33 protein-coding genes (2 of these 33 running past the window's edge) are annotated in these 57,671 nt (G+C 59.0%); 17 read left to right on the top strand and 16 right to left on the bottom strand.

Translation table 11 applies throughout. The annotated features are described in order from the left end of the window. On the top strand, positions 1-431 hold the 3' end of the coding sequence (locus tag E3O56_RS08440; protein WP_032877560.1) for an ATP-binding protein. The gene continues 949 nt to the left of window position 1, outside the view; only the last 431 of its 1,380 coding nucleotides appear in the window; the start codon falls outside the window, past its left edge; its stop codon occupies positions 429-431. A 20-nt stretch (positions 432-451) separates the two neighbouring features. Here the strand turns inward: E3O56_RS08440 and E3O56_RS08435 are convergent, their stop codons facing one another. Both E3O56_RS08435 and E3O56_RS08430 read right to left on the bottom strand, forming a co-directional pair. Then, entirely contained in the window at positions 452-721 is a 270-nt protein-coding gene (locus E3O56_RS08435) for a type B 50S ribosomal protein L31 (RefSeq protein WP_078820386.1), read from the bottom strand. Between the two features lie 178 nt (positions 722-899). Further along, the gene (locus tag E3O56_RS08430; RefSeq protein ID WP_228309388.1) at positions 900-1,778 is read right to left on the bottom strand and encodes a hypothetical protein; all 879 of its coding nucleotides are present in this window, start codon (positions 1,776-1,778) and stop codon (positions 900-902) included. A 238-nt stretch (positions 1,779-2,016) separates the two neighbouring features. Between E3O56_RS08430 and E3O56_RS08425 the strand changes: the two genes are divergently transcribed. The 3 genes from E3O56_RS08425 to E3O56_RS08415 all read left to right on the top strand — a co-directional run bounded on the left by E3O56_RS08425 (position 2,017) and on the right by E3O56_RS08415 (position 6,276). Further along, entirely contained in the window at positions 2,017-3,636 is a 1,620-nt protein-coding gene (locus E3O56_RS08425; protein WP_078820385.1) for an FMN-binding glutamate synthase family protein, read from the top strand. Positions 3,637-3,648: 12 nt separating this feature from the next. Continuing rightward, positions 3,649-3,933, top strand: coding sequence for a putative quinol monooxygenase (locus E3O56_RS08420; protein WP_032877566.1), 285 nt, complete (start codon positions 3,649-3,651; stop codon positions 3,931-3,933). 78 nt (positions 3,934-4,011) lie between these two features. Beyond that, on the top strand, positions 4,012-6,276 hold the full coding sequence (locus tag E3O56_RS08415) for a glycoside hydrolase family 3 N-terminal domain-containing protein (RefSeq protein ID WP_323134843.1): 2,265 nt from the start codon (positions 4,012-4,014) through the stop codon (positions 6,274-6,276). A gap of 36 nt (positions 6,277-6,312) precedes the next feature. Here the strand turns inward: E3O56_RS08415 and E3O56_RS08410 are convergent, their stop codons facing one another. Genes E3O56_RS08410 through E3O56_RS08400 form a run of 3 tightly spaced genes read right to left on the bottom strand, consistent with a single transcriptional unit; the run spans position 6,313 to position 9,216 of the window. Then, the gene (locus E3O56_RS08410; protein ID WP_248128092.1) at positions 6,313-7,884 is read right to left on the bottom strand and encodes a glycosyltransferase family 39 protein; all 1,572 of its coding nucleotides are present in this window, start codon (positions 7,882-7,884) and stop codon (positions 6,313-6,315) included. Further along, positions 7,871-8,845 carry a glycosyltransferase family 2 protein gene (locus tag E3O56_RS08405; RefSeq protein ID WP_248128091.1) on the bottom strand — a complete coding sequence of 325 codons (975 nt, stop codon included), beginning with the start codon at positions 8,843-8,845 and terminating at the stop codon, positions 7,871-7,873. The genes E3O56_RS08410 and E3O56_RS08405 overlap by 14 nt, the downstream gene beginning before the upstream one ends. After that, positions 8,842-9,216 (bottom strand): GtrA family protein, encoded by a 375-nt coding sequence (locus tag E3O56_RS08400; RefSeq protein WP_103733397.1) that lies wholly within the window; start codon positions 9,214-9,216, stop codon positions 8,842-8,844. Before E3O56_RS08400 ends, E3O56_RS08405 begins: the two co-directional genes overlap by 4 nt. A 222-nt stretch (positions 9,217-9,438) precedes the next feature. Here E3O56_RS08400 and E3O56_RS08395 point away from each other — a divergent pair, with 222 nt between their 5' ends. After that, positions 9,439-10,578 carry an OpgC domain-containing protein gene (locus E3O56_RS08395; protein ID WP_148853368.1) on the top strand — a complete coding sequence of 380 codons (1,140 nt, stop codon included), beginning with the start codon at positions 9,439-9,441 and terminating at the stop codon, positions 10,576-10,578. 54 nt (positions 10,579-10,632) lie between these two features. Here E3O56_RS08395 and E3O56_RS08390 read toward each other — a convergent pair whose 3' ends face one another. The 3 genes from E3O56_RS08390 to E3O56_RS08380 all read right to left on the bottom strand — a co-directional run bounded on the left by E3O56_RS08390 (position 10,633) and on the right by E3O56_RS08380 (position 19,597). Next, positions 10,633-15,807, bottom strand: coding sequence for a DUF6543 domain-containing protein (locus E3O56_RS08390; protein ID WP_248128090.1), 5,175 nt, complete (start codon positions 15,805-15,807; stop codon positions 10,633-10,635). An 85-nt stretch (positions 15,808-15,892) separates the two neighbouring features. Further along, positions 15,893-17,917: a M3 family metallopeptidase gene (locus E3O56_RS08385; RefSeq protein ID WP_248128089.1), complete on the bottom strand. Its 2,025-nt coding sequence runs from the start codon at positions 17,915-17,917 to the stop codon at positions 15,893-15,895. A 258-nt stretch (positions 17,918-18,175) separates the two neighbouring features. Beyond that, the gene (locus E3O56_RS08380) at positions 18,176-19,597 is read right to left on the bottom strand and encodes an amino acid permease (RefSeq protein ID WP_248128088.1); all 1,422 of its coding nucleotides are present in this window, start codon (positions 19,595-19,597) and stop codon (positions 18,176-18,178) included. A 451-nt stretch (positions 19,598-20,048) separates the two neighbouring features. On the opposite strand from E3O56_RS08380, the gene E3O56_RS08375 reads away from it, so the two are divergent. From E3O56_RS08375 to E3O56_RS08355, 5 genes are all read left to right on the top strand, one after another. Beyond that, a complete protein-coding gene (locus tag E3O56_RS08375; RefSeq protein WP_248128087.1) occupies positions 20,049-25,085 on the top strand; it encodes a hypothetical protein in 5,037 nt (1,678 codons plus the stop codon). Positions 25,086-25,165: 80 nt separating this feature from the next. Beyond that, positions 25,166-28,258: a transglycosylase domain-containing protein gene (locus E3O56_RS08370; RefSeq protein WP_248128086.1), complete on the top strand. Its 3,093-nt coding sequence runs from the start codon at positions 25,166-25,168 to the stop codon at positions 28,256-28,258. Positions 28,259-28,341: 83 nt separating this feature from the next. Then, positions 28,342-33,420 carry a DUF6543 domain-containing protein gene (locus E3O56_RS08365; protein WP_248128085.1) on the top strand — a complete coding sequence of 1,693 codons (5,079 nt, stop codon included), beginning with the start codon at positions 28,342-28,344 and terminating at the stop codon, positions 33,418-33,420. A gap of 207 nt (positions 33,421-33,627) precedes the next feature. Then, the gene (locus E3O56_RS08360) at positions 33,628-36,489 is read left to right on the top strand and encodes a DUF6543 domain-containing protein (RefSeq protein ID WP_248128084.1); all 2,862 of its coding nucleotides are present in this window, start codon (positions 33,628-33,630) and stop codon (positions 36,487-36,489) included. Beyond that, entirely contained in the window at positions 36,392-37,516 is a 1,125-nt protein-coding gene (locus E3O56_RS08355; protein ID WP_248128083.1) for an NEL domain-containing protein, read from the top strand. The genes E3O56_RS08360 and E3O56_RS08355 overlap by 98 nt, the downstream gene beginning before the upstream one ends. Here the strand turns inward: E3O56_RS08355 and E3O56_RS08350 are convergent, their stop codons facing one another. The 5 genes from E3O56_RS08350 to E3O56_RS08330 form a co-directional block, all read right to left on the bottom strand. Continuing rightward, the gene (locus E3O56_RS08350) at positions 37,517-37,999 is read right to left on the bottom strand and encodes a CS1 type fimbrial major subunit (RefSeq protein WP_032881089.1); all 483 of its coding nucleotides are present in this window, start codon (positions 37,997-37,999) and stop codon (positions 37,517-37,519) included. A gap of 5 nt (positions 38,000-38,004) precedes the next feature. After that, positions 38,005-38,763, bottom strand: coding sequence for a pilus assembly protein (locus E3O56_RS08345; protein WP_032877587.1), 759 nt, complete (start codon positions 38,761-38,763; stop codon positions 38,005-38,007). A gap of 59 nt (positions 38,764-38,822) precedes the next feature. Continuing rightward, complete coding sequence (locus E3O56_RS08340; RefSeq protein WP_032877589.1) at positions 38,823-40,067, bottom strand: hypothetical protein; 1,245 nt, start codon at positions 40,065-40,067, stop codon at positions 38,823-38,825. Between the two features lie 19 nt (positions 40,068-40,086). After that, a complete protein-coding gene (locus E3O56_RS08335; RefSeq protein WP_248128082.1) occupies positions 40,087-42,609 on the bottom strand; it encodes a CS1-pili formation C-terminal domain-containing protein in 2,523 nt (840 codons plus the stop codon). A gap of 108 nt (positions 42,610-42,717) precedes the next feature. Next, the gene (locus E3O56_RS08330; RefSeq protein ID WP_032877593.1) at positions 42,718-43,215 is read right to left on the bottom strand and encodes a CS1 type fimbrial major subunit; all 498 of its coding nucleotides are present in this window, start codon (positions 43,213-43,215) and stop codon (positions 42,718-42,720) included. A gap of 493 nt (positions 43,216-43,708) precedes the next feature. Between E3O56_RS08330 and E3O56_RS08325 the strand changes: the two genes are divergently transcribed. Together E3O56_RS08325 and E3O56_RS08320 are read left to right on the top strand one after the other, a co-directional pair. Beyond that, positions 43,709-44,218 (top strand): PadR family transcriptional regulator, encoded by a 510-nt coding sequence (locus E3O56_RS08325; RefSeq protein WP_005785185.1) that lies wholly within the window; start codon positions 43,709-43,711, stop codon positions 44,216-44,218. Continuing rightward, positions 44,215-44,982, top strand: coding sequence for a siderophore-interacting protein (locus E3O56_RS08320; RefSeq protein ID WP_248091122.1), 768 nt, complete (start codon positions 44,215-44,217; stop codon positions 44,980-44,982). Before E3O56_RS08325 ends, E3O56_RS08320 begins: the two co-directional genes overlap by 4 nt. Before the next feature lies 1 nt (position 44,983). On the opposite strand, the gene E3O56_RS08315 is transcribed toward E3O56_RS08320, so the two are convergent. Further along, the gene (locus E3O56_RS08315; protein WP_032877598.1) at positions 44,984-45,607 is read right to left on the bottom strand and encodes a Pr6Pr family membrane protein; all 624 of its coding nucleotides are present in this window, start codon (positions 45,605-45,607) and stop codon (positions 44,984-44,986) included. A 4-nt stretch (positions 45,608-45,611) separates the two neighbouring features. After that, positions 45,612-45,845, bottom strand: coding sequence for a VF530 family protein (locus E3O56_RS08310; RefSeq protein WP_003188882.1), 234 nt, complete (start codon positions 45,843-45,845; stop codon positions 45,612-45,614). Positions 45,846-46,016: 171 nt separating this feature from the next. Here E3O56_RS08310 and E3O56_RS08305 point away from each other — a divergent pair, with 171 nt between their 5' ends. From E3O56_RS08305 to E3O56_RS08290, 4 genes are all read left to right on the top strand, one after another. Then, the gene (locus E3O56_RS08305) at positions 46,017-48,035 is read left to right on the top strand and encodes a TonB-dependent receptor (protein WP_248128081.1); all 2,019 of its coding nucleotides are present in this window, start codon (positions 46,017-46,019) and stop codon (positions 48,033-48,035) included. Between the two features lie 372 nt (positions 48,036-48,407). Further along, the gene (locus E3O56_RS08300) at positions 48,408-50,825 is read left to right on the top strand and encodes a glucose/quinate/shikimate family membrane-bound PQQ-dependent dehydrogenase (RefSeq protein ID WP_228309379.1); all 2,418 of its coding nucleotides are present in this window, start codon (positions 48,408-48,410) and stop codon (positions 50,823-50,825) included. A gap of 348 nt (positions 50,826-51,173) precedes the next feature. Further along, the gene (locus E3O56_RS08295) at positions 51,174-51,914 is read left to right on the top strand and encodes a 2OG-Fe(II) oxygenase (RefSeq protein WP_248128080.1); all 741 of its coding nucleotides are present in this window, start codon (positions 51,174-51,176) and stop codon (positions 51,912-51,914) included. Between the two features lie 34 nt (positions 51,915-51,948). Next, a complete protein-coding gene (locus tag E3O56_RS08290; protein WP_248128079.1) occupies positions 51,949-53,373 on the top strand; it encodes a pyridoxal-dependent decarboxylase in 1,425 nt (474 codons plus the stop codon). A gap of 35 nt (positions 53,374-53,408) precedes the next feature. On the opposite strand, the gene E3O56_RS08285 is transcribed toward E3O56_RS08290, so the two are convergent. Then, the gene (locus E3O56_RS08285; RefSeq protein ID WP_248128220.1) at positions 53,409-55,745 is read right to left on the bottom strand and encodes a GGDEF domain-containing phosphodiesterase; all 2,337 of its coding nucleotides are present in this window, start codon (positions 55,743-55,745) and stop codon (positions 53,409-53,411) included. Between the two features lie 312 nt (positions 55,746-56,057). On the opposite strand from E3O56_RS08285, the gene lon reads away from it, so the two are divergent. Beyond that, a protein-coding gene (gene lon, locus E3O56_RS08280; protein ID WP_103733386.1) for an endopeptidase La crosses the window boundary here: on the top strand, positions 56,058-57,671 show its 5' portion. Its footprint extends 807 nt past the window's final position; only the first 1,614 of its 2,421 coding nucleotides appear in the window; the start codon lies at positions 56,058-56,060; the stop codon falls past the right edge of the window.

Genomic DNA, 57,671 nt, shown 5'->3' with positions numbered 1-57,671 from the left:
GCATCGATTCGACCCTGAACATCGTCGCCAGCGAACTCAAGTACAAGGCCGACGTGGTCAAGCACTACACGCCCCTGCCGGACATCGAATGCCTGGCCTCGCAGCTCAATCAGGTAGTGATGAACCTGGTGATCAATGCGGCCCAGGCCATGGGGCCCCAGCGTGGCACCATTACCATCAGCAACGGCGTGGAAGGCGAGAATATCTGGCTGGAAGTGGCCGATAACGGCTGCGGAATTGCCCCTGAAAGCTTACAGAAGATTTTCGACCCGTTCTTTACCACCAAGCCTGTGGGCGAAGGGACTGGACTGGGATTGTCACTGTCCTACGGCATCATCAAGAAACACGGCGGGGATATCTCCGTCAGCAGCGAACTGGGCAGGGGCACGACATTTCGCGTGGTGTTGCCGATTCGCCAGAAGGCGGCGTAGGGCACGCCGCCGAATCATCCTCACGCGTCGGCTTTCGGGGTCGACCCAAACGAGGCAAAGCGCTTGTTGAAGCCGGCAATGCGGCCTTCGGCTTGGGTCTTGCGCTGTTGGCCGGTGTAGACCGGGTGCGAAGCACTTGAAACATCCAACGGGATATAGGGATAGGTGTTGCCGTCGCTGTGTGTGTGGGTGCGGTCGCTGTCGGCAGTGGAACCGATGAGGAAGTACACGTCGGCGGCGGTGTCGTGGAACAGTACGGTGCGGTAGTCGGGGTGGATACCAGCTTTCATAAGGCCTCCGGGGCGTTTGGGTGCATTAGACATGTTATACAGTAACACTAAAAACACCTGCAAACGAGAACCGATTGCAATAATACCAGCAGGAAAAGTTCTAGCCGTTTCCTGGAGGTCCCTTTCCAGGAAATCGAGCTAATCCATGATTGAGCTCATCGGTTCAAACCAATCCGACTCAACTGCCGGTCGCCCCGAGTTTTGACTTAACCAAATCAGGCGTGGCTTCGTTGTGCTTCACTGCGTTGACATAGCCTTGAACGACCCCCACCAAATTCCCCCTCGCAGCACTGAAAAGTGCCTGGTCAAAACCATCAGCCCGAGTTTTATCGAACCCCTTCTTGGCCCCCTTCACAGCCTCCGCCAACCCCGCATTTGAGTCGCTGATGCCCAGGAGAATATTGCTCAGCCCCGGGATAAACCAGGTTCTCTTGCCGATCTTACCGGAAACATGCTGCAGGTTATCTTTGTTGGCGCCGCCCTGGGTGACATGGCGGTCGTTGGTACTGTCCAAGCGGTGATGGTGCCGTAGGGCTGAATAACCTTGCTCCGTAAAGTCCTTCCACATGCCTGCCGGCGTGCCGTGCCGCGCATCACCGCTACGGGTGATGCCTTCAAGGTCGCCATTGTCATGGGCTTTGCCTCGGTGTTCGCCTGTAGTCGATAAAGACGTATCGATATAGTTAAGCACCCGCGCAGCGTTGAATGCGGCATCCGCTCGTGACTCAGGGTCTTTATTGTTGCTCGTCCAATCACCCAGAAGTTTGTAAGCCAATGGACGATTAATATCTTTTTGATGGCCGAGGTTTTTGAGGATCGGATTGTCGTTGATGATTTCGTCCGCAGTGCGGGTATCACCCGGTGGACGGCCAGTGGAGATTTCCGGCTTGCGACTCACATTCCGCTCAGGTTTCTCGATACCTTCCATTCGTTGATGTTCTTGGGCGACTTGCTCTCGTTGGGAGCCGGTTAATTGGCTTTTATCCCAGTTGGGAATGATCGGGATGTAAATCGAGGCATGATGAGTATTGTTCGATGCCGATATCGATATAGACATAGGTAAGTCTCTTGCTCTGTTGTTATACATTCCTTCTGAGTAACAGCGTCCTTAGTCTTACATTCGATGAATGGTGATTGGGCAGTCATAAGTTCCTCTATGAGGCTGATAGCTTTTTTTGTCTGGACTGATACATAGACGCACAAATACGCGACTGAGCGATCAATCCTTGTCCGTGCTTAATCCAGAGGTGCAGAATGGGTGATCGACCTGAAGAGTCCGAACCCAAGGAAACCGTATGAGCCTGTCCTTGTTAAGCCGCTACGCCTTCTTTGCTGTGTGCGTCATTTTCACCCTCGCCAGCCTGCCCTTTATCGAACACGAATGGTTGTGGCCCATTACTCTGGTCACCGGCATCCTCAGCCTGATCGGCATTTTCGACCTGCTGCAAAGCCCCCACGCGGTGCGCCGCAACTACCCGATCCTGGGCAATATCCGTTACCTGGTGGAAGGCATCCGCCCGGAAATCCGCCAATACCTGCTCGAATCCGACAGCGACGCCCTGCCCTTCTCTCGGGCCCAGCGTTCGCTGGTGTATTCGCGCGCCAAGAACGAAACCGCAGACAAGCCCTTCGGCACCTTGATCGATGTATACCAGTCGGGCTTCGAATTTATCGGCCACTCCATGCGCCCGGCACCGTTGAGCGACCCCAGCGCATTTCGCGTAATGGTCGGCGGCCCGCAGTGCACACAACCGTACTCGGCGTCGGTGTTCAACATCTCGGCCATGAGCTTCGGCTCGTTGAGCGCCAACGCGATTCGCGCGCTCAACCAAGGCGCCAAGCTCGGCAACTTTGCCCACGACACCGGTGAAGGCAGCATCAGCCCCTACCACCGTGAAAACGGTGGCGACCTGACCTGGGAACTGGGCAGCGGCTACTTCGGCTGCCGCACCAGCGACGGCCGTTTCGACCCGGAGCGCTTCGCCACGCAGGCGCAAAACCCGCAAGTGCGCATGATTGAAATCAAGATGAGCCAGGGTGCCAAGCCCGGCCATGGCGGGATCCTGCCCAAGCACAAGGTCACCCAGGAAATCGCCGACACCCGCGGCATCATGATGGGCGAAGACTGCATCTCGCCGTCACGCCACAGTGCGTTTTCCACGCCCATCGAACTGATGCACTTCATCGCCCAATTGCGTGAACTGTCCGGCGGCAAACCCGTGGGTTTCAAGTTCTGTCTGGGCCACCCGTGGGAATTCATGGGCATCGCCAAGGCCATGCTCGAAACCGGCATCCTCCCCGACTTTATCGTGGTCGATGGCAAGGAAGGTGGCACCGGCGCAGCCCCCGTGGAGTTCACCGACCATATCGGCGTGCCGCTGCGTGAGGGTTTGCTGTTTGTGCACAACACCCTGGTGGGCCTGAACCTGCGCGACAAAATCAAACTCGGCGCCAGCGGCAAGATTGTCAGTGCGTTCGATATCGCCAGCGTCCTGGCCATCGGCGCCGACTGGGCCAACTCGGCACGTGGCTTCATGTTCGCCATTGGCTGCATCCAGTCCCAGTCATGCCACACCAACAAATGCCCGACCGGCGTGGCCACGCAAGACCCACTGCGCCAACGTGCCTTGGTCGTGCCGGACAAGGCCCAGCGTGTGTTCAACTTCCACCGCAACACGCTGCACGCCCTGGCCGAAATGCTTGCCGCCGCGGGCCTGGATCATCCGTCGCAGTTGTCGGCCAAGCACTTGGTGCGACGCATGTCGGCAACAGAGATCAAACTGTTCTCGCAGCTGCATGTGTTCTTGAAGCCCGGCGAATTGCTCACGGGAGACGTGAACGGCGAGTTCTATTCGCGCATGTGGCAGATGGCGCGAGCAGACAGTTTTGAGCCCCATGAAACCGCTGCTGCCTGAAGGACGCCTACCATGTTGAAAGTCATCGCTGAAGACTTTATCAAGCCCGAGCACCTGGAAACCGTGCGCCCGTGGTACGCCGAACTGGTGGAAAAAACCCGCCAGGAACCGCTGTGCGTTGCCTACGATCTGTTTGTCGATCAAAAAGACCCAGGGCATTTTATCTTTATCGAACAATGGCCTGATCAGGCGGCGCTGGATGCGCACTGCCAGACCGAGCACTTCAAACGGTTGGTGCCGCAGATCAACGCGTATCAGGCCAAGCCGTGCCGGGTTTTGCTGATGGCCCCTGTCTGAAAACAGCCCCGCACTGTCAACTCTGACAGTAGATGATCCTGCTCGGATGCAAAATACTTGAAGGCATACACCCTGCCCATGGACGGCGCAACCATGCCTTTAAGTTTAGCCTCATTACTACTCGTCTCCCTCCCGCTAGTGGCCGTAGCCCAGAATGATCCGGTCGAGGACCTACTAGCGAAAATGAGCCTTGAAGAAAAAATCGGCCAGCTCAGCCAACTCAGTATCCAGAGCACGCCTACCGGCCCCGTCATTGATCAAGGCGAACAGACGCAGATGCCAGTGGCCCTCGTGGGCTCGGTACTGGGGGCCAGCAGCGCGCAAGCTACCCGTCAGTTGCAGGAGCAGGTGGTTAACGGTTCCCGGCTGCATATCCCCTTGTTATTCGCTTATGACGTCGTGCACGGTTTTCGTACAGTGTTCCCGGTCCCCCTGGCGCTAGCCTCAGCCTGGGACCCGGACTTGGCCCAACGAACCGCTCGCGTGGCGGCCGTTGAGGCCACCGCCAGTGGCGTGCATTGGACCTTTGCGCCCATGGTCGATATTAGCCGTGACCCGCGTTGGGGCCGCGTGGTGGAAGGTGCTGGCGAAGATCCGTTCCTTGGCTCTGCATTGGCCGCCGCACTTGTGCACGGGTTCCAGGGTGCAGGTGCACCTGACATCTCATCCATGCTCGCTACGGCAAAACACTTTGTCGCCTACGGGGCTGCCGAAGGCGGTCGAGACTACAACGTCGCCGATCTGTCGGAGCGGACACTGAGAGAGGTTTACTTGCCTCCCTTCCAGGCAGCCGTCGCGGCCGGCGTCGATGCAATCATGCCGTCGTTCAACGAGCTGGCCGGCGTTCCCATGCACAGCCATACCGCCCTGCTGACCGGTCTGTTGCGCAAGCAGTGGGGGTTCGCCGGCTTGCTGGTCAGTGATTTCAATGCTGTCTGGGAACTGGGGCCACAAGGTATCGCCGGCACGCCAGCCGACACCGCACGACTGGCGTTCAATGCCGGGGTGGATATCGAGATGGCCAGTCAATCCTATCGCCTGCACCTGCCGACACTGGTGCGCAACGGCCAGGTGTCGCGTAAAAACCTGGATGACGCTGTGCGTCGCGTCCTCAAAGCCAAGCAGCGTCTGGGACTGTTCGATGATCCCTACCGGTACAGCGACGAAGCCCGCGAGCAGGCCAGCCAGCTAACGCCACAGCACCGTGCCCTGGCTCGAGAATCGGCACAGAAATCTATCGTCTTACTAAAAAACAACGACGCGCTGCTGCCGCTCTCCAAACAACCGGGCAAGGTCCTGGTGGTCGGCAGCCTCGCTTCGGACGCCAGCGCCACCATCGGCCCTTGGGCCGGGGCTGCCAACCCCGAAGACTCCGTCACGGTCTTGCAAGGCCTGCGCAATGCGGTAGCCCCTGGCACCGAGATTACTTACCTGCCCGGCGCTTCGCCCGTCAGCCCGCACCTCCAGGACATCACGCGGGTCGAAACAATCGCGCGTGACAGCGACCTGATAATCGCCGTACTCGGAGAAACCGCAGAACAGAGCGGCGAAGCCCATAGCCGCGCCGAACTCGGTCTACCGGGCGGGCAAAATGCGCTACTAAACTCATTACTGGAGACAGGGAAACCCTTGGTCATCGTCCTCATGAACGGCCGCCCCCTAGTGCTCGATGCTTCAGTGCAACAAGCCCATGCATTGCTCGAAACCTGGTTTTTGGGCAGCGAAACCGGAAATGCCGTGGCCGATGTGCTGTTTGGTGACGTCAACCCCAGCGGCAAGCTGCCAATGACCTTCCCTCGCCATGTGGGGCAGATACCCATTTACTACGCGCATAAAAATACAGGCCGCCCACCCAGCGGTGATGGCAGTTACGCATCCGCCTATATCGATGTGCCCTGGACACCGCTCTATCCATTTGGCTTCGGCCTGAGCTACACCTCGTTCAGCTACTCCTCCCCTCGCCTTAGTCACACTCGACTGGCGTCCACACAAACGCTGGGGGTTGAGGTCACCGTCACCAACACCGGCAAACGGGCAGGCGATGAAATCGTCCAGTTATACCTGCGCGATGACGTTGCCAGCGTCACCCGCCCAGTGCGCCGACTACGGGGTTTTCGCAAAATTCATTTGGCACCGGGCGAAAGTCGCAGCGTCAGTTTCTCCCTGGGCCAACAGGACTTTGCCTTGCTCGACGAGCATTTTTCACCGAAGGTCGAAGCTGGCGGTTTTACCGTCTTCGTCGGGCCGGATTCGACTACTGCCAACCAGGCGAATTTTGAGGTGAGCGATACGCGTCAGTTGCCTATCCGAGGCCAATCAGTCCCACCGGCGGTGCCAAACTGAATATGCCCACAGGTTGTTTCCTTACCCTCTCATCACTCACCGACAGCGCTCTTGGGACTGTGCTTGCTCGCCACTACAAATCACATAGAGCGCAAGCACATTATCTCCGGCAGCCTTACTCCAGAGGAGGCGCCAATCTGCAGGAATACGAGCTGCATCTGATTCAAATGCATGGTCAAAAGCCAACCACCATACTCGTTGCGCGCTCTTCAATGTTTGCAGGTTATCGAGATAAATTTCATCACTAAACTTCATTAAGGGCGCGTGAAAATCATTAAAGCCAGGACGGCCTGAGCGACCTTCCTTGAGCGGTGGCGTGTAAAACAGTACCGTTACTGACTTCCCGCTATAATATTCAGCGGCATAAAACAGGTAGACATCGCTTGCGACTAAGATGTCACCAGCGGCGACACCACTATTAAAATCCGCCATTAGTTCAGCCACCCTATTATCCGCCACACGCGAGGGGTTATTCATCGTATGAAAACCATTATAATTATTCCTCAACCCTGCAATTTCCAAACAAACACACATCCCTAAAACCACAGAAAAGACTAATTTATTTTTTATTCCCACTAGAGCAATAGCGATAACCATCGGCAACATCAGCGCAGCAAAAAACAGGTAGCGCTCAACAAATAGTGGCGTCCACAAAGATATTCCAATTGCCCCCAACAAGGTCGAAAACAGACATAGCACCATCAATAGACCAAATTTATGATGACTGCTATCCCCTCGCACGACCACTCCCCCCAAAAAAACTATGATTATCGGCAACAACCAATAAACTAATGAACTATACGTCAACCCATCATTCAGGGTGATAAATCGCCAGAACGCAGACGGCAGACTATAAACCGTCACCGGTTGAATCCAGCCCAGCGTTCCCTTGGCGATATGTTTCGTTAATGAGGGTACCCACGGCATGTAAAGCAATACGATCGCTATATTCGCCATCCACCAATCGAGGCGAAAAACGTAGCGCTGTCCTCCAAAAATACGGCAGCGTACTAGAAGGAGATATAACCAGTGGGACCCGACACAAAATATGGAAAAATAATGAGTATAAAATGCGGCCACTACGGCCAATACATAAACAATCAAATAACGTGCTCGCTCTGGATTACGCACCCAGTAAACCAAGGCCAGCGTGGCACTCGTCAGCTCCACGCCCAACAGACTATACATCCGGACGTCCTGACTATAACGTACAGCTATTGGCAAAAGTGCTAATAACAAACCGGCAACAATTGCGGCTCGCCCATTAGAAACCAAGCGCACCAACCAGATCCCCAACGCTACATTCAAGACCCCTAATGAAGCACTTAGACCACGCGTCCAGACCAACTCATCCCCCCCCACCAACATGATCCATCCATGCAAGATCAAATGATAAAGTGGCGGATGAACGTCAAATCCGCTCAACAACCAAATATCCGACAACGAGCATGTAGCCAAAATCAAGCTAAACCCTTCATCTGACCAAATAGAGGCGTCCGTAAGATGATAAAACCGAACCAACCCAGCGACACACAGAACCGTAAACAGAAGCAATGCCCTGTACGTTATATTGCCTACATATTGCACACTCGCACTAGCGGATTTCATGGTTCCTTTCCCGTTGCACTGACGCATCCTGAAAGTTCAAACTGCGCACGGTATTTTTGACCACATACCGCGGCCGATGCTTCGCCTCTATATAAATCCGCCCTATATATTCCCCCAATATCCCAATCCCAATCAGTTGCACCCCGCCCAAAAACAAAATCGCAGTCATCAACGACGGATACCCCGGCACGTCATTGCCAAACAACACCTTGTCCACAATCAAAAACCCGGCATACACCAACGCCAATAACGAAATTGCGCCGCCGATATAACTCCACAACCGCAACGGCAAGGTACTGAACGAGGTAATCCCGTCCAGCGCCAGGTTCCACAGTTTCCAGCCGTTGAACTTGCTCTGCCCCGCAGCTCTGGGAGCACGATCGTATTCAACGATGGCCACCGTGAACCCCGCCCACGACAGCACGCCTTTCATGAACAGTTGCTGTTCCGGCAGCGCCTTGATCACGTCCACGACCTTGCGGTCCATCAACCGGAAGTCACCGACGTTTTCTTCGATATGGGTATAGGCGATAAGGTTGAGCAAACGGTAGAACAGCGACGCGGCGTTACGCTTGAGGTAACCGTCGCTGGAGCGGTCGCGCCGTTTGGCCAGCACCATATCGGCGCCCCGCTGCCACTCGGCGATCAGCCGTGGGACGACGTCCACCGGGTCCTGCAGGTCCACATCCATCGGTACCACCGCGTCGCCCGTGGCGTATTCCAGCCCGGCGAACAAGGCAGCTTCCTTACCGAAATTGCGTGAGAAGTTGATCAGCATCACGTCGTGATCAACCAACGCCAGCGTCTCGGCGGCTTCGGCAGTACCGTCGGTGCTGCCATCGTTGATAAATACGATTTCAACGGTGTGGGCCTGCAACGACGGTTCTTGCCGAACCGCACGGTAGAAATCGGCCACCGTCTGTTCCTCGTTGAACACCGGTACCACCAACGAGATCTTCATTGGCCACGCTCGCGAAACACCACCCACCGTGACAGCAGAAAACCGCACAGCAAGCTGACCAGTGAAAACACCAGCACAGTGATAAGCCCTGGCATGTGCAGATGATCACCCAACCAACCTACCCCCAGGCTTAGCACTCCCATGCACGTCATGAACAGCAGGTAGCGGCCCAGGGAAACCGGCATGTCAAAGGTGAACAAGGCATTCACATAAAACGAGAAGGATGCCGCCACACAGAATGCCAGAAGATTGCTCAGCGCCTGGCTGAACTCAAACCCTGCCCGCAGCATAAAAAACAACTGCCAATGGATCACCGTATTGGCGACACCGATCACTGTGTAACGAGTGAAACCTTTCCATAGCCGGGCCATACCGTCGTCCTTTGCGGTTGCGTGTTAGCAAGCCACGGCGCGCCTTTTGCGTCTACTGTCAAGGTTGACAGGTGCCCTTATCTACAACTGAGACATTCAGTAATATCCAACCTTTGCAATTGCTTACAAATACCGCCAACCTGCGCCCGCTCGACGTGCCGCGTACGACAACGCGCGCGCTCACCTATCGTCATTCAACTACTTGTTCAAGAGCCCGCTGCCATGCTGAACGGACGCGACCCGCGCATCGATTTTTTTCGGGGCCTGGCGTTGATCTTCATTTTCTGGGATCACGTCCCCCACAACCCTCTTGGCCTGATCACTCTGCGCAACTTCGGCTTCAGCGACGCGGCGGAGGTCTTCGTGTTTCTCGCCGGGTTCGCCTCGGTGCTGGCCTACGGCAAGGTCATGCAGCGAGAAGGTTATTGGATGGCCTGCCTGAAAATCCTGCGCCGCACCTGGGTGTTGTATGTGGTGCATATTTTCCTGCTGGCCATGCTGATGGGTATCGTGTTCTTCGCCAACAACCATGTAGAAACCCGCGACCTGGTGGCGGAGATGGGCCTGACGCACTTCGTCACCCACCCGCAACAGGCACTGACCGACGAACTGCTGTTGCGCTTCAAGCCCAACCTGATGGATCCGTTGCCGTTGTACATCGTCTTGCTGGCTGGTTTGTCCGTGGTGCTGCCGCTGATGGTGCGCGCGCCCTGGGCCGTGGTGAGTGTCTCGCTGGTGGTATACCTGATGGCGCCGTGGATGGGCTGGAACCTGCGCGCCATTGCCGATGGCGTGTGGTATTTCAACCCTGTTACCTGGCAATTGCTGTTTGTGCTGGGGGGCGCCGCGGCGATTTACAGCCAGCGGCCCAGCGCGCCCGAGACACGCCCCTTACAGCGCCAGCCGCTGTTCGTCGCGGCGGCGCTGTATGTGGTGGTAGCCGGCGTGATCACGCTGTCGTGGCTCTGGCCTGAAATCCATGATGCGGTGATGCCCACCACGCTCAGCAACCTGCTGTACCCCATCAGCAAGACCAACCTGTCACCGGTGCGGCTCGTGCACTTTCTGGCGCTGGCCTATGTCACCGCCAAGCTGTTACCAAACCCGCAATGGACGCAAAACCGTCTGGCTGAACGGATTTGCCAGATGGGCCGTTATTCCCTGGAAGTGTTCTGCCTGGGCGTGGTGCTGGCGCCACTGGCGGACATGCTCAATGCCCAGGCGGATGACGCCGTGTTCATGCAACTACTCACCGCCTTGCTCGGTGTGGTGCTGATGTCAGCCCTCGCGGCCTGGATGGAGTTCAACAAACACCTCAACCAGACGCCACGCCCCTTGAAGCGAGACAAGCCAAATAGTTAATGCCCGCCTCGCTGCGCAGGAGCAAACGGCCCGGGCGATGATCTGACGTTGTAGTCATAAGCCAACAGGTTTCTCTTTTCGACGCCCCAATTGTGCAATCAGGTAGGCGACGGAGTCGGCGTTGTTAAGCACCGTAAGGATGCGTTTAAGCGGATCGGTACGGAAAACTCGCCGGGCATCGACGAGGGTCTGGGTGCCTGTGACGCTGAGCAGCCTGTCGAGCACATGCTGTGTTGACGTGCCCTGGGCAGGGTCTGATTTGAGGCCGGTTGCAACATCGACAACCTGGAACAACTCATGGGTCGGAGTATTGAGCGACAGTCTTGAAATATGGCGCTTTTCCAGGGCTGCTTTTGTGTTACTGCCCTCAGGGGTTTGCGGATCAATCAGGTCATCAAACGGATGGCCTGAATGCACGTAAGCCAAGTCCAACGTCGCACAGACATGATGAGTGACTTCGTGAATGAGGGTGGTCGCACGGGCGTGGGCGCTGACATAGAACGGCTTGGTCAACAAATGACTGTATTTCAGACCCGGGTTGAAAAACGTCTCGGTCAAGTACACCAGTTGAAGGGGGTCGGGGACAATCGTAAAGGCCATCAACGTGTGTCCACCCTGAGGAGCCGGCAACCGCGATCGGCCAATGACAAATCGCGTTGAGTCCGAGGAGGTCAGTGAGGGCTCCATCAACGCAGTGCAGACCGTATCGACGATCTCCTGAATTTTTTCAAGGTGTTCGACCTCGAGCGTCTGCAAGCCGAAAAACGTTTTGATCTGTTTGACCAGCTCAGGGGCAGCAAGGGGAGTTTGTGTGATCAGGCGCAAATTTTCCTGGGCGTTCTTTGCATAAAACGTCGCCAAGGCAAGTGCATCGATGATAAGCCAGGATTCCCGAGCGTAAAGCGCTCGTATCTCGCGCATCCCGCTGGCCAATACATTCATACTCGAGCGCGCAAATGGCTCGGAGTAGAAGCGATTAAGCAATCGCGCAATTGTCCGTCGCCCCGTCAGCACTGGGCCAGCGCTACTGAGCATCCACTGTTGTCGAGGGTTGCGCTGTACCTCAGGACCGACTTCGCCATCACCGATGATGCGCCAACCCTGGCCATGCTTGATGACTTCGAACACCTTCCCTGCCACCGCCGCGTAGTAATGGTTGGAGGTCGATCGATAAAGGTTGAGTGAGGTGTCTTTGATCAGGCTGGCCAAGCTCGGCTCAAGGACTTCGAAACGCTGGAGCCGGGTGCGGGAAGCAGCGGTAATGTCCAGCGCGGGCCAGGACACCACAGAGGTCGCAGGTGTGGAAGGCGGCGGGATTGGCTCGGGTGCCGGGGGCATGCCGCCCTCTGATACGGGAGGCATGGAATCGCTCAAACCGGCCAGCGCGGCGACACCTCCGATGAAATGACCCAGTGCCTCATGCCATTGGTGGCTTTGCAGCTCCTCGGCAGAAGCCTTGAACAGTTTATAGCTCTGCCAGACCACCAGGGGGTAGGCCAGTTTGCCGGCAAAAAATACAGTGGCCGCCTGCACGCCCTCAGAGAACACGGCCTTGGCCGTATCCCAGGCAGTGCCTGCATCAGCGGCTTTTTGGCAGCCCAACAGCGTTGTCAGCAGCTCGACATTGTCGGTGAACAGCTGTTTGAACAGCGGCGTGTTGATGGGGTTGCTTGCCAGCTGCAGGGTGGTGCTGGCCAGGGGTTGCTCCAGTGCGCTTGTCAGTGCCGCTTGGTCAACAGCCGGGACCCCCAGCCGAACCCATCGCTGTAAGGCGCCGGCGGCTGTCAACTCAGCACGGAGTGCGGCCTCAACGGTATATTCCTTGAGGGTGTAGCCTGGACTATAGGGGGCATAAAGGATTTGAGGCCCCTCGTCACCGGAGGCGGAGCCGATCAAATAAGCCCCGGGAATCTTGATGGTTTTCTTCCCGTCATCCACCAGCAGTTCCAGAGGGCGGATCATGGCGTTGGCATTCACTACTGTCGCACGGGCGATCGCATCGGGCATATCCATGATCTGTTGAATGAGCCCGAAGGCCGTTGGTGAAAGCTGGTCTTGCAACCTCATGCCGTGAGCGTATTGCATCAATTGCCACGGCAGTTGCTTGGCGAATCGCGTATAGCGTTGCTCGAAGCCCGGGCTGGCAGGGCCCAGGAAGGACTTGATGTATGTTTGGTAAGCCACGTTGATGTTCAACGCCTGTATCCGCGTTTTCAGCGTCTGCGCATCCAGGGTGGATGGCAACGGCGTTGTACCGGTGCTGGCGAAGAGGGGCACCTCATCCTTCCAGTACGACTGATGACTCAAGGCATAGTCCAGCAGCGACTGGTTGCGGGCAGGTGTACTGCCCTGCGCCGGTAGCCCGACTTCGACTTCATCAGGTGTGACGCTGTCCTGAACGTCAAGGTCCTTGAGTAACGTGCTGAGTTTCTTGAGCGTGAACTGAGCCAGTGAGTCGACCCCGTGCAGGTAATCCTGATGGTCGGTGACGTTGTTTCGATACTGCTCCAGCAATTCGACGTACAGCTGTTGATCCACAGCATGGGCTTTGCCCAACCATTGCAAACCCTGTTGCTGGATCATGGCCTGGACCATGTCCTTGGCACGCTGCACGTTGGTGGGCGCCAGGCTTTGTGTGGCTTGAACCTGCCAGAGCTTACGCAACTGATCGACCGATAGCTGCATGGACAGGATTTGCGCCAGTTCACGGTCTTTTTGTTGAGCGTAGGTTCGTTGCAAGTGCTCAACGAGGTTGTCTTCGATCAGTTCAAGGGAACTGAATGCATAGCTCGGTTGTGCCTCCCAGTCCGGTGGCGCCAGGTTCGCCAGGAAAGCCTGTCGCTCGTTCGGGATTGCCAGGCGTCGATCCATCTCTGCTTTGAAGTCCTTCAATGAGCAGAAGCTTTCCAGGCCCAACGCGGGCGTCCACAGCAGCGTGCGGCCCGAATATCGAAGATCAAGCCCGCCGCGCTCGGTCAGCACGAAACAGTTATTGAGTACCAGCGGGGTATTCTGCCCAGTCGGTACGACCTGCAAAGAAAACGCATCAGGGCGGAACCCATTGACACCAGGGCGTAAGTCTCTGGCGTAAATACCTAACACGGTCAAAAGCACTTCGTAGTCGAGGGGCAATAAAGCGTTGTTCCAAAGCCTGACTTGCACTTCCCCTGTCAAGCCCATCTCCATTGCCTTTCTCAGCAAGGGCTGCATGTTGGGGGACACGCTGTGGGTTCTACGCAGGTACTGTTTAAACCCACCGACTGCACTGTTGATCAGCGTATTGAACGTAGCGGCGTCCATACCTGAGACCTTGGTGGCGGGTTTGCCAGGAGGGGTTGAATAGACGTGAGTGTTAAGCGGATCGATGAGTGGACCCACTTCGCCACATAAGCGCGCCAGAAAATAGTCGACCATACTGCTCGATGAGAGCAGTTGAGGTTTGTCAGTGCCATTTGAAGGGTTGCTGTATTGGCGTACCGAGAGGCACGCGGCCTGCAACTCTTGCTGCTTGATAGCGTACAGTTTGGTATTGAGATAGGTGATAACGGAACGCTCCAGCGAGGGGCGAAACGATAGGTGTTGTTCGATTTCGGCAGTGACGTTTTCGAGTAAATGCACCGTTGTGCGCATTGCAGCAAGCGTTGGTGGAATCCTGGGTTCAGTCACCGTCGCCGTCCAGGTCTCTGTCAACTGGGTACTCCAACGCCCCATGGGTTCGAAGGTCAGTAATGTTGGATCAATCATTCCACGTACATCCAGCACATGATCAACCAGGGCATCGAGGTCCATCGTGCCCTGGCTCAGGCGATACTGATCGAGGGCGTATTCAAGGTTGCGACCTTGTTTTTCAATGATGCCCTCCATGATGCGTTGGAAAATAACCCCGGTGATGGGGCCTTTGGTGACTTCGCAGGCCAGCAGGTCGACTTCGTTATAGCGTTCCGGCCTGGACAGATGCTTTCTCCAGGCATCGGCATGCTGCCGGGGGTTGAGACTATCGAGAAGGTGGGTTTTCAGGGCGCTCAGATCGGTAAACGATCGCAGGCCCTGGAGGGGGGTATAGAGCAGCCAGGGCGAGCCATTGTCGCTTTTGTTACTACTGATGATAAGTGTGCCTGCCAGCTCGGCGGGGGTCTGTTCGGGCTCACTCAGCAGTGCCTTTTCAACATCGATCGCAGGAGCAAGCGTTGTCGCAGGCAGCGCAGCCTTGAGCGGCAAGGCCTGTAGTTGCAGACGCTGCTCAACCGTAATCGTAGTTTGCTGTTGTTGCTCCAGCGCCACCGTGAAAAAGGCATTGGCCATGGCGTTGGTAAAAAGTTGTAGCCGTGAGAACCCAGCGGCGGCCGGCAGCGTCCAAAATGTCTTGGGCTGTTGCTTCATATATGCTTTCAAGCCCTGGGCCAATCCCTGGACTGATACGTCCCAACGCAACTGATCATCAGCTTCCTGAGTAGGCTGCTGGGGGTTGTGGTAGCGCCGGGTTTCACCCACAGGCCAGCCATTGGCGACAAAATACCTGAGGACAGTTTCGCTCAAGGAGCGGGTGGTTGTGTGTCGGGACGTTGGCGAATCAGAATTGCCTGATTCGCTGGATGCGTCGATGACATAACTCTGCACTTGGATTTGGCGCTGATCGCCCCCCGTAAAAGACTGCGCCAACTTGGAGGAAATGTATTCATCCAGCAGAGAAGTGAAACTGGGCAGCTTGAGCAGCTCCTCGCGCATCAAACGAGCATTTTCGAGCAGGTTATTGGAGAGGGTCGCATGTTGTGCTTCGAAGACAGCGCCAGCCACGGTATGTTCGGTAATCGTCAGGGTTGCAGTAGGCGTCAGGGTGACTTGCTGGGAGATGGAAAGGTAATCAAGCAACGCTTGGCGCTGCGACGAGTCTTTGAGCCACGACTTCAGTTGCGTCTTGAGGATTTCATGGCTTTCCAGCTTTTCCAGACCACGAGCGGGTGTATAGAGAACAACCCCGCCTTCTGGGGCGGGGCTCATGACGAATGCACCCGCCAATTCAATAGCCGGTTGACCAAGCACATTCAGTTGCAGGGTTTGGACGTGCATCGGCGCTTTGTGCGCCCGCCGCAAAGCATCGGTGGCCAGATAGACCGAGTCGAACCAGTCAAGGTCCTTGAGGGTAAAGTTGCGTGAGCGTTGGCGCTCGCTTAGCTGCGTGCGATCTGTTTGGGTTTCGCTGAAAAAATACGGTGGGGTGTCAGTGCTCATCGAGTGCTCTCCGTGCCGGATTGGCTGCTGAAGATCACTCTGGCGTTTCAAGTTTCAGCCGAGGGGCTACATATGCACCAGCGCTTCATGCCCCGGTGGAATGCCCGACACATCCCACGCCGTCCCCCCGAAAAAGCGCAAGTGCGCTCAACAGCGTACCGGTATCGCCCTCAGTAATGAACGCGTCCCGGAAGGCTTTCCCGGTCTCCGGGTTGAACAGGCCATCACGCTCAAACCGTTCAAAAGCCTGGCGGGCCAAGACACCAGACCACTTGTAGGAATACATCTTGGCCCCATAGCTACCCATCGGTTGTTCGAAACTGTTGATCGGGCGGGTGCCATCAGGCCACTGCAAATGCCCGATTTCACTGTTGGTATGGGTGAAAACCTCATGAGGTGTACGCCCGTCGCCGTAGGTACGGTGCAGCTCAAAGTCGACGAGACCCGTGAGCAAAATACTGGCGGTTTCCTGACTGGTCTGGGTGTGAGCAAATCGGCTCATTTGAGCGGCCATATCGTCAGGCAAGGGATCTCCTGTCTGGAAATGGCCGGATAGCCAGACCAGGAACGACGCAGTAAAGCAGAATTGCTCCAGCACCTGGCCGAAAAACTCCGTCGTATCATGGCCTAATTGGCCCATACCGGAAATCGCCCGGTAGGGGGCGGCGGTCAACAGGTGCTGCAGGCAGTGGCCGAATTCATGCAATAAGACCCTCAATTGCAAGTGATCCAGCAAGCAAGGCTGGGTCGCTGTCGGTCGCGGCAACTGGCTGCGCAGCACGGCTATAGGCCGTTGTGGACGCCCCTCGGCGGTCATCCGGTGATTGCGCAAACCTGAGGCGGCGCCAATCTCGCCGCCCGCCATACGGCGATAAGGGTCAATGAACAAATACCCAATGGGCTCGGCGTACTCCCTGAGTTCGAATACCCGCACATCCGGGTGCCAGGTATCGACGGTGGTTTGTTCAATCAGCTCAACGCCGAACAGCGTTTTGGTGAACGCGCACAAGCGTTGCAGCACCGTTTCCAACGGGAAGTATTTGCGCACGGCGTCTTGGGAGACACCCGCCACGTCCTGGCGAATCTTTTCCGCATAATAGTTGTAATCCCAGGGTTCCAGCGCATTGATCCCACGTTGTGCGGCATAGCGTTGCAGTTGTTGTGCCTCATGGGCAAATGTCGTGCGTGCCCGATCAATCTGCTGATAAAGAAATGCAGTGACCTCATCGGTCGTCTGCGCCATTTGCTCCACCAACGCCAGTTCGGCGAAGTTGGCATAGCCGAGCAATTGTGCTTTCTGGTGACGGCTGTCGAGCAACACTGTCAGAACCGGTTCATTGTCGGTGGCAATGTCGTCGCGACCGGTGCCCACGGCACGGCTGTAGTAAGCCACCATCATTTCCTGGCGCAAGGCTCGATGGTCGGCGTAGCTCATCACCTCCTGAAAGGACTGCTCGGAAAGGGTTAATAACCAGCCATCCAGGCCTGCGTCCCGAGCCGCGGCCTCCATGCGTGCCAGGGTCGCGCCAGGCAACCCACTGAGCATCGCCTTATCTTGAATGTGCTTACGCCATGCGTCGCCGGAGTCTTTCACACGCCGCAGGAACTCTTGGCTGAACTCCTCGATTTGCAGGTTCAACGTTTTGAGCCGTCGTTGATTCTCAGGCGAAAGATCAAGACCCGCCAACTGGTACTTGCGCAGTATTTTATGCAATGCACTGTGGCGCTGTTGATTGAAAAGGGCTGCGGGCGGGCTATCGGCAAGTTGTCGGTGAAGCTGGTACAGATCATTGTTCGCGGCCAGCTCGGCGCAATACTGCCTTGCAAGCTCATAACTGCGATGTGATGCCAGCTTCCATGTCGGCCCCTGGGGAACGGAGTCAAGCAACTCAATGATTTTGAGAAAGCCGTCCAGGCGTGCCTCCAGCTCTTCCACTACTTGCACCAGGTCGTCCCACGTGGGGAATAACGACTGGCTGGCAATGATCGTGGCGGTGGTGTTGCGGCTATCAGCGATGATTTGCTCAATGGCGGGAACCAAGTGTTCTGCTCTGATGGCAGAGAACGGTGGCAAGTCGTAGGGCAGTAGCAGAGGGTTTCTTTCAGGCATGAAGTCACTCTTCAAAGGTTGCTGTCGAAGCAGCCAGCCTAGGGAATGAATTGTTGTTGGAGGGATAGATAGATATGAGCAAAGCGATAACGCACGGAACCGGATGCCCCGCGTTATACACAGGCACAGTGCTCGCGATATCAGGCCCCAGGGGCGGCAGGCGCCTCACCGCAAATAGAGGATCGTGCAGAAAATACGGCGGTCAGAAGCCCCACCCCGCGGTAGAGCGGGGTGGAGCTTTTTGTCACAAGACACACATCAGGACGCGGAACGCACCGTCCCTTGAGCGACGGTCTTTGGCTGCAACCTGAACACGTAGAACAGCACGGTCAACACCATCAGGAACACCGGGCCCACATACAGTGCCACACGGGTATCGGGAAAGTACGCCATCAGCCCCACCACCATCACCAGGAACGCAAGCGCCAGGTAGGAACTGACCGGGTACAACCACATGCGGTACTTGAGGCCGGCCGCTTCGGCCGGGCTCAGGCTTTTGCGGAACTTGAGCTGGGCCAGCAGGATCATCAGCCAGGTCCAGATCGCGCCGAACGTGGCAATGGAAGTGACCCACACAAAGACTTTTTCCGGGACCATGTAATTGAGCAGCACACCCAGCAACAGTACGAAGATCGACAATAGCAACGCCTTGCGCGGTACGCCGTTGCTCGACGTGGTGCCGAAGGTGGCAGGTGCCTGGCCGTTCTGCGCCAGGCTGTAGAGCATACGCCCGGTGCTGAAGATGCCGCCGTTGCAGGACGACAGCGCGGCGGTGATCACCACGAAGTTGATGATGCCCGCAGCGGTCTTGATACCCAGACGCTCGAAGGTCATCACGAATGGGCTGCCCTGGGTGCCGATTTCATTCCATGGGTAGATCGACAGGATCACAAACAACGCCCCCACGTAGAACAGCAGGATGCGCCAGAACACCGAGCCGATGGCACTGGGAATGGTCTTCTGCGGGTTCTTCGCTTCACCAGCGGTCAGGCCGATCATCTCCACGCCCAGGTAGGCGAACATCACCATCTGCAAGGACATCAACACTCCCGTGATGCCATTGGGCATAAAGCCGCCGTGGGCCCACAGGTTGGAAATGCCCAGCGCCACGCCGTCATTGCCAAAACCAAACGCGATGATGCCGACGCCGCCGATGACCATGGCAATGATGGTGACGATCTTGATCAGCGCGAACCAGAACTCGAACTCACCGAACGCCTTGACCGCGATCAGGTTGATCGTGCCCATGCTGATCAACGCCGCCAGGGCCCAGATCCAGCGTGGGGTGTCGGGGAACCAGACGCCCATGTACACGGCCACGGCGGTGATTTCCGCCACGCAGGTCACCAGCCACAGGAACCAATAGTTCCAGCCGGTGAGAAAGCCCGCCAAGGGGCCGAGATAGTCTTGGGCGTAACGACTGAACGAGCCGGCGACAGGGTTGTGCACCGCCATTTCGCCGAGGGCGCGCATGATCACCAGGATCGCCAGGCCGCCAATGATGTACGAAAGCATGATCGCCGGGCCGGCCATTTCAATGGCCTTGGCCGAACCAAGGAACAGGCCGACACCGATACAGGCGCCAAGGGCCATCAGGCGAATATGCCGTTCACCGAGTTCGCGTTTGAGCGGGCCGCCTTGAGCGGTCTCGCCATGGGGCAGTGGGTTGCCGACTGGCATAAAGGTACAACCTCATTTTGTTATTGGATTGTCCGTCGAGTTTGCGGGGTGCAGGCCGGTAAGCCTGTGCCCTTGTCGAAACCGGGGCCGCCTCATGGACGGACCCTTCTTGCCGGGCAAGATCAGCGGGCCGTGCAGTATAAAAACCTCGACACAGGGCCTTTCACTATAAAACACGCCAATTTCAGCGGTACCTCGCGGGAAAAAGCCGGTTTATGGAGGGGCATTAGCTGATCCCGCGTGAAAGGCCACGGGGCGAAACGGCGGCGAGTATTGCACAGCCAGGGTGCATCGTCATGCCCCTACCATCGCCCAATGGTCACTGCGAGGGGCTCTATCTCAAGGCTTTCACGCCATAGCGATACAAACCATGGAAAAAGGCGAAAGGTCCCGGTGAAGACTGCGCCCGCAACCGGCACGCTCTGTCATTACCTTCAACGAGACTTCATGGATGACTGAATTGACCACCCGGCATGAGCAGCCGACTCCATCCCAGCGTCAGGACGGCGATCGGCAAATGCTGGACACCCTAATTGCACACCTCAAGACCGAACCCTACGCTGCCGCAGACTCACTCCCGGTGCCGACCCACTGTGCACTCGGCTGCTGGCTTGTGCTCTATCGCCAAGCCCTCGGCCACCCCTCTTTCGTGGCCTGGGCCGGGCAGCGGCGTTTCAACCCGATGGAAGTGAACGTGCGCAACGGCACTCTGTATGCCAACGGTGCCACCTTCACCTATGAGGACGCCAGCGGCTGGCAGCAGCTCGCGCCGCCCATTCGGGCCATCGCCCTGATCATCGACCCGGATGCCATCGGCCTGGCCTACCCTGCCGCAAACCTGTCACTGAGCGCCCGTCAGGTGCTGCGGTTCCACGGCTACCCCCAACCGACTACGCTTGCCCAACGCGGCGTGCTGATTGACGCACTGGGTAGGACCGAACCTGCGCTCGCGGACGCGTTCGAGCGACTGAATCAGGATCTGCACGCGGCAGCCAATGCACTGCATGCACAGATCATCGAAGACGACCTGAACGAACACACATTCAACCTGTTGAGTGTGTACCGCTGCCGTTTCCCGCTGGCTGGCGGCTCGTTCTGGGCCGTGACCATGCAGACCGCCGCAACGTTACTCGGGGAGATCACTGAGCATCCGCAGTTTCTCGCCTTGACTCGCCCCGATGCACTGACCCAAGGCCTGTACGAATTTGACCACCAGCAACACTCGATCAGAGGCGCCGGCCCCTGGGGTCAACGGGTAGACATCAGCCATGAACAACTGTCGCAGCTGCCGCTGGGCGATCGCCTTGAACGCTTGCAAGCCTGCGCTGCGGCCATGAACCTGTTCGTCCATCAGGACGGCCAATTCAGCCTCGCACAGTTGCTCAGCTTGCACGACCTGCCGTTGCCGGATAATCGCGAGGCGGCCTGGGAGCTGATGGAACAACTGCAGCGCAGCGAACCGGTGACGGTGCCGCCCGTGAGTGATCTGGCGCATTCCGACGTCGCCTTGCGCCAGTATCGACAACGCCTCGAAACCACCCGGCTCGCTAGCCCCCAGCAGGGCAATTACTGGGAAGCCCTGGGTATGCCACTACCGGGTGCGCTGACCCTTTCAACCGAACAACGCGCCAAGGTGATCCATATCAGCGCCACGTTTGTCCCACAACCCAGCTCCGGTTTGTTCAACCTGCTGGCTGCCGATCTGCCGCCCGGGCCACCGGATGAACAACTGCAACAACTGCTTGCCGCTCCCCGTGCGCAGAAGCTGGCCGATTCGTTGCTCGGCGCCGTGGGCTGGTTTGGACACGCCCCCGGTGAAACGACCAGCAACGCCAGTCGAGACACATTGGTCCTTGCCGCGCTGATCCTCAGTCTCGACCCGCAGGCCGCACAAGCGCGATACACCCTCGCCGGCCTGAACCTGAACCACAGCGATTACCATGGGCATCGTTATGCAGACCTGCGCCGCTCACTTGAGCTGCACCTGATTGCGGCTGGTGTTGCTACTCCCCAAACCACGGGGTTGGCCGCACACCTGTTGCTGGCGGGTGTCGCACCGGAGTTTTTGGTGCAAGGCATCCCTGATTCGCTGTACTTCATGACTTCCCACGCCTGGATGCTGTTCAAACAAGGCGTGATGCTGGCAGAAGAGCTCGCCTGCGGGTCAACACGACAGCTGGCGTTCAGCGACATCATCGCGCTTGCCATCCAGGAGCCGGCGACGGACCAGGAACGCTTGTGGCGCGAGCATTACGCCACCGCCACTCTGATCGACTGGGCAATCGTCCACGGCGAACTGCGACCTGCACAGACCTATCGAACCGATGAACTCGACGCCATCAAAGAACGCCTGAAGGCCCGTATAAAGACTTTGCACGACGCAGCCGAAACCTTGCGCAGCAGGCTCATCACGCGCCGCAGCCTGGCCTTGAGGGACCTTAAACGCGTCTTCCCCAACCACCGCTGGCTGAAGAAAAAATGCCTGCAAGAAGGACAAGGCCCCTTTCGGCTCCCCTCCTACAGACCGACCACGGGCGTAAAGCTTCAGTCGTTGGCGGATCTGCATATGGGCGGCCACCTGCAACCCATTGACGATAAATGGCGCTCAACCGACCCCGAACTCGACCTCGCCCTGCTGAAAAAAAACTTTGGCCAGTTGCGCGATGTCAACGCGCTGTTCAGCGAGGCCGCTGGTGCTTACACGCAAAGACTCAAGGAGGCGTTTATCCGAGCGATCAGTTACCTGCTGTCGCAGTTACCACTGGCCGACCGCAAGCGCTTGCACGAGGGGGCGGTACAACTGCTCGTGGTGAGGCAAGCAGCCAGCAAGCCGCAGATCGAGGAAGGGCCCGGAGAGAAAATGGCCCGTACCGGCCGGTTCGGCTTCATCCTGCGTAGTACGGCAGTCAACACCGTCCATGACTACGAACTGTTTCCCCTGCTCAATCAAGTGCAACAAAACACCCGCCTTCCCGCCATCCTGGAACTGGGAGGCCGCCCGCTCAAAGTCACCACCGGTTCCCCCCACAGCACACGACCGATCGCGTATTTGCATGAGGGCAGTCGCCTGGCCATTGATGAGGATGCCTACTTCAAAGGCACCCCACCCACATCTGGAAGGTATTGCACCGTTATCGTGGATCAACTCTGGCATTTCGAGGGGCTCCCGGCCATTGCTAGTCCGCTGGTGTTCGACTCGCCAAGAAACCTCACATTGGCGAGCACCATCGTCAATCACCACTTTTTCATCGATATCGATACCTGGGTGGCCCAGGCCAAAGGCTTGACCACCCTTGAAGAGCGAAAAAAAAACAGCGAGCAGTTGTTAGAGGCGCTGCTGGGCTTCATACCCTTCTGGACCTGCGGCCATGACCTCGCCTCCGGGGAAATCAAACGCGTGCTCGATGGCACACTGGGCTGTTTCTTCGACATGCTTGGCCTGATCATGCCGACCAAAGGCTTCATTACCAGCGGCTGGGGCCGCCTGATCAAGCCCGCACCGGCCTACTTGAAACTGCTGCAACTGACCAGACTCAGCGCCACCTTTATCAATGAGTTGCTCAACCCACTGGAGGCGGTGCCATCGTTGGTGCGCCTGACGGCCTATGGCCTGGCCAGGTTAAACCACTCAGGCCAGCGGGCACTGGCGGGCGCACTGCGTCATGCCCAGCAACGTCTGGCCCATGGCACGCCGATGGATTACGCCCGGCTGATCAACCGCGCCGACGTCAGGCCTGGCGTTCTGATGCACCCTGAGGGGCTGACGCCTCTGTTGGCGATCAGGCGCGCCAACGCCTGGCATGCCTTTGACCCCTTCAGCGCAAGGCCGTACGGTCCCGCGCTGAAAGGTTTGCAACTGGACACCACGATGGCCGTCACACCGGTCAGCTTCGCCGACGGCTACAAGGTGCTCGTTGTAGAGCCCTTTTTTGACACGGCGCCCTTGCTCATTCAACGCGTCGACGCGACCGACATGTTGGACCAAGGCCGCGTCTGGCGTTTGTCCCATAAACACCCCAGCCAGCTGGACGAACTCACCTCAGAGGCCCATGCCAAGCTCACCGACCACTTCGACTCGGTCTGCCCCGTCGGCAGAGCAAAGCGCAGCCCGGGGGTGCCCCTCATCTGTTTCACCAAAAGGCTGTACGCCTTTAAGGATTCGATTCATAAACGTCGAGTCCAGGCGCTCGACCATATTCGCATCCAGCCGGCGCCGATGATCGGCGGCAACAAACGCCAGTTGGTTTATTACCGAAACGTGCATGATGTCACCCCGGACTTCGACGGCTTCGAGCTGACCCCTCACCCCCAACCTTCAGCGTTGATCTACCAACAGCAGGTCAGCGGCAGGCGCATTGACAGCGAGCCGCAGTTCGGCTTGCCCGAAGACGACCTGGACAACCTGCTCACCCGTAAAACCCAAGTCGTTGAAATCGATGGGCTGGTGAACCTCATCAATGACCGCAGAACCCTTCGGGCGCTGGAGATCACCCTACCCAACACGACAACACCTTACTGGGTGGCCGAGCCCGATGTGGGTGTTTTTTACCGGACAAACGCAACGCCCAGCGGCGCCGACACCTTGCAATTCCATCAATTGGATTTCAGCCAAGGCGGCGACGATACAGCGCTGATCAGGGCCTACTGCGACACCAAAATGCAGTTCTTGCAAGCCGGCGGGATGATTCCCGACCAACCGCTGGTCACACTGCCGACCCTCGAAGTCCTGTACCGACAGTTGAGCAAGCGCGGGTTTTTGCCGAAAAAAATCGAAAATATCCGCAAAAAGGCCAGCACCCTGAGGGTCATCAAGCAGCGGGAACTGCTGCTTAACGCCTCGGACGAGGGAAGGCGCCTGGATATCAATGTGGTCTCGCGGCCGGTGCAACTGGACATCTGGCCACCCAGCTCCGCCACGGGTAGCCCGCTCAATAAATACCTCGCAGAGCAAGCCAACGTCAGCACCCAGGCGGTGGTGGATAGAACCGGCCTGAGATCAAACAACGTCGTCGGGGCGACCCCGGCTGAAATCCTGCGACTGCAAGAAGCTGAACCCGTTGTGATGTGGGAATACAGCAAGATCGGCCACCCGAACTACACCGAGGTCATTCTCAAGACCGGTGCGGGCAATTGTGACCAGATGGCCCATGTGGCGTGTGAAATGATCCGAACCAATGGTGGCGTCGCTCACGTGTGGTACTGCCGGGGTCATACCTTTGTGGTGGTGGGTACGGTCCCTTCGGGCTTGACCCAGACTCTGGATTTCCAGGGTGCCGACTGGGCGAACCTGTCTATCTGCGACCCCTGGGCATCCATTACGTGTCCGGCGCAGGACTATATACGGCAACTGAAGATAAAAATGACCGTCTGGTACCTGGAGGACAAGATGGTGTTTTTCCATGATGGCGTGAGCCGTCGCTGGGCACCGGCCAATGACCCGACCTGGCTGAACATACTGGAGACCAGCATTAAATATCCGATGCCATGAACACATTTTTCCCCCAACCGGCTACCCGCGACTAAGCTTCAGGCAAGTCCGATCAATCTGCGTGCAGGGGTCAATCGACTATGGGCGCACTGTGGCAAACCGAATCAAGCAAGGCTGCGAAACTACAAGGCAGTCCGGACCCAGCGCCTTTACCTAAAAATAAACCCCAGCCCCGTTATGTACGGCGGCTGTTCTGGTTGATCGTGCTGATGGCGCTGGTGGCCTTGGGGTTTGCCGCCACCAAAGAGATGCGCACGTCACGCCTGCAGGCCCAGGAACTCAGCCGCCTGGCCCGTACCCTCACCTACCAGGTACAACCCGGCCCCAGCGATGCCATCGCCTATCCCGGTGCCGGCCCTTTCGACCGGCGCCTGGGTTACAGCGACCTCGGCACCTTCCTGCCGCGCTTGCTCAAACGCGGCTATGTAATCGAGGCCCAGGCACGCTTTTCGCCCCAATTGATGGACTACAGCACCAAGGGCCTGTTCGTGCCCTACACGGAAAAGATCCAGGCCGGGCTGTCCATCACCGATTGCCGAGCCGTGCCGCTCTACCAGTACAAGTACCCGCAACAGTTGTATGAGAGCTTCGACGCCATTCCGCCTCTGGTGATCAGCAGCCTGCTGTTCATTGAAAACCGCGACTTGCTCGACCCCAGTCAACCCCAGGCCAACCCTGCCGTTGACTGGCCGCGCTTTGCCAACGCCGCGTGGTCGCAAGTGGCAAAGGCGCTGCATCTGCCGGGACAGAGTGCTGGCGGCAGCACCTTGGCCACGCAGCTGGAAAAATACCGCCACTCTCCGGATGGCCTGACCGTGTCGGGCACCGAGAAACTGCGACAGATGTTTTCTGCCGCCGTGCGGGCCTATCGCAATGGGCCACAAACCTTACCAGCGCGGCAGAATATCCTGCGTGACTACCTCAACAGCGTGCCGCTGTCGGCAGTGCCCGGCCATGGCGAAGTGCACGGCTTGGCCGAGGGGCTGCGAGTGTGGTACGGCGCCGACTTCAACCAGGTCAACCAGGCGCTGGTCGGCCCGGTGAATAGCGAGCAAGGTCTGGCCCTGCGTCAGGTGTTGTCGTTGATCATTGCCCAGCGCCGCCCTTCTCACTACCTGGCCAAAGGTCGGGAAGAGCTGGCCCAACTCACCGACAGCCATCTGCGGCTGCTGGCCCACAACGGTGTGATTGCCCCTGCGCTGTTGCAGGCAGCGCTGACGTCCAAGGTCAGTTATCGCGACTGGGTGCAACAACCTACAATGCAACCCATCGAGACGACCAAAGGCATCAGCATGGCCCGCGCTCGCCTCGCCGCCCTGCTCGACCGCCCGCTGTACGATCTGGACCGCCTCGATCTCTCGGCCACCAGCACTCTGCAAGCACCGTTGCAGGCCCAGGTCAGCGATTACCTCAAACGCCTCGCCGAGCCGGACTACGCACGCCAGGTCGGCCTGCTCGGCGATCGCCTGCTGAGCCCAACCAGTACCGCGCAAGTACGTTACAGCTTCACCCTGTTCGAGCTGACACCGGACGGCTCACGGGTACGTGTACAAACCGACAATACCGACCAGCCCTTCGATATCAACGAAGGCAGCAAACTCGAGCTAGGCTCCACGGCCAAGCTGCGAGTGCTGACCACCTACCTGCAAATCATCACCGAGCTGCACGACAAGTACGCCACCCAAACGAGCGCCGCACTGAAGAAAGTCGACATCGCCGAACAGGACCGCATCAGCCGCTGGGCCGTCGACTATCTGATCCAGACACCGGATAAATCCTTGGCCAACATGCTCGCCGCCGCCCTCGACCGCACTTACTCGGCCAGCCCCAACGAAGGTTTTTTCACAGGCGGCGGTATGCATCGCTTCCACAATTTTCGCAACGAAGACAACGGCCGCAGCCCGACCCTGCGCGACGCCCTGCGCGAGTCGATCAACCTGCCGTTCATTCGCCTGATGCGTGACCTGGTGCGTTTCAGCACCTATGCGGGCGCCAACAACAGCGCCGAGTTGCTCAAGGACGACAGTGACCCGCGCCGCCAGGAATACCTTGCCGACTTCGCCGACCGCGAGGGTACGACGTTCCTGCGCAAGTTCTGGAAGAAGTACCAGAAGAAAGACACCCAGGACCGCCTCGACACCTTTCTCGACGGCCTGCGCCCCACGCCGATCCGCCTGGCCGCCGTGCACCGTTACTTGTTGCCCAACGCCAGCCAGGGCAGCTTCGACCTGTTCGTGCGTGCGCACCTGAACGGCATCAAAACCAATGAGAAACTCACCGATGAGCGCCTGCAAAATCTCTACAAAGCTTACGGCCCCGGCAACTATGACCTGCCCGACCAGGGCTATATCGCCAAGGTGCACCCTCTGGACCTGTGGCTGATGGGCTACCTGCTCAATCATCCCGAGGCAACCTTCAGTCAGGTGGTCAAAGCCAGCCAGTTCGAGCGCCAGGAAGTCTACAGCTGGCTGTTCAAGAGCCGTCATCAGAGCGCCCGCGACAGTCGTATCCGGACCATGCTCGAGGTCGAAGCCTTCCTCGATATTCATCAGCGCTGGCAGGCGGTGGGCTATCCGTTCGACCATCTGGTGCCCTCCCTGGCCACGGCCATCGGCAGCTCCGGCGATCGCCCGGCGGCGCTCGCGGAATTGATGGGGATCATCCTCAACGATGGCGTGCGTGCGCGGGTGGTGCGTATCGACAGTCTGCACTTTGCCGCTGATACACCGTATGAAACCCAAGTGATCAACGACCCCGCCGAAGGCAAACGGGTGATGCCGCTCGAAGTGGCGCGAGCACTGCGCGGGGCCTTGTCCCAAGTGGTGGATGCCGGTACGGCCAAACGCGTGGCTGGCAGTTTCAAGCTGGACGACGGCACACCGCTGGCCATGGGCGGCAAGACCGGCACCGGTGACAACCGTATCGAAGCCATCGGCGCCGGCGGCCGGGTACTCAGTTCCAAGGCGATCAACCGCACTGCCACCTTTGTGTTCTATATCGGTGACCGGCACTTCGGCACGCTCACTGCCTTCGTCCCAGGCAGTTCGGCACAAACCTTCAAGTTCACCTCGGCGCTGCCCGTGCAGGTGCTCAAAGGCATGGCGCCAATTCTGCTGCCGTACCTAAACCCAGGCAGCCACACGCTGTGCCAGCCCGTGGTCAGTACACACTGATAGGCAACGATAGACAATTACTGCCAGGACAGCCCCGGCGCAGGCCAGTCTGAGGGCCCGATTGACTACACCCAAAAACCACCATGACCGCGACTGCTTCCTCTGCCCCCGAAGATAAAGGCCAACACTACTCACTCATCCGAGACGCGCTCCCCAACTGGGTCAAAACGCTGTCGACGTCACGCGCCAGCGCCTTGAAGTCCAGCCGCAAAACTATTGCGCCCTGGTATAAAAGTGCCTCGCCCCACCAGCATCAATTATTGAAAACCGCGATTGCCGAACATTGGCAAACCCAAACCCTTGTCGACCAGAAACTCGCCGCGGTCACCGACCTCAAAGGCTTTGCCGAGCCGTTGTTGAAAGCCGCGCTGAAACAGCAATACAACCTCGACGTCGATGTCCGCAGCACTTGCCTGCGGCTCTATGCCCCAGCCAACCAGGCATGGTGGGTCGGAGATTTTAGCGGTGGTGTGCAAAGCCGCACGGTGTCGCTGCTGGACGCGGCACTGCACAACTTTGCCGACAGCGAGGCGTTTACCGCCGATTCGCAATTCATCACCCAGCCCGACGCCCGGGGCCATTTCGATGTCATCCCTCTGAAAGCCCGGCTGTCGATCCAGCAGTTCAAAACGCTGGTTCGCGGCCTGGACATCGGCGCCCAGTACCAACAGCACCTTGAGAACTATCTCGGCCGCACCGCCCCGGTGGTCGAAGGCGTGCTGCGAGCCCGGGTGATGCTCAATCAGCAGGCCGCCCTCAAGGTGGCTGCGCGCATGGCATTAATCAGGGGCGATATCCAGGCGTTGGATCATGCGTTGATCACAGGCTTGGTCAGGGGCCAGCAAAACCTCACGCTCGACGGCAAGGCCGCGCACTGTCATGACCTGAGCCTGATGGATGCCACCTTGACCGGCGTGGTACTGATTGCCGCCGACCTGGAAGTCAGTCGCCAGGCATCGCCCGTGATCGCCTATATCCCGAATGACCCGCAGCACCCACTCAAACGCTATGCCTCGACGGTGGAGTTCATGCAGGCACTGACCGGGCAACTGCGGCAAACCGACTACCAGCAATTCTTCAGCCGATTTGTCGAGCATCAGTACCAGGGGCATTTTTTCAACCAGTTGGGCACGCGTTTGAGCCAGGTGAAATGGCATCAACACGCGCCCGGCGATCCACAGCCGACCTGGCGTGAAACACCCCGCGACAACCCCAACCTGCAGTTCAGCGTGACGCGTGTACGCACGCCACTGTGGGAGCACCTGTATCAGCAAAGTCTCAATAAAATCCTCAACGATGCCCGTGAGCTGGCGATCGCAACCGCCTACGCCGACCGCATGGCACGTTGGGCCTGGTGGGACAATCTAGAAAAAGTCCTCTCGGACATTCTCAACGCGGCGCTATTAGTGGTGACCCCCTTCGTTCCGTTTTTGGGCGAATTGATGCTGGCCTATACCGCTTACCAACTCGCCGACGAGGTGTTCGAAGGATTGTTGGATTGGGCCGAAGGCCAGGGCATAGAGGCCATTGAACATGTGGCAGGGGTGACGGAGAACGTGGTGCAACTGATCGCGTTCGGCGCCGCCGGGCAACTGGCCCATCTTAAGCTGTCCCCCTTTGTCGAGGGTTTGAAGCCTGTGATGCTGGCTGACGGCAAAACCCGTTTATGGCATGCGGACTTGAGCCCCTATGAACAAGAAGCCGTAACCCTGGCCCCCGGTTCGAAACCCGATGCCCATGGGTTTCACTCGCACGCAGGCAAAAAAATCCTGCGCCTGGAGAACAAGCACTACGAGGTCAGCCAGGAACCCGACACCGGCCGGCACCGGATCATCCACCCACAACGCCCGCACGCCTATCGTCCCGAGGTGGTGCTTAACGGTCAGGGGGCCGTGGTGCTGGAGGGCGAAGAACCCAGGGCCTGGGACGACTCACAACTGCTCCAGCGCCTGAGCCCCATCACCGCCACCTGGCCACCTGCACGCCTGCAACAGTTATACGATATCAGTGGCACCGAACCCGGCGCGTTGAGGCATATGTACGCCGAAAACCAGGCCCCGCCGCCGCTATTGACCGATACCCTGAATCGCTTGGAACTGCGGCAGCAGATCGACGCTCTCAGCGAACCCTCCGCCGACAACGGTGAAGCCGCCTATTGGTCCGCCGACATGGTAACGCGAATGCCTGGCTGGCCGGCCGATAAAGCCGTCGCGGTGTTCGAAGCCGCCGACCTGAGCGGCGAGCCGATGCACCATGGCGCAATGCAGGCAACTCAGGAATCGACGCTGGCCATCAGCCGTGAAGCGTTATTGGCAGGCCGGCTAATCCCACGAGTCGTAGACTTTCTGGACACAACCGAGCTTACCGCTCTACTCGACAAGCCCTTGCCCGCCGACAATGACGCGCGGGTGCAAATCCTGCGTGAACAGCTGAGCCGCTACATCACCACACGCAAGGAGGACATCTTCGAGCACCTGTACGGTTTCAAACGCCAGTCAAAAAGCGCCCACGGGTTACTGCTGCAACGCCAGTTCCCCGAGCTGCCCGACACCCTGACCCAAGTGATACTGAACCAGGCCCGCCCGGCGGAAGTGCAGTTGATGAATGACGAGAAGCGTTTGCCGCTACGGCTCAAGCATCAGGCCCGGGAATTACAGTTCGAAGCGCGAACCACCCACGCCTACGAAGGTTTCTACCCGGGCAACGCGCCCACACCCGATACCGAACGGCTGCTGCTCAACGCGCTGAGAATCCACAGTGACGCGTTCGCCGACCTGCGCCTGAGTATCCGCGAGCAAGTACCCAACGGGCACCTGCGTTGCCATGTCGGTCCGGACGAGGCAGCGACCGAGACGCTGCTGGTACGCACAGCACCAGGGCGATATGCAGTTCACAAAGCCGGCGTCGAGAATACCTGGGACCTGTATGAAGCCGTGCTGCAAGCCGTCCCCGCTGGCACCCTGGGTTTTGCGCCGGGTGATGGCGAGGCGTTGCGCCAGTGGCTCACACGCACCTTGCAACCACCCGCCGAACGCCGCACCGTGTTGGCCGAACCGCCGGTCTTCACAGTCGCCCCCCTGGAGACCCAACATCTGCTGCAAAAGCCAATGTTCAGCGCCCTGCGCCGTAGGCTGGGGCGCGCCAGCGTAGACGAGCGCCTCAAGTCGCTTTATCCGACGCTTTGCGAAGAAGATGTAGCGGCCTACGCCCTGTCGCTGGACTCGGCCGAGGGACAGCGTCTACTCACGGAGCTTGAAACCCAGAAAAAAGACCTGCTCCGCGCCCTCAAAAATTGGCAGGACCTACCGGCTGCCGGCACCCAAAGACGTCGCGCAACACTCCCGGAGCAGTTGTTCAGGAAGCGAGTGACTGCGCTCATACAAAGCAGTTGGGAGCAATCGTCCAAGGGCTACGAAACGGATTTCGGCGAGCGTCGAGTGGGTAGCGAACTGGACCTGCGTGGAGAAACCATCTACGGGTTTCTACAAAACTTCCCTCGATTGGACACCGCGTTGAACCACATCACCAACCTGAACCTGTCAGGCACCGACTTCACTGACGCCGACAGCCCGTTCCTGCACAATTTCCCTAACCTGCGTATGCTGGATATCACCGGCAAGCACCTGAAGACTTTTCCATCGGCCCTCAGCGGTATGCGTCGACTCACCCATCTGGGCCTGTCCGAAAACCCGATTCGCTGGCGTGCGCAGAACCTGGAACACCTCAGGCAATTGCACCACCTGAGGGTATTGATCCTCTCGCACAATGAACACCTGGTCACACCGGCGGACATTAGCCGCATGCCGGAGCTGCGCATACTGGCGCTCAACAACACGCAAATCCGCGATTGGCCCATAGGGCTGTTCGAGCTGCCGCGCTCGCCCGACTTCAACCTGAATTTGTTGAATACGCCGATCACCCAAGTACCGATCGTCGAACCCGGCTCGGTGCAAGCCGAACTCGTGACACGCGCACGCCTGGACAACAACAAGCTGGAGCGCGACGCCGAGGATCGACTGGTCAGTTACCGGCGCGCCGCGGGTCTGGATCCTTATCGCACCTATCCCCCCCGAGGCGAGCTGGACAGTCAATTCTGGCTCGAACACCTGACACCCGAAATACGCCAGGGATGGCAGGAAATCTGGGACGATCTCGAACGGGAACATGGCTCACAGGGTTTTTTTGAAGTCATCAGAAGCCAGCGACAACCCACCCCCGACATCGTCCACGACCCAGCCGACCTTCTGCGCTACAACCAAAACCTCAGACAATTGCGCACCAATGTCTTGCGTCTGCTAAGGGCCGCCGACAGCGACGAACAAACCCGCACGGCGCTGTTCAACCTGAGCGCCATGCCGACCCACTGCGCCGATGCGGGCGCCCAGCTGTTCAACGCCATGGGTATCGAAGCCATGAAGCTGGAGGCATGGCGCGAGCCTACCCCTCAAGCCCGGACCGATGCGCTGGTACGGCTGGCCAAGCAAAAGGCCCGGCTGGACAAGGTCAACCAGATCGCCAGGAAAGACATCCAGACTCGCCTCAACACCCCCACACTCAATGAGGATGGCAGCGAAGGCCCCTCTTTGCGGCTGACCACCGATGTCGTCGACGGTGTTCCGGGCACTCTGGATGAAGTCGAAGTGTACAGCGCCTACCAGACCGGACTGAAGGAACGCCTGGATCTGCCTTGGTTGGCGGACCACATGCTGTACCGCGATGCCGGCAATGTCGCAGACTGGCAGCTGGCCAATGCTTACGACAAGGTCATCGAGGAGGAGCAAGGCGACGGGCTGGTGAACCAGATGCTTGAGCAGTATTTCTGGAGCGACTACTTGCTCAATACCCGTCCCGAGGCGTTCCGACAGATCAAATGCCAGCATGAACAGGCCAGCGAAAGCATCGACGACTTGCGCCTGGCTCAAAACGCTTGGGCCGCCCATGAACAACTGCCACCGGAGCGCAAGAGTTCGACCACCAGTACCCAACTCCGGCAGCGTCTGCTCGACCTGGCAGACGCGCTGAATGTCCCCCATGAGCAAGTCCTGACCGGCGAGCCTATGACGGAAGAACGGTACTTGAGCCTGTTTTTCAAGAGTTTCTACGACGAACAGGAACTGGGCCGCCGCTTGACCCGCGAGGCCATGGTTGCCGCCGGTTTTTAACCCTCACGCCCATTGCACAATGGCTCATCCTTCAGCATGAGCGTTGAGGGGCATATCGGTCCTCCATCGCAACCCGGCACCACCGACCTCAGACGGTGCGTCAGCAGCAAGGACGATGTAGTGGTTATGTAGGCCTGCCCTCCTCGTGAGGGTGATTAGTGTAGATCGGGTTGATCATCCGACTGTTCACTTAAAGGCATCAAAACCATGTTACTCGAACGCCCCTACCTACACGCTGCGAGCCACGCCAGCCAGGGTATTCATTTTGACTTTATCCAGCGTGCAATTCCGGATTGGCTCCGCACTGCCACGCTGACACGCGTTCGCGCAGTGCGGGGCGCCAGCCCTTATGTCTATACCCGCCTCAAGGCTGTGGACGCGCCTGCAGACCCTGCCCCCAGAGAAGCGATGGCCGAACATTGGGCAGCCAGGAACGCCTTGGATGAACAACTCAAATACATGAAGGACGTGTATTCATTCGCCGAGCGCCTGCTCAAAAAAGCCTTACGGGAATACGGCAACATTGATGTGAGAAACACCTTTATCCGTCTTTATGCCCCCGCCAAGAAAAGCTGGTGGGTCATTGGGGTGCACAAAGGTGTGACCAGCCGAACCGTGTCGTTGCTGGATGCCGCACTGCATAACTTTTGCGCCAGTGAGCAGTTTGCCGACTATGCGTTCTTGTCCCGCGTCGACGCTCGTGGCCAGCAAAACATCCTGACGCTGACCTCCGGCACCAGTGGTCAACCCTTGACGGCACTGGGTTTCAAAAACCTGTGCCGCTCGCTCGATATCGGCCGGCAATACCAGACACGGTTATTGAGTACCCTGGGCTTCAGCAATCCGGTCCAGGCCGATTCCTTACGGCTCAAAGTGATTGCCTGCGACAAAGCCTCGCTTAAAAATGCAGCCTGCATCGCCTTTGCACAGCAGCACATCCAAGCCGATGCGAGGCGTTTGCTCTTTGATATCGTCGAAGGCAAGCCCACCCCATCCCTGGGTGGCATACCGGTGGATTACTACAACCTGAGCCTGCTGGATGCCCGGTTGAGCGGTGTCCTATTGATTGCTGCGCCCCAAGGCCGCGACAAACACATCGAACGCTTGATTGCCTATATCCCCGAGGACCCCGAGCATCCGTTGAAGGAATACGCCTCGCCGGTCGCGTTCATGAACGAGTTGACGCGCCAATTGCGCGACAACCCCTCGCCCCTCGATGCAACAGGCCAAACGCCGAACAAGGCGACCTACCGCCAGTTCTTCAGTCAATTTATCGACCACAAACAACGCGGACATTTTTTCGCTGAATTGCAAAGCCGCCTGTACAAAGTGCAGTGGCACCAAAAGGCACGCACCGACAACGGCCCCAGCTGGCAAACCCTTAAGGTCGACACGCCGCAGTTGCACTTCAGCGTGCAAAACATCTTTGACGATTACCAGAACCGCCCGCCCTCAGGCCGCTCCGAGCCCGATACGCTGTGGCATTACCTGTACCGGGTCAAACTCAACAAGATCGTCAACGATACCCGGGAAATTGCCATCACCACCGCCTATGCAGACCTGATGGCACGCTGGGCCTGGTGGGACAACCTGAGCAAGATCCTGTCGGACATCTTTAATGCCGCGCTACTGGTGGTCACCCCATTCGTGCCATTCCTGGGGGAGCTGATGCTCGCCTACACCGCCTACCAGGTGGCCAACGATGTGTTCGAAGGCATCGTTGACTGGGCACAGGGCAAAGGGCTGGAAGCCATCGGTCACGTCATGGAGGTAGTGGAGGCGGTGGTGCAGTTGGGGGCTTGGGCGGCGGCAGGAACTGTCGGCCAGACCCTCACCCTCAAGCTATCGCCATTCGTCGAGAGCCTGCGCCCAGTGGAACTTGCCAGCGGCGAACAACGCTTGTGGAACCCGGATATTTCGCCTTACCAGCAGAGCATCAGCCTGCCCAAAGGCATTGAGCCAGACGCACAAGGCCTGTATCAGCATGCTCAAAAACACTGGCTGGTACATGCTGACAAACACTATCAGGTCAAGCCGGATCCGCACCTGACCCACCACCGGATCGTGCACCCCAACCGGCCGCAAGCCTACCGACCGAAAGTACGCTTCAATGGCAACGGTGCCTGGGTGCATGAAGGCGAACAACCGCGCAGCTGGGACGAGCACACGCTGATGCGCCGTATCAGCTCCGCCACCCATACGCTCACCACCGAACAGCTCGAACAGATCCGCATCATCAGTGGCAGCGAGCCCGACCATCTACGCTATATGTATGTGCACAACCAACCGTCTCCGCCGTTGCTGGTCGATACCCTCGAACGCTTTCGCGCCGGCCGATTTGCCGAAGAATCGGCCGGCAGGATACGCACAGGTCAGGTACTTGAGCCGTATTCCTACTGGTTCGAACAGGCCGTCACAGAACTCCCCGGCTGGCCGCCAAGCAAAGCCCTGGAGGTGTTTCACAACAGCGACCTGAGCGGCGACTCGCGCAAGTATGGCGATGCCACCGCCCTGCCGGCCAATACCCTGACCATCAGCCTGGCCGACGTGATGGCGGCCAAACTGCCGGAGCGTGTGCTGGGTTTTCTCGAAGAACAGCAGGTCAATACGCTGCTGGGCGAAACCTTGCCCAAGGCACAACGGGCCCAGGCACTGCGCGACAAATTAGCCAGTTACGTCGATGGCTTTGGCGGCCACATTGCCAGCAGTCACTATCAATTGGGCCAAGCCAGCAGCGATCCGCACATAGCCCTGCTACGCCAGACCTTTCCCGAGCTGCCGCTGAGCAGCGCCAACGCCTTGCTCAAACAGGCATGGCCTGAAGAATTAAAGGCAATGACGGACGAACAGCGCCTGCCCTTGCGCCTCAAGGGCCTGGCTCGAGAACTGTCCTTCGACAACAAGGCCTGCCGTGCAGTCGAAGGGCTTTACACGCCTGGACCAGGGCAAGCTCACCTCGGACTTTCAAGACTTGCTCGCCGAATACCGCGAGTCCGTGGGGTTGGACCCGCTGCGCTTCTACGCCCCCAAAGGCGAGAGCACGCCCTGGCTCACCTACATCAAGACTGAAGAGGTTGAACGCCACCGGCAACTCTGGGATGAGATTGAAAAAGAGCCGGGCTCCCAGGGCTTGTTTGAAGTGATCAAGTCCCTTGAGGAGCCGGATGCGTTTCAAGCCGAGGAGGACCGCTTGGCCTACCAGAGCAATCACCCTGAACTGAGCCAGAGAGTCTGGCGCCTGCTCAGAGCAGTGGAAGCCGACAGCGAATTGCGCGACCGCGTGTTCAAGGATACCCGCTACCCTGGATTGTGCCCCGATGCGGGCGCGCTGATCTTTCAGAAACTGGGCATCGAAGTACTCGCCAGCGAAGCCTATCGGACCAGCACATCGCCACAGGAACTGGAGGCCAGGCTGGTGGTACTGGCCCGTGGAGCCGCGCGCGATGCTTACATGGGCAAGGCCATTGGTGAAGATATCGCCCAGCGCCTCAAACCCAAAGAACAGGGGGGGAAGGGGCAGCGGCTATGGTCGCAGGTCGTCGACGGCGAGCATGGAGAGGTCGATGAGGCCGGCATTCATCTGGCCTATCGCAGCACACTGGCAGACCGACTGGACCTACCGTGGTTATCTACCCATATGACCTATCGTACCCTGGCTGACGTGACACACGAACAGATCGAGAAAGTTGCCAACGCAGTCGCCAGGCTTGAAGAAGGTGACGGGCTGGTGAATCAGATGCTGCTGGACAACGGCTGGGAGCGTTACCTTGAGCAGCACAACCCCACCGCCAAATGGAACAATGACACCGCCTTCGACCTGAAATATGCTCAACTCGACGAACTGCAAGCGCTGCAACAGCAATACGCAGACTCGCAAGACCTGCCCGAGGCCGATCAGGAACCCCGGCGGGAAAAACTGCGCAGCTTGGCACAGGCGCTGGAGCTGGACGAAAGCAGCGTGTTATCCGGTGATCCCATGAGCTCAACCCTGTTCGATACGACACTCAACGAGTTGGGCTACCGTCACACACAGTGGCTGCGGGACCTGACCCGCGAGGCCTTGAACCGCGCGGGGACCCGCAGGAACCGGACTTGATCAAGGCGCCGGAAAATCAAACAACAGGTGCACCGTGCCGTAATACTCGCCGCCCTTGTAACCGTCCGCCGGTTCGATGGCGGCAATTTCCAGCTCGGCGCGGCGGCCGGCACGTGCCTCGTCGGCGCTGAGGACCAGGGTCGAATCCAGCGTCAGCGGCACCCGGTTGAACAACACCTGCAGTTCGATACGGTTGCGGCCACTCAACAGGTAAGGCGTATCCCCCAGGCGCGCGGCCACCCCGCCATTGATGTTCTTCACGTCGAAGTTCTTGCGCAGGCGTCCCAGCCGGGCAGTCGCCAGGTCCCAGGCCAGCACCTGGTCCTGCCCCATCCAGTCGGGCTCGGAGGGCAGCACATAGGCTTCATGGATCGGGATGGTCACCGACACATCAAACGTGTGGCGCTCCTGGAACGCCAGCGCCCGTTCGCCCATCAGCACAGGCGCCATCAGTACCGCCAGTACCGTTAGTTGCTTGAACATAGTCATCACCCGTTACTGCTGACCGACATCGGTTTTTTGTTGCGGCCTTCGATCATCTGGAAGTTGAACTGGCGCTCCGGCTTTTTCTCGAGCACCAACTGGCGACCGGGCAGGATGTGGTGCTTGGTGGTAGCCTCACAGTCGGTCTTTTTCGCCACCGAACAATCGCGGAACTCATCGAGCACCACCACGCTGTTGCCCGCATTACGCAGGGTGTACTGGCTGCTGGTCTCGCTGATTTGCGTATCGAAACGGGTGTCCTTGGGCCTGACGAAAAACACCGTGCCGTAGCCCGCCATGACATTGACCCCGGCCGCCAGCGCGTCTTTGTACTCGGCACGCTCTTGATCGGTCACGGCAAAGTCATCTTCCTTTTCCGGTACCACCGGGATGAAGCGCACACGAAAGTAACGTTCGGTGTCGCGTTCGCCCATATACAGCAACCGTGTGCCCTGACGCCCACCGGCCGGTACGATCAGGCGCGCCGGGCTGGCCATCAGGCCGTCGCGATTGGTGGTGCTGCCTTTGGCGTCGGTCATCGACGCGACGGGCACTTCCCGGGACGTGCCGTCGGCGTTGTAGACGATCTCCAGCACATTGACCTTGATAAACGCGGTACTGGTGCCGCCGTTGTAGACCCGCTTGAGGTAAGAGCTGCGGTCGCCGTCCAGATAGTCATAGACCACCCCAACGTTGATCGCCGGCCCCGCATAAGCGCCCAACGACATCAGGAACAGCCCCACCGCTAACACTGCATGTTTCATGTTTGATTACGCCTTATAGATTGAACCCAGCCAACGGCTGATATACGGCCAGTGCCCACTCAGACTTCTGAATCCCAGATCACCGTGACCACGCCCGAATAGGTGCTGCCCGGATGCTCGAGCATGTCTTTGACGTCGCCGCTTTCGACTTCAAAGTGCAGTTTTCCGGAGCGGTTGTTCACATAAAATACCGGCTGGAACAGCTCGGTGCCCACGCCATCCAGGCGCAGGGGCAGCTTGTTGACGGCTTGCCCGGCCTGGTCCTGCATGCCAAATGGCAGGCTGACAGCCACCTGCAACGGCACCTGGTCCCCCGCGCCGTTGCGCAAGCCACAGGTGTTGCCCACCGCAAGGCTGCATTCGAGCTGCATCTTGAAACGCCCACTGGCGGAAATGACGAAGGTCTGGTCACGGAACAACCGCGCTGGCTGGCGCCCACGGTTGAGCCAGGCTTGCCAACCGCCTTCGGGTAGCAACTCGATGCGGTTGCCGCCCGGCGGGAGATCAACCTTGAGCTCGTGCTCCACCGACAATTGAAAATTGAAAGTCAGGGCGCTTTCAGTCGACGCCATCACGTCACCGAAATCAAAATCCCCGCCCGGCCCGATGCTGTAAGTCAGGGAGCCCCGGTATTCGCCGCTGGCCATGCCTAGCGGGTTAGGGGTTTTGAGTTCGTAGCCGTACTCCAAGTGGTTGTAGGCCAAGCGCGGAAAAGTGGTGCCCGGGTTTACCGTACAAGCCCCCACGCCCTCCGGGACGATCCAGAAAAACAGTGCGAAATTGGCGGATGCCGCCAAGTAGTTAACCCCCTGGCAGGGAGGCGCACCGTACGTCCATAGGTAGCTCCAACCGGTCCCTCCATTGGCCCACCCGCTGACGCCAGGAGGACGCGGCACATCCCAACGTGTACCAATACCCGCAATGCGCATTTGAACGGTTTCAACCTCACCCGTCCCGACATGGGTCACCTGCACATCACGCCAAGATGAAGGCACTTTGAAATAGGCGCCTTTTCGCGGATCTTCATGGTTGGCCTCGATCGGCTCTACCGAGTTGGCCCTGAATGCCGGATCACGAATACTGAAGGTATTCAGCGCCTCACACCTGGCTGGTACGTGCCACGCACACACGCCACTGTGGGGCGTGGTGTTCTGAAACTTGTTGACCATAGGGTTCGACGGGTCAGGACGAAACACCGCCGTGATGTTTTGCACCAGCGCATGCGCAGGCAGGCTCATACTGACCAGCGCGAGCGCGAACGCACACTGCTTCAAGCCTGTTCTTGTTGCGTTTTTCACGTTCATAAAAATCCAGTCCATGCCATCAACCAGCGGTTTCGGCGTTGTGGGTCGCTTCTGCGAGCGTGTCCTTGGTGCAGCGCAAATCGCCGATCATCAACACGTCACTTTCATTCGGTGCGTTAGCAGGATCCAGGCGGAACTGACAGAGCAACTGGTTTTGGTAGCGCACTTGCAAGGTGGGTGCGCTGGAACTCATTTCCATCGAGAAGAACCCGTCCACTTCGCTGACTCCACGGCTGGCATGGTTGATCACGTGATGGCCCTTGAGCGGTGCACCACGTTCATCCAACAAGCGGCCGAGCACGGTGACGGTTTTCATCACGGTGATTTTCCGGTAGTCCACGCCGCCTTTGTTCAGGTGATAGCTGGCGCGGGTCGGCTGGATATTGGCGGCGGGCGGGTGATTGCCTTCAAAATCGAAGCTCACGCTGCTGCTCTTGTAGGCCGAGACCGGCACGTAGTTGCGCCCGGGCCGCAAGATGGCGCCGCCACCGCCCAGGTCGTCGGCGCGCAGAGCGATTTCATCGAGGTCGGTTTCCACGTCGATGATCATCCCGGCACCGTTACCCTGGTATTGGCTGCTCAGCAGCATCTTGCCGGCACCGGCGACAAAGGTGCTGTTGAGGTTCAAACCACCACTCAGGTCGCCATTGAAGGAGCTGCGCTGCACAAAGCCGTCGCCACTGAACGCGTCTGTATTGAAGCTGGCCATGCCCGACAGGCCGACACCATAGGTATCGGTGATCGCTGTCGCCGAGACGCTTTGCAGCGCGTGGTCGGTGAGGTCCTGGCGCAGGGTCACCGAAGCGTTATTGTCGCGCCCGCCATCACGGGCGGTACGGGTGCCGATGCTGCCGGAAATCTGCCGGCCATCGCGGCCCAGGTTCATGCTGACGCTCACGTCCACGCCGCGATTGCGTGCATCGTTGGTGCCAGCGCTACCGGGCCGATCGAACACCGAGAAGCGCCAGTTGGCATCGCTGCCGAACAGGTTGTCGTGGCGGCTCCAGCCCAGGTCCAACCCCGCGCCCTCGATATTGCCCTCACTGTGGGACAGGCGCATGTTCAGGGTGTTTTTCGCGTCGAGGCGGTGGTTGACCGACAACGCGGTGTTGCTGGCCTCACCCACGAAGGTATTGCGGCGCAGACGCGTACCGTCCGGCAGTGTTTCGTAGGTGTCACGCGTGTCTAGCCAGCTGCGGTTATGGCTGAACACCAGGTTGGTTGAGCCCAAGGTGTAGAGCCCTTGCAGGTCCATGCCGGTGCCATGTTCCTGGGTCTGGTACAGGTTGGCATAGACGCTGGTGTTGTTGGCCACCGTCCAGTCCATCGACCCGCCGTACTGGAGTTGCTCGCGCACCTGGCGGGCCGACAGGCCAAGGATCACGCGCGGGTGTACCAGATAGTTGAGCGACGCACCGGCCGTCATTGCACCCGAAGCCTGTTCGTCCCAGTTGCTGAACAACTTGGTCTCGCGCCCGGCGAACAGGTTGTAGCGCCAGCGGTCTTCCGCGTTGCGCCAGTTGCTGGGCTTGTACACCAGCTCCTGGGTGGTGCTGGTGGTGAGGCCGTCTTCCACCAGGCGCACTTCCACTTCATAGATGCCGCCGGGCAGTGGCCGTGTATCGAGGGTTTGCAGGCCCGCCGCTACCGCCTGGGTATTGATCAGCAAGCCGTTGCGGTAGATCTCCACCGCCGCTTGACGGTTGGCGGTAACGTAGATCGGATACACGCTGGGCTTGGAATTGTTAATGGCCAGGCTGTCGGAGCTGCCGTACATCAGACCCAACGCCGTATCGGGGCTGGCGCCGAAGCTGCGCAGTTGACGGGTCAGGCCGTCGGAATTGGGAGTGAAGTGACCCAGGCGGAAAAATTGCCCTTCGAGTTCGCGCTGGGTGTACAGCTCGTGAATCGCGTGGCGCATGGGTTCGTTGTCGCCACTCTGACGCGCCAGTTGCAGGTTGAATACCTGGCTCCAGTTACCCACGCTGGAACTGGCTTGCAAGCCATAGCGACCGCCCAGGCTGTCTTCCTGGCTGCCGTTGAGGTTGAGCTGGTTGTTAATGATCAGCCCCAGGCTGCCGCCTTCGGGCTGGTCATAGAAACGCGGAATGTCGTCACTGCGTTCGACGTCCTGGGTGAGGATCGACAACTGGGAGTTTTCCAGGTTGTAGAACGCCGAGATCATTTTTTCCGGGCAGGCCTGGGTGCAGGCGCCCAGGGCCACGCTTTTTTCCAACACGGCTTGCCAGGTATCACGGGTAGCGGCCGGGACTTTGCTGTCGCCGGTGTCGGTAAATTCGAGCAAGGTCACGCGATCATCCCGTGACAGCACAATCAGAGCCTCGCCCAGCGGTTGCTGGTCAAGGTCCACACGCACCGCCAACGGCACGTCGAAAAAGTGATCACTGAAACCTGCGGGCAGACCTTGGGCCTGGGTAATCAAGCTGCCAGGGGTTGCAGCGCCGGAGGCAGCGGGTGCAGCCAGCGCACTCGTACACATCAACAGCGCAAGCGCAACCGCGATAGGCGTCATCGGAAACATGAACGGATACCCTGAATGCCAAGAGATAAAAAAATCAGGTCGGCGGACAGAGAAGGGAATCAGCCGACCTGCAAGTGAATGCCCGTGATTAACAGGCACTCATTGGCATCACAGGGCTGGCAGTACGGCGTCGAATACCACCGGAATGGTGGTGGTGTAGGCACCGCGCTGAGTCGCCGTAGGCTTGGCGGCAGCGATGCGCATTTCCGCACCCACGCCTGGGGTGGAGTCGGCTTCGTTGACCACTTCCTGTGGCGTGCCGGTGAGGGTCACCCCGTTGAGGGTGGTGGTAACCGGGATGTTCTGCGCGGCATCACCGTTGAACAGCACCGCCGGGCCACCTTCGATGTAGGCGGCAACCGAACCGTTGGTGTTCTTGATGTCGTAGATGGCGCTCAGGGGAGCCAATTCACCGCTGACCAGGTTGTAGGTCATGGTCTCGTCACGGCCCCAGTTCGGATCACGCGGCTGGGCGTGGAACACGGTGGTCGGGATGTTTGCCTTGAGGTTGACGGTGTGGCTGGCTTCACCGGCAGCGATAGCGGTTACCGAGGAAGACAGCGCCAGAACAGCCAGGGGAACAGCAACAGCAAACTTCTTGAACATGGTCAATACCTGTAGTTGACAACATTGATTGGTTCATTGCCAAGGAGATCCCCAACAACGAATTACATTGCCGATTAGTTGGAACAAGCAATGCCAAACAATGATCAATCGAAACTATAGGCAGGTATGCAGGCGCATTCCAAAATGAGCGTAGCCCTTGTAAACAGCGGTTGAGCGAAAAAGATGGCATTTTGCCAAAACTTTAAAATTATCCGTAGGAAACAGGCTACACACTTAAAAACACGATAAAGAAGTTACTGTAAGACACAGACCACACCAACTCAAAAGCACCTCCACAACCACGGGCCAGATAAGAATTCGAGTCATGACTCTAATTAAAGTTATAACTCTATAAATAGAAAAGATCCAATCGGACTTGTTTCACTTATGACCGAAACCCGTGCCTACCCCGTTGACCGTTGGTCGCCAAGGACTACCATTTCAGCAAAGATATATCTTAAGTTATATCTAAACCTGTTCAGAGGACTTGCGCATGAAACACGAGCATCGCGGCGAATTTGAAAAACGCGGCGGCCGCGGCCCACGGGTATTCGCCCCCGGCGACCTGAAGCTGCTGCTGTTGTCATTGATCGCCGAGCAACCTTGCCATGGCTACGACCTGATCCGCCGCATCGAGAGCCTGTTCGACGGCGCCTACAGCCCCAGTCCCGGCGTGATCTACCCCACCCTGACCTTTCTTGAAGAGAGCGAGCTGATCAGCGGCGACGCCGATGGTGGAAAAAAACGCTACACAATCACCGACGCCGGTCGTCTCTTCTTAAGCGAACAAGCCGTTGCCCTGGATGGCGTGCGCATGCGCCTGGATGTCAGCAAGCGCTCGCTGCGTGGCCACGACCGCCCACCCCAGATCCATGAGGCGGTGCACAACCTGCGCCACGCCTTGCATTCGCACAACGGGCACTGGAGCCCGGAAGAAATCATTCGTGTCGCGGCGCTGCTCAATCGCACCGCTCAAGCCATTGCCGACGGGACAGACCAATGAACACACAAGCCATTCATCGCGTGACCCACGAAATCAAACGCCGCCGCCTGGAAGTTCTGCGGGTGGTGGACATCACCCCGCGCATGCGCCGCATCACACTGGGCGGGCCTGAGCTGGAGGGCTTTATCAGCCTGGGCAGCGACGATCACATCAAACTGCTGTTCCCGCAGAACGCCGCCGAGCAAGCAGCGCTTGAAAGCCCGACGTTCGCCATCAAGGGCGACGGCCCGCAACCGGCCATGCGCGACTACACGCCACGGCGCTACGACCTGGAAACCGGCGAGCTGGATATCGACTTCGTGCTGCATGGCGATGGCCCTGCGTCCACCTGGGCCGAGCAGGCGCAGGTCGGGCAGCACCTGTATATCGGTGGGCCACGGGGCTCGATGATCGTGCCGGACATTTTCGACAGCTACCTGCTGATCGGCGACGAAACTGCCCTGCCCGCCATTGCGCGGCGTCTGGAGGAGTTGCCCGCTGGGCGCAAGGTGCTTGCGGTGATTGAAATCGCCGATGCGGCGGAGCAACAGACGCTGCAAAGTGCGGCCGATGTGGAGGTGATCTGGGCGCTGCGTGGCCGCGATGACCTGCTTGAGGTGGTGCAAAACCTGACGCTGCCCGACGGCACGCTGTACAGCTTCGTGGCGACCGAAACCAAGTTGTCGCGCCAAGTACGGCGGGTGTTGCTGGACACCCACAAAGTCAATGAGGAATACCTCAAGGCCGTGGGTTACTGGCGCGCCGACGGCAGCCCGCAAGAGTGAGTCAGGGCCGGGGCTTGATGAATTTATCCAGCCCCACCATCACCAACGCTATCGCCACAAACCCCGCCAGAATCCCCCCGGCATTCACAAACACTTGTGGATAACCGAGGCGGTCCACATCGATGAACGGGTACTGATATTGCCCAAGCAAATGCCCACGCATCAGCACATACGCGAAGTACATCAATGGGTAAATCACCCAGGCGCCGATGTGCTTGAGGCGCAAAAAACCCTTGGGCACACAGCGCCACCAATAAATCAGAAACAGCAACGGCATCACGTCGTGCAGCAATTCATCGGCGATAAATTGAAAGCCTTCAGGGCTCCACAAATGCCGCAGCAGCAGGTTGTAGGCCAGGCTTACCACCACAATGCTCACGGCGACTCCACTGCTGATGTGAGGTGCCAGGAAAAACCGTTTGCCGGCTGACTCCCGGTTGACCCAGGCATAGCTCAACACCACCACCACCAGGGTGTTGGTCAACACGGTGAAGAAACTGAAAAAACTCACCAGCCCACCCAGCAGGCTGGCTTCAATGGACCAGCGTGAATAAAGGATCAGGTACTGCTGGATCGCCAACCCCACCCAGCCGGCAAGCGCCGCCGTCGCGACAAAACGCTTCATGGGTTCAGTCCAGCGGGCGTTTGGTGCGCATCAGCTTGACGTACAACCCTTCGACTTTTTCCCGCGCCCAAGGCGTCTTGCGCAGGAAGGTCAGGCTCGACTTGATGCTCGGGTCGCTCTTGAAGCAGCGGATATCAATACGTTCGGCCAAGCCGCTCCATTCGTAATGCTCCACCAGGGTGGTGAGCACGTGTTGCAGGGTCACGCCGTGGAGCGGGTCGTTGCTTGTCGCGGTCATGCCGGGCCTTTTGCAAAAAGAGGAAACACAGCCGCGCACCTTAGCCGACGAGGCGTGCAGGTGGAAGCATCGCATTGAATATAGCCCGCCAGGAAAAGTTCCCCTTCCAGACGAAAAAAGAGATGTTATATTGTAACTATATCTATCAGACGTTTTGCCTAGGAATATCCGATGTCCCTGCCTTCTCTCTGGCGCTTGTCCCCTCTCGCCGCCGCCTTGTTGATCAGCTCACAAGCCTATGCCCTGGAACTGCCCCCCCAAGTCGTCACTGGCAACCCGCTGGGTAGCGAACAATTGGCCTCGCCCACCACTGTGCTGGAAGGTGATGAGCTGACCCTGCAACAAAAAGGCAGCCTCGGCGCAACCCTGAACAAGCAGCCCGGGGTGTCATCGTCGTATTTCGGCCCAGGCGCCAGCCGCCCGATCATTCGCGGCCAGGATGGCGACCGTATTCGCATCCTGCGCAACGGCGTGGGGGCGCTGGATGCGTCGTCGCTGTCCTATGACCACGCGGTGCCGCTGGACCCGATCAATGTCGACCGTATCGAAATCGTGCGCGGCCCCGCAGCACTGCTGTACGGCGGCAGTGCCATCGGTGGCGTGGTCAACACCTTCGACAACCGCATCCCCACCGAGGCCATCGAAGGCATCCACGGTGCGGGGGAACTGCGCTACGGCGGCGCCGACACCACCCGCAGCAGCGCGGGCAAGCTGGAGGCCGGCAACGGCACATTCGCCTTGCACCTGGACGCCAATGCGCGGGAATTCAATGACCTGAAAATCCCCGGTTATGCGCGCAGCCGCCACGCGCCGGAGAGCGAAAACGGCCCCGGCAAAAACGGCCGCCTGGGTAACAGCAACGGACGTCAGGACGGCGGTGCGGTGGGTGGTTCCTACACCTGGGATGATGGTTACGCGGGCCTGTCCTACAGCAACTACGACAGTAATTATGGCTCCCCCGCCGAGCAGGATGTACGCATCCGCATGAAGCAGGATCATTACGCCTTTGCCTCCGAAATCCGCAACCTGCAGGGCCCGTTTACCTCGGTGAAGATCGACGCGGGCTACACCGAGTATCAGCACCGCGAAATTGAAGGCGGCGAAACCGGCACCACCTTCAAGAACAAAGGCTATGAAGCCCGAGTGGAGGCGCGTCACCAGCCCATCGGCCCGTTCGACGGCGTGGTCGGCGCCCAAGTGACCCGCAATGAATTTTCGGCCCTGGGTGAGGAAGCGTTCGTACCGCAGACCGATACCAACGCTGGCGCCCTGTTTATTCTGGAAGAGATGCAAGCCACCGAGCGCTTGAAACTCAGCCTGGGTGCGCGCCTTGAGCACACCAACGTCGACCCGGATGGCAAGGGCAATGCGCGCTTTGCCACTGCGGATAAATCCAACGACTTCACCGCAGGCAGCCTGTCGTCGGGTGCGGTCTACACGCTTACGCCAATCTGGTCGGTGGCCGCGACGCTGGGCTACACCGAGCGCGCCCCGACCTTCTACGAGCTGTATGCCAACGGTGCCCACGTCGCCACCGGCACCTATGAATTGGGCGACGCCAACCTGTCGAAAGAAAAGGCCGTGTCCAGCGACCTGGCCCTGCGTTTTGACAATGGCACCCATAAGGGCAGCTTTGGCGTGTTCTACAGCCGCTTCTCCAACTACATCGGTTTGCTCGGCACTGGCCGCACTTTGAACGACGAGGGTGAAGAGGATGCTGGCGGTATTCCGGAGTACGGCTACTCCGGCGTACGTGCGCGTTTCGCCGGTTTCGAAGCCCAGGATCACTGGAAGCTCGGCGAAGGCGCCTACGGCAAGTTCGCGCTGGAACTGTCGGGCGACTACACCCGCGCCACCAACCTGGACAGCGGCGAAGCCTTGCCGCGCATTGCGCCCCTGCGTTTGAACAGCGGCTTGCTGTGGGAAATGGATCGCTGGCAGGCACGTATCGATGTGGAACATGCTGCGGGCCAAGGGCGCGTGCCGGATAACGAGAGCGGCACCGATGGCTACACCACTTTGGGAGCAAGCGCGGGGTATCGCTTCAACGTCGGTGGCAGCCAATGGCTGGCGTTCGTCAACGGTGAAAACCTGACCAACCAGACTGTGCGCTACGCCAGCTCGATCCTGCGCGACATCGCACCGGCACCGGGGCGCAGTGTGCAGTTCGGCATCCGCACCACCTTCTGACCAACACCGAAAACCCTTTGTGGGAGCAAGCCCCCTCCCACATTATTAGCCAGCGACTATCTGTCACTGTTACCAAAACTGAAATGATGCATCTTGCGATTCACCCTTTCTCAAAACGCCCCGCCGCATTATCCTTCGCAACAATCTGAAACGCTTCACCTCCCGGTCGCCCCATTTGCCGAATCTCTTCCTGCTAAAAGACAGCGCTGTCTTGAATCGACCAGCGCCGGGGGATTTATTGCCCGCCTGTGGATAACCGAGTTATCCACAGAAAAAACCAAAAATAACGATGAACCAAGCCCGAGCCGAATCGTCATCTACAGTGAGTGAAGCACGGGGTTACATAATTCCAACGTAACGGAGAAACACACTATGAGCACTGATGGTGCCTCAAGCCCAAGCCGCCTGTTGCCCAGGCTGCTGGGGGTCTTGCTGCTGATCATGGGGCTGGCCTTGCTGGCCGGCGGTGTCAAGCTGAGTATGCTTGGCGGGTCGCTGTACTACCTGCTGGCCGGTATCGGCATTGCCCTGACTGGCGTGTTGCTGCTGGCTACCCGCCGCGCTGCACTGGGCCTGTATGCACTGGTGTTGTTCGCCAGCACCGTGTGGGCCCTGTGGGAAGTGGGCCTGGACTGGTGGCAGCTGGTGCCGCGCCTGGCCCTGCTGTTCGCCCTGGGCATCGTCATGCTGCTGCCGTGGTTTCGCCGGCCATTGCTGCGTGGCCAAGCCGCGCCGCTGGGCACTGGCGCGCTGAGCGTGGCCGTGGTGCTGGCGGGCGCAACCGCCCTGGCCAGCCAGTTCACCAACCCAGGTGAAATGGTCAAGACCGGCCAACTGGACCGCGACGCGGTACCCGGCATGGCCAACGCCGCACCCTCCCAAGCCGATGGCGACTGGAACTCCTATGGCCGTTCGGCCTTCGGCGACCGTTACTCGCCACTGGCACAGATCACTCCGGAAAACGCCCACAAACTGGTGCCGGCGTGGACCTATCGCACCGGCGATATCCCGGGGCCGAACGATCCGGGTGAAACCACCGCGGAAAACACCCCGCTGAAAGTCAACGGCATGCTCTACGTGTGCACGCCGCACAGCCAGGTGATCGCGCTGGACCCGGACACCGGCAAGGAAATCTGGCGCTTCGATCCGAAGATCAGCAGCCAGGGCGCCGAGAACTTCAAGGGTTGGGCGCACATGACCTGCCGTGGCGTGTCGTATCACGATGACGCCGCCTACGCTTCCGAACAGAGCCCGACTGGCAGCGCTAGCCCGGCTGCGGCACCGTCTGCCTGCCCGAAACGCATCTTCGTGCCGACTGCCGACACCCGTCTGATCGCCCTGAACGCCGACACCGGCAAGATGTGCGAAGACTTCGGTGACAAAGGCCAAGTCGACCTGCGCGCCAACATCGGCAGCTTCGCCCCAGGCGGCTACTACTCCACTTCGCCACCGGCCGTGACCAAGAACCTGGTGGTGATCGGCGGTCATGTGACCGATAACGTTTCCATCGACGAGCCTAGCGGTGTGATCCGCGCGTTCGACGTGCACACCGGCAAGCTGGTGTGGAACTGGGACAGCGGCAACCCGGACGACACCACCCCGTTGGCCGAGGGCAAGACCTACACCCGCAACTCGCCGAACATGTGGTCCATGTTCGCCGTGGATGAAAAACTCGGCATGTTGTACCTGCCGATGGGCAACCAGATGCCCGACCAGTACGGCGGCGACCGTACCGATGATTCCGAGAAATACGCAGCGGGCCTGACCGCTCTGGACATCGACACCGGCCACGTGAAGTGGACCTTCCAGTTCACCCACCATGACCTGTGGGACATGGACGTGGGCGGCCAGCCTTCGCTGATCGACATCAAGACTGCTGACGGCGTCAAGCAAGCGGTGATGGCATCGACCAAGCAAGGCAGCATCTACGTGCTGGATCGCAGCAACGGTCAGCCAGTGGTTCCGATCAACGAAATCCCTGTACCGCAAGGCGCAGTGGCTGGTGATCGCACCTCCCCGACCCAACCCAAGTCCGACCTGAACTTCATGCCGCCGCCCCTCAAGGAGCGTGACATGTGGGGCGTGACGCCGTTCGACCAACTGATCTGCCGGATCGACTTCAAGTCGATGCGCTACGACGGCCCGTTCACCCCGCCGTCGCTGCAAGGCTCGATCGTGTACCCAGGCAACTTCGGCGTGTTCGACTGGGGCGGCATCTCGGTTGACCCGGTGCGTCAGATCGCGTTCGTGAACCCAAGCTACATGGCGTTCAAATCGAAACTGATCCCGGCCGCCGACATCGCCAAGCAAGGCCCGCGCGTCAGCGAAACCGAAGGCGTACAGCCGAACAAAGGCGCGCCGTACGGTGTGATCCTTGAAGCACTGCTGTCGCCGATGGGCCTGCCGTGCCAGGCGCCAGCGTGGGGCTACGTGGCAGCGGTCGACCTGACCAACCACCAGACCATCTGGATGCACAAGAACGGCACCGTGCGTGACAGCTCGCCGGTCCCGATCCCGCTGACCATGGGCGTGCCTAGCCTGGGCGGTACGTTCACCACCGCCGGTGGCGTCGCGTTCCTCAGCGGCACCCTGGACCAGTACCTGCGTGCCTATGACGTGAAAAACGGCAAGCAACTGTGGGAAGGCCGCCTGCCAGCAGGCGCGCAAACCACCCCGATGACCTACACCGGCAAGGACGGCAAGCAATACGTGCTGGTCATGGCCGGGGGTCACGGCTCACTGGGCACCAAGCAGGGTGACTATGTGATGGCGTTCAAACTGCCGGATTAAGCAGCACCGGCGATATAAGCAAAGGCGGCTACCTCACAGTAGCCGCCTTTTTTTATATCCGTGTCCTGTACATCAGCCACAGGATGCTAGCGGGTATGGCAAATATCTATCCAAACCTGTCATGGTTGACAGGTTTTAACTGCGCAAAAATGATTTAGCCTCCCGCTCGAGATTGCTTTAGCTCGCGCACCGCTTACGCAATACCTGGGCGCACGGATGAAATTTTAAATGGAGCTTTTCACTATGACGGACCATAGCGCTGTACAACCAAACCTTTGTATCTCGACAAAAATCCTGGAACTGGAACAACTCGACAGTCCAAGTTTAAGAAAGCTGATCAGCGGGCAAGTGCTTGCCATTCGAGTGCCCGACTTCGCCAACGAAAAAACCAGCGCACGGCTGATTCAGAGCATCAGCGAAACCGCCACGCTGGAACAGTACAGCCACGAAACCTACGAGGGCGGGCACGTCGTACAGCACTTCTATGGCGTGCATCGCTGGGGCACGCCGTTCAATTCCACCTATGGCAAGGTTGCGGGCAGTGATGCCCAACGCAAGTATTACGCTGACGCTGCCCATATGCGCAGCCTGATCGACCGTATTTGCGCCCCGCAACAACCGCCCATTCAAGACTTGATGGAGCAGTTCCAGAGCATTTGGCCGCAAGGCGCACAAGCCGCTGCATTCCAGGGCCAACCGATGTTCTGTGGGATCATCCGCGCCATGTTTCCCGAGACGGCGCACCTCTCGGAAACGGTTCCCCATGTTGATTGCCTGCCCCTGTCGATCGCGGAACTGGAACACCAATTCAGCGCCAATATTTATCTGGAAACGCCGCCATCAGGCGGAGAGTTGATCATCTGGGATACCGAGGCCTTTGCCTATGCCGAGGTCAAGCGTTTCGAAGGTGCCCAGCTACCCGAGGAGCGCTTGCAAAAGCCGTTGCGTATCCAGCCGCGCAAGAACGAATTGGTGATCATCAATACTCGCCGTCCCCATGCCATTTGCGGATTCGAATCGGGCAAACGTATCAGCATGCAGTCGTTTATCGGCTATACCGCTGGCAAACCGTTTTATTTCTGGTGCTGATACTTTTAACCCTCTTGCAAATGGACATCTTTTTATGACCCCCGAAGAATTCCGTCGCCATGGCTACGCCATGATCGACCTGATCGCAGACTATCGAGAAAACATCGAGCAACGCGGCGTGCAGCCCACCACGGTGCCCGGCGAAATCAAGGCCGCCCTGCCAGCGAGCCCGCCTGACAGCGCCGAACCGTTCGAACAGATCATGGGCGATGTCGAAAAGCTGATCATGCCCGGGCTGCTGCATTGGCAGCATCCGAGTTTTTTCGGCTTCTTCCCTTCCAACGTGGAGCTGTCTTCGGTGCTGGGCGATTGCCTGAGCACTGGCCTGGGTGTGGTGGGCTTGTCCTGGCAATCCAGCCCGGCCCTCACCGAAATCGAAGAAGTGACCACCGATTGGCTGCGCGACATGCTCGGCCTGAGCAGCGCCTGGAGCGGCGTGATCCAGGACTCCGCGTCCACCTCCACCCTGGTGGCCCTCATCAGCGCCAGGGAGCGCAGCTCCGATTACGCGCTGATGCATGACGGCCTGCAAAACAGCGGCGCCCCCCTGATCGTCTACACCTCGGCCCACGCCCATAGCTCGGTCAACAAGGCGGCGATCCTGGCCGGATTCGGCCAGAACCATATCCGCACCATCGCCACCGACCAACACAATGCAATGTCGCCCCAGGCATTGGCGCAGGCCATCGAACAGGACCTGGCCGCCGGCAATCGCCCCTGCGTAGTAATTGCTACCACCGGGACCACAGCCGCCATGGCGATCGACCCTCTGGATGCGATTGGCGACCTGACACAACGCCACGGTGTGTGGCTGCATGTGGACTCGGCCATGGCCGGCGCTGCGATGATCCTGCCGGAATGCCGGGCACTGTGGCAGGGCATCGAAAAAGCCGACTCCCTGGTGCTCAACCCGCACAAATGGCTGGGCGCGGCCTTCGATTGCTCGGTGTACTTCGTGCGCGACCCCGAGCATTTGATTCGCATCATGACCACCAACCCGAGCTACTTGCAGTCCAGTGCCGACGGCCAGGTCAGAAACTACCGCGACTGGCGGATTTCATTGGGCAGCCGCTTCCGCGCCCTGAAGCTGTGGTTTCTGATACGCGAACAAGGCGTCAGCGGCTTGCAGGCACGGCTGAGGCGCGACCTGGCCAATGCACGCTGGCTGGCTGAACAGATCGAAAGCAGCGCGCAATGGAAACTGGTGGCCGCGCCAGCCCTGCAAACCCTGTGTATTCGCCATGAACCGCCAGGGCTGAACGGCGAGGCGCTGGATCAGCACACGCGGGCCTGGGCAGAAAAACTCAACCAGTCCGGTCATGCCTATGTCACCCCCGCCCTCCTCGAAGAGCGCTGGATGGTGCGGGTGTCCATCGGTGCATTGGGCACCGAGCGCCAGCATGTCGAACGGTTATGGACGCGGCTGCAAAGCCTGGTCGCTGAAACGCTGCCAAAGTAGCTCCCTCGCCACGGTTTAATGCTCGTCTGCTGTGTCTAAACAGACACCCGCGCACGGCGCATCCAGCGCTCGAACGCCATGGCATTCAGTGGCCGGCTGATCAGGTAGCCCTGGGCCGTGTCGCACTGCCAGTGCTTGAGCAGGGTGAGGCTGTGCTCGAACTCCACCCCCTCGGCCACGACCTTGAGGCCCAGGTTGTGGCTCATCTCGATGGTGGAGCGCACGATCACGCCGTCGCCGCTGGTGCTGTCGAGGTTGCGTATGAACGACTGGTCAATCTTCAACTCCTGTACCGGCAGGCGCTGCAACTGCGCCAGTGATGAGTAACCGGTACCGAAGTCGTCCACCGACAGGCTGATGCCGCAGCCGCGCAGTTGTTCCAGCACGCTGAGGGCTTGCTGTGGATTGTGCATGATGGCGCTTTCGGTGATTTCGAAAAGCAAATGCTCGGCGCTCACCTCGTATTGGATCAATAGCGCAGTGACGCGAATGGCCAAGTCGTCATCGACCAGGTCGTTCACCGAGATATTCACCGACAGTTGAATCACCAGGCCACGCAGCGCCCATTCGGCAATCTGGCGGATGGCCTCTTCAATCACCCATAAGGTCAGGAGCCCCATGCTGCCGGTGCGTTCGGCCAGGGGAATGAATTCTGTGGGCGACACTTGCCCAAGGGTCGGGTGTTGCCAACGCAACAAGGCTTCCGCCTGGCCCACATGGCCGTGCTTGAGGTCGAGCTTGGGCTGATAGCACAGGAACAACTCGCCTTCGACCACCGCCCGGCGCAGATCGCGGATCAGGGTAATCTGGCGTTGGTGAGCGAGGTCGCGATCAGGCTGGTAGATCTGCAAATGCCCCGGCATGGTGGCCGCGTCATGCCGAGCGATGGCGGCGCGGTTGATCAGTTCCTCGACCTGCTGACCGTCTGCGGGATACGCGGCAATGCCGATGCTCACTTCATGACGCACTTCATCGTTACCGATGCGCTGGGGTTCGGTCAGCAGCCCGTACACGCGGTCGGCACGGGCGACGGCGGAGTCGATTTCGGTGTTTTCCAGCAACAGCAGAAACTCACTGCCGGCAATGCGCGCGGCAGTGTCGCTGGCCAGCAGGCTCATGGACAGGCAGCGGCTGGCTTCGCACAACATTTCTTCCACACCCTGGGGGCCGAAGCCTTCGTTGATGACCCGATAGTTTTCAATCCCCAGGTACAGCAACACCACCGGCCGCCGCGCACTGATCGCACTGCCCAGACGCTCCATGGCCAGGGCGCGATTGGGCAGGCCGGTGAGCGCATCATGCAAAGCGTTATGGGCCAACTGTCGTTCGCGCACGGCGATGCCGCTTTGCATGGCATTGAAAGCGCGGGCCAAGAGGCCGAACTCATCGTGGCCGCGCACCCGCACCGGCGTGTGGTAGTCACCGGCGCCGATCCGCTCAGCGGCCCGCACCAATGCATTGAGCGGGCGTGATACACGCCGCGCAAGAAATAACGCAGCCCCCAGCGAGACCAACAGCACCGCCACGGCAATCACCAGAAACTGCCGGTCCAGCGGTGCGAAGGATTCCAGGGCGTGGTCCAGCGGGCTTTGCAGCAACACGCGCACTTCATCGCCTTCGCCGCTATTGGCCAAGGGCAACACCTGGCTGAGCACGCGCTGGCCATGGAACCCTTGGACCCGCGCCTGCGGATCGATTGACGTACCCAGCAGCAGGTCGATAACGCTCGGGCGCAAACTGCCCGGCTGGGTCGTGAAGAGCTGGCCGACATGGCCGCCTTGTACGCTGAGAAACGACACCTCAAGGTTGCTCATGGAGCGCAACTCATGGGCAAATTGCGTATCCATGGGAAAGCCCATGATCACTCGGGCGATGGGCGCGGGTTCAAGGACTTCCTTCTGCACCAGCAAGTAGGGGCGCCCAGCCATGGCGACGATCAGCATTTGCTGGCCGCTGCGGCGCGCGCTGCGCAATGCATTGGCATAAGGGAACGCCTCCCCTTGCGTCATCGCCAGCAAGGTACTGACCATGACCCTGTCATCCAGGCCCAACACGAACACTTCGCTGGAATTGACCCCCGTACCGTGGCGTCCCAGGGCCTCCAGGATCGGCACAGTTGCGCCACCGGCCACGGCCTGCTTGAACGGGCCATCGATGGTGAGCCAGTCCAACCCATATTGCAGGCGGCGGCCGCGCAGGTCCAACAAGCGCTCGAACACCTGCCGCCCTGTGTCCAACTGCACCTGGGCCTGGTTCTCCACGGCGCGGGTAGTAGCGGCCTTGACGGCGAAATACGTGGCCGCCACGACCACCAGCAACAACAGCGCCAGTACTCCGGCAATCCGGGTTTGAAAGGTGTGACGCCACTGCAATGCCGCACCCGCCGGCCGCGCTCGGCGTTCTGTGCGGTGCGTTGCGTCTCTCATATGCATCCCTGCCGGTTGCTGAGCTGGCGTCAAAAAAACGTCCATCCTTAAAGAGAATTTTGTTTAGGCTAGATTAGCTTGGACAAGGCATAAGTAAACCCAATAAATACGGCACCGTTAGCGTCATATTATTGACTAAGGCACTGAGGCAGCGTCATTTTGGTAATTTCATGCAATATGTTGCTATCTCACCCCCACCATTGAAACCACCGCTCCCCCGCCCCATCTAACCTGCATACTCCCTTATGCAGGTGCCCCATGAGCGACCAGCAAGACGTCCCTGATTACGACCTCAACGATTACGCCGACCCCGAAAACGCAGAAACCTCCTCGTCCAACACCGGCCTGGCGCTTCCTGGGCAGAACCTGCCGGACAAGGTCTATATCATCCCGATCCACAACCGGCCGTTTTTCCCGGCGCAAGTGCTGCCGGTGATCGTCAATGAAGAGCCGTGGGCCGAGACCCTGGAGCTGGTGAGCAAATCCGACCACCACTCCCTTGCCCTGTTTTTCATGGACACGCCGCCAGAAGACCCACGGCACTTCGACACCTCGGCCCTGCCGCTGTACGGCACCCTGGTCAAGGTGCACCACGCCAGCCGCGAGAACGGCAAGCTGCAATTCGTGGCCCAGGGCCTGACCCGTGTGCGCATCAAGACCTGGCTCAAGCACCATCGCCCACCGTACCTGGTGGAGGTCGAATACCCGCATCAGCCCAGCGAGCCCACCGACGAGGTCAAGGCCTACGGCATGGCGTTGATCAATGCGATCAAGGAACTGCTGCCGCTCAACCCGCTGTACAGCGAAGAGTTGAAGAACTACCTCAACCGCTTCAGCCCCAACGACCCGTCGCCGCTCACCGACTTCGCCGCCGCCCTCACCTCGGCGACAGGTAATGAGCTGCAGGAAGTGCTGGACTGCGTACCCATGCTCAAGCGCATGGAAAAAGTGCTGCCGATGCTGCGCAAAGAGGTCGAAGTGGCGCGGCTGCAAAAAGAACTGTCTGCCGAAGTGAACCGCAAGATCGGCGAGCACCAGCGCGAATTCTTCCTCAAGGAACAGCTCAAGGTCATCCAGCAAGAGCTGGGCCTCACCAAGGACGACCGCAGTGCGGACGTCGAGCAGTTCGAGCAGCGCCTGGAAGGCAAGGTGCTGCCGGCCCAGGCGAAAAAACGCATTGATGAAGAATTGAACAAACTGTCGATCCTTGAGACGGGCTCGCCGGAATACGCCGTCACGCGCAACTACCTGGACTGGGCTACCTCGGTGCCGTGGGGCGTATACGGCGCGGATAAGCTCGACCTCAAACACGCGCGCAAGGTGCTGGACAAGCACCATGCGGGCCTGGATGACATCAAGAGTCGCATCCTCGAATTCCTCGCGGTGGGCGCCTATAAAGGCGAAGTCGCCGGCTCCATCGTGTTGCTGGTAGGCCCGCCGGGCGTGGGCAAGACCAGCGTGGGCAAATCCATTGCCGAGTCCCTGGGCCGACCGTTCTACCGTTTCAGCGTCGGCGGTATGCGCGATGAGGCCGAGATCAAGGGCCATCGCCGCACCTACATCGGCGCCCTGCCCGGCAAGCTGGTGCAGGCACTGAAAGACGTGGAAGTCATGAACCCGGTGATCATGCTCGACGAGATCGACAAGATGGGCCAGAGCTTCCAGGGCGATCCGGCATCGGCGTTGCTGGAAACCCTGGACCCGGAGCAGAACGTCGAATTCCTCGACCACTACCTGGACCTGCGCCTGGACCTGTCCAAAGTGCTGTTCGTGTGCACTGCCAACACCCTGGACTCGATTCCGGGCCCGTTGCTGGACCGCATGGAAGTGATTCGCCTGTCGGGCTATATCACCGAAGAAAAAGTCGCCATC

The organism is Pseudomonas sp. W2Aug9, from assembly GCF_023127755.1.
Taxonomy (GTDB): domain Bacteria; phylum Pseudomonadota; class Gammaproteobacteria; order Pseudomonadales; family Pseudomonadaceae; genus Aquipseudomonas; species Aquipseudomonas synxantha_A.
This window is presented reverse-complemented; position numbering and strand designations above follow the sequence as displayed.

Excerpts from the sequence above, each read along its gene's own strand:
- E3O56_RS08365 (WP_248128085.1), top strand. The coding sequence starts at position 28,342 with ATGACCGCGACTGCTTCCTCTGCCCCCGAAGATAAAGGCCAACACTAC.
- E3O56_RS08310 (WP_003188882.1), bottom strand. The coding sequence starts at position 45,845 with ATGACCGCGACAAGCAACGACCCGCTCCACGGCGTGACCCTGCAACAC.
- E3O56_RS08415 (WP_323134843.1), top strand. The coding sequence starts at position 4,012 with ATGGACGGCGCAACCATGCCTTTAAGTTTAGCCTCATTACTACTCGTC.
- E3O56_RS08345 (WP_032877587.1), bottom strand. The coding sequence starts at position 38,763 with ATGAAACATGCAGTGTTAGCGGTGGGGCTGTTCCTGATGTCGTTGGGC.
- E3O56_RS08300 (WP_228309379.1), top strand. The coding sequence starts at position 48,408 with ATGAGCACTGATGGTGCCTCAAGCCCAAGCCGCCTGTTGCCCAGGCTG.
- E3O56_RS08375 (WP_248128087.1), top strand. The coding sequence starts at position 20,049 with ATGACTGAATTGACCACCCGGCATGAGCAGCCGACTCCATCCCAGCGT.
- E3O56_RS08305 (WP_248128081.1), top strand. The coding sequence starts at position 46,017 with ATGTCCCTGCCTTCTCTCTGGCGCTTGTCCCCTCTCGCCGCCGCCTTG.
- E3O56_RS08430 (WP_228309388.1), bottom strand. The coding sequence starts at position 1,778 with ATGTCTATATCGATATCGGCATCGAACAATACTCATCATGCCTCGATT.
- E3O56_RS08360 (WP_248128084.1), top strand. The coding sequence starts at position 33,628 with ATGTTACTCGAACGCCCCTACCTACACGCTGCGAGCCACGCCAGCCAG.
- E3O56_RS08340 (WP_032877589.1), bottom strand. The coding sequence starts at position 40,067 with ATGAACGTGAAAAACGCAACAAGAACAGGCTTGAAGCAGTGTGCGTTC.
- E3O56_RS08435 (WP_078820386.1), bottom strand. The coding sequence starts at position 721 with ATGAAAGCTGGTATCCACCCCGACTACCGCACCGTACTGTTCCACGAC.
- E3O56_RS08315 (WP_032877598.1), bottom strand. The coding sequence starts at position 45,607 with ATGAAGCGTTTTGTCGCGACGGCGGCGCTTGCCGGCTGGGTGGGGTTG.
- E3O56_RS08395 (WP_148853368.1), top strand. The coding sequence starts at position 9,439 with ATGCTGAACGGACGCGACCCGCGCATCGATTTTTTTCGGGGCCTGGCG.
- E3O56_RS08405 (WP_248128091.1), bottom strand. The coding sequence starts at position 8,845 with ATGAAGATCTCGTTGGTGGTACCGGTGTTCAACGAGGAACAGACGGTG.
- E3O56_RS08290 (WP_248128079.1), top strand. The coding sequence starts at position 51,949 with ATGACCCCCGAAGAATTCCGTCGCCATGGCTACGCCATGATCGACCTG.
- E3O56_RS08400 (WP_103733397.1), bottom strand. The coding sequence starts at position 9,216 with ATGGCCCGGCTATGGAAAGGTTTCACTCGTTACACAGTGATCGGTGTC.
- E3O56_RS08325 (WP_005785185.1), top strand. The coding sequence starts at position 43,709 with ATGAAACACGAGCATCGCGGCGAATTTGAAAAACGCGGCGGCCGCGGC.
- E3O56_RS08380 (WP_248128088.1), bottom strand. The coding sequence starts at position 19,597 with ATGCCAGTCGGCAACCCACTGCCCCATGGCGAGACCGCTCAAGGCGGC.
- E3O56_RS08390 (WP_248128090.1), bottom strand. The coding sequence starts at position 15,807 with ATGAGCACTGACACCCCACCGTATTTTTTCAGCGAAACCCAAACAGAT.
- E3O56_RS08410 (WP_248128092.1), bottom strand. The coding sequence starts at position 7,884 with ATGAAATCCGCTAGTGCGAGTGTGCAATATGTAGGCAATATAACGTAC.
- E3O56_RS08425 (WP_078820385.1), top strand. The coding sequence starts at position 2,017 with ATGAGCCTGTCCTTGTTAAGCCGCTACGCCTTCTTTGCTGTGTGCGTC.
- E3O56_RS08420 (WP_032877566.1), top strand. The coding sequence starts at position 3,649 with ATGTTGAAAGTCATCGCTGAAGACTTTATCAAGCCCGAGCACCTGGAA.
- E3O56_RS08370 (WP_248128086.1), top strand. The coding sequence starts at position 25,166 with ATGGGCGCACTGTGGCAAACCGAATCAAGCAAGGCTGCGAAACTACAA.
- E3O56_RS08385 (WP_248128089.1), bottom strand. The coding sequence starts at position 17,917 with ATGCCTGAAAGAAACCCTCTGCTACTGCCCTACGACTTGCCACCGTTC.
- E3O56_RS08320 (WP_248091122.1), top strand. The coding sequence starts at position 44,215 with ATGAACACACAAGCCATTCATCGCGTGACCCACGAAATCAAACGCCGC.
- E3O56_RS08350 (WP_032881089.1), bottom strand. The coding sequence starts at position 37,999 with ATGTTCAAGCAACTAACGGTACTGGCGGTACTGATGGCGCCTGTGCTG.
- E3O56_RS08335 (WP_248128082.1), bottom strand. The coding sequence starts at position 42,609 with ATGTTTCCGATGACGCCTATCGCGGTTGCGCTTGCGCTGTTGATGTGT.
- E3O56_RS08330 (WP_032877593.1), bottom strand. The coding sequence starts at position 43,215 with ATGTTCAAGAAGTTTGCTGTTGCTGTTCCCCTGGCTGTTCTGGCGCTG.